Source organism: Pseudarthrobacter sp. NIBRBAC000502771 (assembly GCF_006517215.1).
GTDB classification, from domain to species: Bacteria; Actinomycetota; Actinomycetes; order Actinomycetales; family Micrococcaceae; genus Arthrobacter; species Arthrobacter niigatensis.
In genome coordinates this window covers 1,859,550-1,916,565 of sequence record NZ_CP041187.1, presented here as the reverse complement: position 1 = coordinate 1,916,565, position 57,016 = coordinate 1,859,550, and the positions used below count along the sequence as shown (strand labels likewise).

At 66.5% G+C, this 57,016-nt stretch carries 49 protein-coding genes (2 of these 49 only partly in view); 16 read left to right on the top strand and 33 right to left on the bottom strand.

The window, feature by feature from the left end:
• From NIBR502771_RS08910 to NIBR502771_RS08865, 10 genes are all read right to left on the bottom strand, one after another.
• On the bottom strand, positions 1-776 hold the 5' portion of the coding sequence (locus NIBR502771_RS08910; protein ID WP_141159444.1) for a dynamin family protein. It extends 730 nt beyond the left edge of the window; the window shows 776 of its 1,506 coding nt (coding positions 1-776); its start codon is at positions 774-776; the stop codon falls past the left edge of the window.
• Complete coding sequence (locus NIBR502771_RS08905) at positions 773-2,641, bottom strand: dynamin family protein (RefSeq protein WP_141159443.1); 1,869 nt, start codon at positions 2,639-2,641, stop codon at positions 773-775. The genes NIBR502771_RS08910 and NIBR502771_RS08905 overlap by 4 nt, the downstream gene beginning before the upstream one ends.
• Before the next feature lie 95 nt (positions 2,642-2,736).
• Positions 2,737-3,783: an IniB N-terminal domain-containing protein gene (locus NIBR502771_RS08900; protein ID WP_141159442.1), complete on the bottom strand. Its 1,047-nt coding sequence runs from the start codon at positions 3,781-3,783 to the stop codon at positions 2,737-2,739.
• A gap of 163 nt (positions 3,784-3,946) precedes the next feature.
• Positions 3,947-6,034: a LuxR C-terminal-related transcriptional regulator gene (locus NIBR502771_RS08895; protein WP_141159441.1), complete on the bottom strand. Its 2,088-nt coding sequence runs from the start codon at positions 6,032-6,034 to the stop codon at positions 3,947-3,949.
• Between the two features lies 1 nt (position 6,035).
• Positions 6,036-8,174, bottom strand: coding sequence for an Hsp70 family protein (locus NIBR502771_RS08890; protein WP_141159440.1), 2,139 nt, complete (start codon positions 8,172-8,174; stop codon positions 6,036-6,038).
• 172 nt (positions 8,175-8,346) lie between these two features.
• Positions 8,347-9,435, bottom strand: coding sequence for a c-type cytochrome biogenesis protein CcsB (gene ccsB / locus NIBR502771_RS08885; protein WP_141159439.1), 1,089 nt, complete (start codon positions 9,433-9,435; stop codon positions 8,347-8,349).
• Positions 9,435-11,192 carry a cytochrome c biogenesis protein ResB gene (locus NIBR502771_RS08880; RefSeq protein WP_141159438.1) on the bottom strand — a complete coding sequence of 586 codons (1,758 nt, stop codon included), beginning with the start codon at positions 11,190-11,192 and terminating at the stop codon, positions 9,435-9,437. Before NIBR502771_RS08880 ends, ccsB begins: the two co-directional genes overlap by 1 nt.
• On the bottom strand, positions 11,192-11,947 hold the full coding sequence (locus NIBR502771_RS08875; protein ID WP_141159437.1) for a cytochrome c biogenesis CcdA family protein: 756 nt from the start codon (positions 11,945-11,947) through the stop codon (positions 11,192-11,194). The genes NIBR502771_RS08880 and NIBR502771_RS08875 overlap by 1 nt, the downstream gene beginning before the upstream one ends.
• Before the next feature lie 15 nt (positions 11,948-11,962).
• Positions 11,963-12,523, bottom strand: coding sequence for a TlpA disulfide reductase family protein (locus NIBR502771_RS08870; RefSeq protein ID WP_210411397.1), 561 nt, complete (start codon positions 12,521-12,523; stop codon positions 11,963-11,965).
• A 53-nt stretch (positions 12,524-12,576) separates the two neighbouring features.
• Complete coding sequence (locus NIBR502771_RS08865) at positions 12,577-13,257, bottom strand: histidine phosphatase family protein (protein ID WP_141159436.1); 681 nt, start codon at positions 13,255-13,257, stop codon at positions 12,577-12,579.
• Positions 13,258-13,472: 215 nt separating this feature from the next.
• On the opposite strand from NIBR502771_RS08865, the gene NIBR502771_RS08860 reads away from it, so the two are divergent.
• From NIBR502771_RS08860 to NIBR502771_RS08855, 3 genes are all read left to right on the top strand, one after another.
• The gene (locus tag NIBR502771_RS08860; protein ID WP_141159435.1) at positions 13,473-14,021 is read left to right on the top strand and encodes a YceI family protein; all 549 of its coding nucleotides are present in this window, start codon (positions 13,473-13,475) and stop codon (positions 14,019-14,021) included.
• A 94-nt stretch (positions 14,022-14,115) separates the two neighbouring features.
• Positions 14,116-14,247, top strand: coding sequence for a hypothetical protein (locus NIBR502771_RS21105; protein ID WP_256371469.1), 132 nt, complete (start codon positions 14,116-14,118; stop codon positions 14,245-14,247).
• Positions 14,244-15,026: a hypothetical protein gene (locus NIBR502771_RS08855; RefSeq protein WP_141159434.1), complete on the top strand. Its 783-nt coding sequence runs from the start codon at positions 14,244-14,246 to the stop codon at positions 15,024-15,026. The genes NIBR502771_RS21105 and NIBR502771_RS08855 overlap by 4 nt, the downstream gene beginning before the upstream one ends.
• A gap of 69 nt (positions 15,027-15,095) precedes the next feature.
• Here NIBR502771_RS08855 and NIBR502771_RS08850 read toward each other — a convergent pair whose 3' ends face one another.
• Positions 15,096-15,800 carry a redox-sensing transcriptional repressor Rex gene (locus tag NIBR502771_RS08850; RefSeq protein WP_141159433.1) on the bottom strand — a complete coding sequence of 235 codons (705 nt, stop codon included), beginning with the start codon at positions 15,798-15,800 and terminating at the stop codon, positions 15,096-15,098.
• Positions 15,801-15,810: 10 nt separating this feature from the next.
• Positions 15,811-16,065, bottom strand: a complete 255-nt coding sequence (locus NIBR502771_RS08845; RefSeq protein WP_141159432.1) for a glutaredoxin family protein — start codon at positions 16,063-16,065, stop codon at positions 15,811-15,813.
• A gap of 78 nt (positions 16,066-16,143) precedes the next feature.
• Between NIBR502771_RS08845 and NIBR502771_RS08840 the strand changes: the two genes are divergently transcribed.
• Complete coding sequence (locus NIBR502771_RS08840; protein ID WP_141159431.1) at positions 16,144-16,962, top strand: HAD family phosphatase; 819 nt, start codon at positions 16,144-16,146, stop codon at positions 16,960-16,962.
• A gap of 60 nt (positions 16,963-17,022) precedes the next feature.
• Here the strand turns inward: NIBR502771_RS08840 and NIBR502771_RS08835 are convergent, their stop codons facing one another.
• From NIBR502771_RS08835 to NIBR502771_RS08800, 8 genes are all read right to left on the bottom strand, one after another.
• On the bottom strand, positions 17,023-17,121 hold the full coding sequence (locus tag NIBR502771_RS08835; RefSeq protein ID WP_003792170.1) for a 30S ribosomal protein bS22: 99 nt from the start codon (positions 17,119-17,121) through the stop codon (positions 17,023-17,025).
• A 151-nt stretch (positions 17,122-17,272) separates the two neighbouring features.
• On the bottom strand, positions 17,273-17,485 hold the full coding sequence (locus NIBR502771_RS08830; RefSeq protein ID WP_018761777.1) for a helix-turn-helix domain-containing protein: 213 nt from the start codon (positions 17,483-17,485) through the stop codon (positions 17,273-17,275).
• Between the two features lie 155 nt (positions 17,486-17,640).
• Positions 17,641-18,762 (bottom strand): 3-deoxy-7-phosphoheptulonate synthase, encoded by a 1,122-nt coding sequence (locus tag NIBR502771_RS08825; protein WP_141159430.1) that lies wholly within the window; start codon positions 18,760-18,762, stop codon positions 17,641-17,643.
• A gap of 241 nt (positions 18,763-19,003) precedes the next feature.
• Positions 19,004-20,017, bottom strand: a complete 1,014-nt coding sequence (locus tag NIBR502771_RS08820; RefSeq protein WP_141159429.1) for an acetylxylan esterase — start codon at positions 20,015-20,017, stop codon at positions 19,004-19,006.
• Between the two features lie 2 nt (positions 20,018-20,019).
• Positions 20,020-21,489 (bottom strand): rhamnulokinase family protein, encoded by a 1,470-nt coding sequence (locus NIBR502771_RS08815; RefSeq protein WP_141159428.1) that lies wholly within the window; start codon positions 21,487-21,489, stop codon positions 20,020-20,022.
• On the bottom strand, positions 21,486-23,528 hold the full coding sequence (locus NIBR502771_RS08810) for a bifunctional aldolase/short-chain dehydrogenase (RefSeq protein ID WP_141159427.1): 2,043 nt from the start codon (positions 23,526-23,528) through the stop codon (positions 21,486-21,488). The genes NIBR502771_RS08815 and NIBR502771_RS08810 overlap by 4 nt, the downstream gene beginning before the upstream one ends.
• A gap of 11 nt (positions 23,529-23,539) precedes the next feature.
• Positions 23,540-24,706: an L-rhamnose isomerase gene (gene rhaI, locus NIBR502771_RS08805; protein WP_141159426.1), complete on the bottom strand. Its 1,167-nt coding sequence runs from the start codon at positions 24,704-24,706 to the stop codon at positions 23,540-23,542.
• Between the two features lie 105 nt (positions 24,707-24,811).
• The gene (locus tag NIBR502771_RS08800) at positions 24,812-25,156 is read right to left on the bottom strand and encodes an L-rhamnose mutarotase (RefSeq protein WP_141159425.1); all 345 of its coding nucleotides are present in this window, start codon (positions 25,154-25,156) and stop codon (positions 24,812-24,814) included.
• Between the two features lie 152 nt (positions 25,157-25,308).
• Here NIBR502771_RS08800 and NIBR502771_RS08795 point away from each other — a divergent pair, with 152 nt between their 5' ends.
• Complete coding sequence (locus tag NIBR502771_RS08795) at positions 25,309-26,325, top strand: LacI family DNA-binding transcriptional regulator (protein WP_141159424.1); 1,017 nt, start codon at positions 25,309-25,311, stop codon at positions 26,323-26,325.
• Here NIBR502771_RS08795 and NIBR502771_RS08790 read toward each other — a convergent pair.
• From NIBR502771_RS08790 to NIBR502771_RS08760, 7 genes are all read right to left on the bottom strand, one after another.
• Positions 26,322-26,699: an STAS/SEC14 domain-containing protein gene (locus tag NIBR502771_RS08790; protein ID WP_141159423.1), complete on the bottom strand. Its 378-nt coding sequence runs from the start codon at positions 26,697-26,699 to the stop codon at positions 26,322-26,324. The genes NIBR502771_RS08795 and NIBR502771_RS08790 overlap by 4 nt on opposite strands.
• A gap of 119 nt (positions 26,700-26,818) precedes the next feature.
• Entirely contained in the window at positions 26,819-27,475 is a 657-nt protein-coding gene (locus NIBR502771_RS08785) for a DUF1961 family protein (protein ID WP_246839844.1), read from the bottom strand.
• 15 nt (positions 27,476-27,490) lie between these two features.
• Positions 27,491-28,183, bottom strand: coding sequence for a rhamnogalacturonan acetylesterase (locus NIBR502771_RS08780; protein ID WP_141159421.1), 693 nt, complete (start codon positions 28,181-28,183; stop codon positions 27,491-27,493).
• Position 28,184: 1 nt separating this feature from the next.
• Complete coding sequence (locus NIBR502771_RS08775; RefSeq protein ID WP_141159420.1) at positions 28,185-29,057, bottom strand: carbohydrate ABC transporter permease; 873 nt, start codon at positions 29,055-29,057, stop codon at positions 28,185-28,187.
• Positions 29,057-30,031 (bottom strand): sugar ABC transporter permease, encoded by a 975-nt coding sequence (locus NIBR502771_RS08770; protein WP_141159419.1) that lies wholly within the window; start codon positions 30,029-30,031, stop codon positions 29,057-29,059. Before NIBR502771_RS08770 ends, NIBR502771_RS08775 begins: the two co-directional genes overlap by 1 nt.
• Entirely contained in the window at positions 30,032-31,561 is a 1,530-nt protein-coding gene (locus NIBR502771_RS08765; protein WP_141159418.1) for an extracellular solute-binding protein, read from the bottom strand.
• A gap of 113 nt (positions 31,562-31,674) precedes the next feature.
• Entirely contained in the window at positions 31,675-32,343 is a 669-nt protein-coding gene (locus NIBR502771_RS08760; protein ID WP_141159417.1) for a YesL family protein, read from the bottom strand.
• A gap of 418 nt (positions 32,344-32,761) precedes the next feature.
• On the opposite strand from NIBR502771_RS08760, the gene NIBR502771_RS08755 reads away from it, so the two are divergent.
• The 8 genes from NIBR502771_RS08755 (at position 32,762) to NIBR502771_RS08720 (ending at position 45,030) form a co-directional block, all read left to right on the top strand.
• On the top strand, positions 32,762-34,063 hold the full coding sequence (locus NIBR502771_RS08755; protein WP_141159416.1) for an ABC transporter substrate-binding protein: 1,302 nt from the start codon (positions 32,762-32,764) through the stop codon (positions 34,061-34,063).
• Positions 34,060-35,001, top strand: coding sequence for a carbohydrate ABC transporter permease (locus NIBR502771_RS08750; protein ID WP_141159415.1), 942 nt, complete (start codon positions 34,060-34,062; stop codon positions 34,999-35,001). Before NIBR502771_RS08755 ends, NIBR502771_RS08750 begins: the two co-directional genes overlap by 4 nt.
• Positions 34,991-35,929, top strand: coding sequence for a carbohydrate ABC transporter permease (locus NIBR502771_RS08745; protein WP_141159414.1), 939 nt, complete (start codon positions 34,991-34,993; stop codon positions 35,927-35,929). Before NIBR502771_RS08750 ends, NIBR502771_RS08745 begins: the two co-directional genes overlap by 11 nt.
• A 244-nt stretch (positions 35,930-36,173) precedes the next feature.
• Complete coding sequence (locus NIBR502771_RS08740; protein ID WP_246839843.1) at positions 36,174-37,334, top strand: Gfo/Idh/MocA family protein; 1,161 nt, start codon at positions 36,174-36,176, stop codon at positions 37,332-37,334.
• Complete coding sequence (locus NIBR502771_RS08735) at positions 37,331-40,603, top strand: family 78 glycoside hydrolase catalytic domain (protein ID WP_141159412.1); 3,273 nt, start codon at positions 37,331-37,333, stop codon at positions 40,601-40,603. The genes NIBR502771_RS08740 and NIBR502771_RS08735 overlap by 4 nt, the downstream gene beginning before the upstream one ends.
• 33 nt (positions 40,604-40,636) lie before the next feature.
• Positions 40,637-42,646: a beta-galactosidase gene (locus NIBR502771_RS08730; RefSeq protein ID WP_141159411.1), complete on the top strand. Its 2,010-nt coding sequence runs from the start codon at positions 40,637-40,639 to the stop codon at positions 42,644-42,646.
• 109 nt (positions 42,647-42,755) lie between these two features.
• Complete coding sequence (locus NIBR502771_RS08725; RefSeq protein WP_141159410.1) at positions 42,756-43,052, top strand: DUF4190 domain-containing protein; 297 nt, start codon at positions 42,756-42,758, stop codon at positions 43,050-43,052.
• Positions 43,053-43,509: 457 nt separating this feature from the next.
• The gene (locus NIBR502771_RS08720) at positions 43,510-45,030 is read left to right on the top strand and encodes an HNH endonuclease signature motif containing protein (protein ID WP_246839842.1); all 1,521 of its coding nucleotides are present in this window, start codon (positions 43,510-43,512) and stop codon (positions 45,028-45,030) included.
• Between the two features lie 116 nt (positions 45,031-45,146).
• On the opposite strand, the gene NIBR502771_RS08715 is transcribed toward NIBR502771_RS08720, so the two are convergent.
• On the bottom strand, positions 45,147-46,520 hold the full coding sequence (locus tag NIBR502771_RS08715) for an ABC transporter substrate-binding protein (RefSeq protein ID WP_141159408.1): 1,374 nt from the start codon (positions 46,518-46,520) through the stop codon (positions 45,147-45,149).
• A 328-nt stretch (positions 46,521-46,848) separates the two neighbouring features.
• On the opposite strand from NIBR502771_RS08715, the gene NIBR502771_RS08710 reads away from it, so the two are divergent.
• The 3 genes from NIBR502771_RS08710 to NIBR502771_RS08700 are packed head-to-tail and all read left to right on the top strand — an operon-like array spanning position 46,849 to position 51,163.
• The gene (locus NIBR502771_RS08710; protein WP_141159407.1) at positions 46,849-48,003 is read left to right on the top strand and encodes an acetylxylan esterase; all 1,155 of its coding nucleotides are present in this window, start codon (positions 46,849-46,851) and stop codon (positions 48,001-48,003) included.
• A complete protein-coding gene (locus NIBR502771_RS08705; protein WP_141159406.1) occupies positions 48,000-50,051 on the top strand; it encodes a DUF6807 family protein in 2,052 nt (683 codons plus the stop codon). Before NIBR502771_RS08710 ends, NIBR502771_RS08705 begins: the two co-directional genes overlap by 4 nt.
• Positions 50,048-51,163, top strand: a complete 1,116-nt coding sequence (locus NIBR502771_RS08700; RefSeq protein WP_141159405.1) for a Xaa-Pro peptidase family protein — start codon at positions 50,048-50,050, stop codon at positions 51,161-51,163. Before NIBR502771_RS08705 ends, NIBR502771_RS08700 begins: the two co-directional genes overlap by 4 nt.
• A 195-nt stretch (positions 51,164-51,358) precedes the next feature.
• Here NIBR502771_RS08700 and NIBR502771_RS08695 read toward each other — a convergent pair whose 3' ends face one another.
• The 5 genes in view from NIBR502771_RS08695 to NIBR502771_RS08675 are tightly spaced (at most 30 nt apart) and all read right to left on the bottom strand, a layout consistent with a single transcriptional unit that may run on beyond the window.
• Positions 51,359-52,810 carry an aldehyde dehydrogenase (NADP(+)) gene (locus NIBR502771_RS08695; protein WP_141159404.1) on the bottom strand — a complete coding sequence of 484 codons (1,452 nt, stop codon included), beginning with the start codon at positions 52,808-52,810 and terminating at the stop codon, positions 51,359-51,361.
• A gap of 30 nt (positions 52,811-52,840) precedes the next feature.
• Positions 52,841-53,944 carry a mandelate racemase/muconate lactonizing enzyme family protein gene (locus NIBR502771_RS08690; RefSeq protein WP_141159403.1) on the bottom strand — a complete coding sequence of 368 codons (1,104 nt, stop codon included), beginning with the start codon at positions 53,942-53,944 and terminating at the stop codon, positions 52,841-52,843.
• Positions 53,944-54,849 carry a 5-dehydro-4-deoxyglucarate dehydratase gene (locus NIBR502771_RS08685; RefSeq protein ID WP_141159402.1) on the bottom strand — a complete coding sequence of 302 codons (906 nt, stop codon included), beginning with the start codon at positions 54,847-54,849 and terminating at the stop codon, positions 53,944-53,946. The genes NIBR502771_RS08690 and NIBR502771_RS08685 overlap by 1 nt, the downstream gene beginning before the upstream one ends.
• Entirely contained in the window at positions 54,846-55,811 is a 966-nt protein-coding gene (locus NIBR502771_RS08680) for an NAD(P)-dependent oxidoreductase (RefSeq protein WP_141159401.1), read from the bottom strand. The genes NIBR502771_RS08685 and NIBR502771_RS08680 overlap by 4 nt, the downstream gene beginning before the upstream one ends.
• A gap of 9 nt (positions 55,812-55,820) precedes the next feature.
• On the bottom strand, positions 55,821-57,016 hold the 3' portion of the coding sequence (locus NIBR502771_RS08675) for a Gfo/Idh/MocA family protein (protein WP_141159400.1). Its footprint extends 220 nt past the window's final position; only the last 1,196 of its 1,416 coding nucleotides appear in the window; its start codon lies off the right edge, out of view — the gene reads right to left on this strand; the stop codon is at positions 55,821-55,823.

The following is a 57,016-nucleotide window of genomic DNA, read 5'->3' as shown; positions in this document are numbered from 1 at the left end:
TGGCGCAGGGTGCGGGCGCTTTGGGCCAGGAGCCCCGCCACGGGGACGACGCCGAGCGCGAGCTTGCGGAGGTTGGGGTCCCGGCTGTACCGTTCCGCGATGGCACCGGCGGACAGCAGCGAGTCGATTCGTCCGGCTCCCACTTCGTCCGCCCGCGACAAAACTGCAATCGCATTAACGGTGCCAGAGCGGCCGGCGGCTGTGTCGCGGAAGGACTCCAGGAACCGGATGTCGGATGCGTGCAGGTGCCGCAGGAGGTAGACCACGGCATCAGCTTCCGACGCCGAATCCTCCGGAGTGAGGAACCTGACCGACCGTGCGGACACCTCCTGGGAGAGGGAGGCGATCCCGGGGGTGTCGATCAGGGTCATGGCCTGCAGTGCCGGCGAGGGCCATTCGACGTCGAGGCGCTCCACCTCGTCCGCCCGCGCACCGTCGAGGACGAAGACCAAGCGGCCGTCTGCGCGCTTCAGGGGAAGGTGACGGGGCTCGCCCACAACAGGGTGCAAGGTGATGCGCGGTGTGTGGCCATACCGGTACCAGGTGACAATCCGGGTACATTCGCCGGTGTCGGTTGGCGCGATTTCCTCGCCGATGATGGCGTTCAGCAGGGTGGATTTTCCTGCCTTCACCATTCCCGCAATGGCAATCCTCAACGGCTCGGCCAACCGCTGCGCATGGCCCTGCAGCGCCTGGATGGCGGGCGGGTCATCCGCATACACCTCGAGTGCCTCGCGGATCAGCCCTGCGGTTCCGGCCGTAGTGGACGCCGTCATCCGACCCCCGCCGCAGAACGGGCACCGGCAGCGGAAACTTCGGCAGACACCGCTTCCGCGGCGCGGTGCAGGGCATCCACCTTTTTGAGTTCAGCCTTGATGTCCTGAATGCGGCCTTCCCTTTCCTGGGCGTAGGAATTGGCTGCCTTCTGGGCTGCTGCCACCGAATCCGACAGGGACCGGTGGTATTCGTCGGCGATCTCGGTGAAGTGGTCCCGGATGGTGCGCTGCACCAGGCGCAGCCTGTCCTTCAACTGCTTTCCCACCTGGAACGTCACATCGTCCAGCTGCCGCCTGACCAGCGCCTTGGCCTCCCCCTGCCGCCGCTTCAGCCGCGTTTCCTTGTCCTCCCGGTAGGCCTTGCGTCCCAGCAGCAGCCCGGCGCCCACCGAGAGCGGATTGATCAGGGCCATCCCGAAAATGCCGGTCAGCAGCCCAAACATCAGGACGCCTCCGTAGGACCCGCGCATACCGATGAGGACCTTTTGGATGGGGTTCACGCGGCCAGGGTCCAGCGCCGGCATCTGGTCCACCGGGTCCAGCGCGTCCCCGGACTCCGAGACATGCAGGACGGGCAAGGCCACCTCGTCGGCGGCAAAGTGTTCGGCCACCTGCGCCGCCAGCCATTGGGACCGCTCGCTGGTCCAGACGAACGTGTCCGAAACCGCTGCGGCAACGCATTCCTCAAGCCACTGGGAGAATTGCGTCCAGACCGGCCCCGGGTCGCCCTGGTCGATGGCCGTCTCGGCTTCCCTCTGGATCCGGCGCAGGCGGTCGCGGAGATCGTATTCCATGTCGGCGATGAGGTCGTTGATGCCATCGCTGAGCGTCAGCTGCCACCTTGCCGAGCGCTTCCGCAGTTCGTCCGCCTCCGCCTTGGCCTGTTCCAGGGCTGCGAGCATCTGCGGGGTGCCGCGGGGGTTCTCCAGCGCCTCAAGCTCGGACTGCAGGGACAGACGGAGGTTCTCGGTGACGGAGAGCAGGTCCTGGCTGACGGAGCGCCGCTGGATGCGCTGGGCCTTTCCCACGATCTCATTGCGCAAGTGGGCCACCAGGTCCGGGAAACCGGATTCACTGTTGAGCTCGGCGTCCTGGAGCCGTGAAGCCTCCAGGCGGAGGTCGGCCGACAACGGGAACAGCGGGATGTCAGGTGCCACCTGCTCCAGGTGGGCCCTGTCCAGCTCCTCGACGCGCCGCCAGTCCGGGTAGAGGTCTGTCTTGGACAGGACCGCGGCCACGCTGGGGGTAATGCGCATGGCCTGGCGCAGGAACCGCAGCTCCGGTTCCGTGTACTCCTGGGATGCGTCCGAGACCAGCAGCATGGCGTCCGCGGTGGGCAGGGCGGTGAGGGTGGTCAGGGTGTGGGCCGAGCCCATGCCGCCAACGCCCGGGGAATCGATGATGGTGAGGCCGCCGGTCAGGATGCGGCGGGGCAGGCAGACTTCGGCTGCCGTGAGGTTGCGGCTGTTTCCCGGGTTGCCCTGCTCGGAGACAAGGGCCGGCAGGTCGGAAAGTTCGATGGGACGGCGCTCCACGCCGTCCTCCGCGGCCAGGCCGTGCGCGTCCCCGGCAGGGGTGTCCGTCGCGGGGACCAGGACGGCGGCCGAAGCCGGTTCGCCGTAGCGGACGATGGTGGGCAGGGAAGTGGCGATGTCGTCGTCCACCGGGCAGACCGGAGCGTTGACCAGGGCGTTAATGAGCTTGCTCTTGCCCTGTTTGAACTCCCCCACCACAATGACCCTGATGCTGGGGTCCTGCAGCCGGGCCATTGCCTGCTCCAGCCTTCGGCGGAGGTCAGCGCGGTCCCCGTCGCCCACCAGCTGGAGCCCCTGTTCCAGGAGCTTCACCAGCTGTCCGGCTGTCATGGGCCCCGGTGGCCTTGCCGGTCCTGCCTCTGCCACAGCGTGTCCCCCTGCCCAGTGCCCGCCCGCGCGGCGGTTCGCCTTACGGAACTAGCGTGTTACAGCGCGGTGGAGTCGTCAACCACTGCATCATCGATGGTCGCATGGTTGTCCGGGTCCACATCAGTGTGCGTGGAGCTGTCCTCCGTGAAATCGAGTTGGTTGTCGGCGGTCACCAGGCTGTCCTCCACGATGCTCGTGGCCGGGTTGTCCTGGAAGGCGTCGTCCGGGTGGACTTCCACTGCCGTGGCCATGGAACTGTCCTGGTTGAAGGAATCGTCCACATCCACGGGACTGTTCGTGGAATTGTCGTTGAACGAGTCCCTGGCGTCGAGGTCCATGTCGGTACTGACGGAATGGTCCGAATAGTCCGGGTGGTAGGAATTGTCCGAGCTGTCGTTAAAGGAATCGTCCACGTCCAGGTCGAGGTCGGTATTGAAGGAGCCGGAGATGTCCGTCTCGTCGGTGCCGATGCTGACGTCGCCGCCGGCATGGACGGAGTTGTCCGTGGAGTTATCGGTCGAATGGTCGGTGGTGTAGGAATCCCTGACGTTGTTGGAGTCCCGGACAGCGGCGTCGTCACCGGCGGCGACGGCACGGTCGCCGGAAGCCACCGCGGCGTGGTTGTCGAACCACTGCTCCACGTCCCCATCCGCCCAGATGTTCTGGTTGACGGACTGGTCCGTAATGGTATCCCGGTCGTCCAGCATGGTGGTCTGGGTGGTGTAGGAGAAGTGGTTCACCACGTTTTGGAGCTGCTGGACCGCATGGGCGTGGTCATCGTGGTCGTAGTTGGCGCCGCCATAGCCGGCAGCCATCCCGCCGGCGTGGATGGCCGGGGCGTTTCCGGCGTGTGTGGCGGGAGCACCTGCGGACCCGTGCCACACGCTGCCGGCGTTTCCCCGGACGAAGGAGAGGGCATTGAGGGTGATGGGCGCATAGTCGAGGACGACTGGCATCGCGGCGTCAACGTCGGCCGAGCACACGTTGGCCAGCCCGTGTTCCTCAAGCGCCCTTTCCGGGTCATCCAGGAACGCCTGGACCGCTTCCCGGTCCCCAAAAAGTTGCATGAGGAACTGGACAAGGTCATTTGCGAGCGTTGGCATATGCGTGGTCCTCACATCTTCATTGAGTTGTGGATCATCCGGTGAACGTATCCGAGTGTTTCCAACCTAGATACGTCGCCGGGGACAGGGCATCGGGCGCATCCCCCCTACCCGCGAATGCCGTTCCGGGGCGCCAGCACCTCCGCGCGTAGGGGTATTAGGGTTATTCCTGCTGTGGATTCAACTGCTGGGAATGCTCCACGCCAAGGGACAGGCGGAGGCGGGCCAGCAGGTCTGACCTGTTTTCCGCCCCCAGCCGGCGCCGGATCCTGGCGATGTGGTGCTCCGCCGTCCTGGGTGAGATGTAGATTGCCTCGCCGATCTCCCGGTACGTCTTGCCTTCAAGCACCAGCCTGGCCACTTCCTTTTCGCGCTCGCTCAAACCGGACGCGTCCGGCTGGGCCCCTTTGCCTCCGTTGTCGGCACCGGTGCCGGCCTGCACTTCCGCTGCCCCAGACGCTCCGCCGGCGGGACTTCCCTGCGGATGAAGGTCCCGGGCGCACGAGAGCAGGCGCATCATGTCGCGCCGCTCCTCGGCACGGGCCGCGGCGTGGCCGGCGAGCCGGGCACCTTCCCATGGCATTCCCACCGCACCGAGCAGCCTTGCCGCGCCCTCCACCTCCGCGGTCCGGAAGCGGCCGGCCAGCACGGAGACCCAGGCCTTGCCTGCCGTGGCGAGGACGGCGGCGAGCTGGCTGTGGGCAGACGCCCGTGCCAATGCTGTTGCGTGCGGGGCGAGATCGGCCGGGCTTTCGCTCAGGAGCGCAGCCTGCACGGCGGACCAGTGCAGGGGAACGGCCCACAGAGCAGGGCCGCCCAAGCGCCCCAGCAGCTTCCAGGCGTCCTCCAGGTACTGCGCCACGCGGCGCGTCTCACGCAGCCTGGCGGCGGCGATGAGCAGTTCCCCCCACGGCAGCAGGTTGTACAGGTCCACTGATGTGTGGAGCATGGCTTCGCGCGCCCGTTCCCATGCCCTGATGAGCTCGGGGACGTCGCCGTTCCTGCGGGCAAGGCCCACTTCCAGGGCCGCGCTCATGAACTCATCGCGCGGGACCAGCGGCCAATGGTTTGCTTTGGCCGCTTCCGTGGCCGCCAGCCGGGCGTCCTCCAGTTTGTCCTGCATCATGGCTGCCCAGGCCTGGAGCAGCAGGAGCCGGGGCTGGGCAGTATGGCCGCCCTGCCCGGCTGCCGCGGCTGCCCGGCAGACGGTTTCGGCCAGGTGTGGTTCCCCGCTGTGCAGGGCCAGCAGGGCCGCCAGCGCGGCGGGCGTTTCGGGCAGCGGAAGGGCTGTGCCTGCAGAGTTCAGCATGTCCGAGGCGTGGATCAGGATGGGGATGCCCTGGTGCGGTTTGTCTCCCAGGGATGCGAGGATTCCCTGGCCGGTCTGCACGAGGGCGGCCGCGAGGAGCGTTGGCGAGGCCGCGGGAGCTTCAGGCTGGAAGAAGGCCTCCGCCGCTGCCCGGTCGCCGGCGCCGATCATGGCGACGGCAGCGAGTGGCGCGGAGGGTCCCACCCGTCCCGGGCCCAGCCAGCTGTACACGTCCGCGCCCCGGGCCAGCATGCCGCGCTGAGCCCACACGGCAGCAGCGACGTCGGCGCCGCGGCGCACGTCCGGCGGAGCCGGGCTGACCAGGAGGGCATCGATGATGCGGGCCGCTGCGTCCAGTTCCCCGTCACCAGCGGCGGCTTGGGCGCGCCGGGCTGCCAAGGCAAGCGGATCAGAGCCGGCCAGGAGTGCTTCCTCATAGAGTTGCGATGCAAGACGGGGGTCGGTTTCGAGCATGGCGTCCGCCGCCTGCTCCAGTTCCGCAGCCACCCGGGGATCCGCCAGGCCGCCCCTGGCCAACTCGCGGGCCAGGTTGCCAAGTGGTTGGCCCGCGGACGCGAAAACCGTCACCAGCTCGCGCTGGAGCGCGTGGACTTTGGCGGTGGGCGCGGCACTCAGCAGCGCGTGCTGGGCGGTCCCTACCACTGTGCCGTCCGGCGTCAGCAGTCCGGCGGCTTCGGCGCGGTCCACCAGGGAATCGAGGTCCTCCACGGTGCCGCTCATGAACTTGTGCTGGAGGTCCGCGGGCAGCGGGCCGGGCAGGGCGAAGCCAACCGAAAGCGCCAGCAGCAGCTCCCGCAGGGCAGCGTTCGCGCCTTTCAGCTGTTTGGCCATCAGCTCCGCCACATGGGGTGGGTGCCCCTGGTGGTCCGGTGCGGTGTGGAGGGGTACGGGCCGCTCTGCCCGCTGCAGGTTTCCATCCATGTCAGGCCCCCGGTGAGGTGGTCGAGGCCGTTGCGACGGCAGTTTCAATGGGACTGGCGGTGGCGTCCTCCGGAGTGGGTGACGGTGCAACGGCCGGGGTGGGCGTCAGGTCAGCCGTGGGGGAAACGACGGGATCACCTGTCGGGTCCGGAGCCGCCAGGGTGGTGGGCACTACGGTCGGCGTTGGTTCCCCGGTGCCGGGGGACGACGTGCCGGGATCAGGGGTAGGGGTGCCGGAACCCGACGGGTCGCCGGTGCCGCTGGGCGACGGCGTGCCCGGGTCCGTCGTTGTTGGCTGGGTGGTGTCCGTGGGTGTGGGCGTCGCAGGGTCCGGCGACGCCGTGTCAACGGGGGCGGGGCCTGTTGGGGCGGCCTCGGCGGTGCCCGGCGGCATTGCCGGACCCACGGTGGCTGAATCGGGGATGATGCCCGTCCCTGTTGCACCCGCGTCGGCTCCGGGAGGAGGATTCCCGCCGGCGGCTGCCGGGCCGCCCGGGTTTGCTCCGCCCACGGCCGCTTCTCCGCCGGACGCCTGCCGCGTGGCGGGTGAGGCGGATACGTCAAGTCCGGGTACCTGCCCGATTGGCTTCCGGACACTCGCTTCGATGCCTGCCAGTGGCTGGGGCGCATCCACCGTTGGTGTTGCCCCTCCACCCGGAGCTGCCTGGCCGGTGGAGCCGCCCTCCGTGCTTGCACCGGCCTGCGGGACGAACATGGCGGTCAGGCTTCCAAAGCCGTCGGGACTTTGCGCGGCAGTGGCCGTAAGGACCGTCAGGAGCGCAGCCGCCGCGGCGACGGCAGTGATGCGGACGGTGGGTTTTGGGGCATGGGCGCCCCTTCCACCGTGCCACTCACGCCGGCCGGCGCCCTGTCCAGGCCCGGCTCCCGCCGTCGCATATTTGCGAGACCAGCTGGGCATCGCCGGTCCGGTCGGGGCGGGTGGCACGGCCGGGGGTACGACGACGGCCGGCGCCCCTTCGCTGCGCGCATCAGTCCCTGCCGCAAGGGTTTGCTTGGCTTCAGTTCCCGCCGGTGGCGCCGCTTCCAGGGCTGCTGCGGTATGGGCCAGAAGCGCCGCCACGGCCGCCCCCAGGCAGATGGAGGACTTGGGGTCCGCGTCCACTGCTATGGGCCGGTCCAGCTCCTCTGAGACCACCTGGGCCACCAGCGGGATCCGCGATGAACCGCCGATCAGCAGCACCGTCGACAGGTCCGCCGGCGCAAGGTGGAGCTGGGCCAGGGAGTGTTCCAGCGCGTCCACCGTTTCCCGCACGGGCTCTTCGATCAGGGCCTCAAACTCTGAACGGACCAGGCGGACCTGCTGCTGCACGCCCGGCAGGAGCACCGGAATGCTTGCCTCGCTGTCCGCAGACAGGGCTTCCTTGGCTTCCACGCATTCGCGCCGGAGCCGGGCCAGGGCGCCGAGGACCGCGGGATCGGTGGCATCAAGGTCCGCCAGGGCATTGCCGGTATGGGCGGCGACGTAGCTGAATACCGCAGCGTCGAAATCGGCGCCACCGAGGTCTTCAATGCCCTCGGGGCGGCCCAGCAGTTCGAAGCGGCTGCTGCCGGCCTTCCTGAGGACGGCGGTGTCGAAGGTGCCCCCGCCGAGGTCGTACACGGCAATGGTGCTGCCTTCCTCCACGCGCACCTGGGATGCGTAGTGCAGTGCTGCGGCCTCGGGTTCGGGGAGGAGGGTCACGTTCTGCACGCCGTGGGCGGCGAGGGCCTCGCGGATCACGGACAGCCGGTGGCTGCCCCAGGCGGCCGGGTGGGTCAGGTAGACGGCCGACGCCGGACCGCCCTCGCGTTCTGCGGCCCGGTCTGCAACCCAACGGGCGACGGTGGCGAAGACGTCCTCCGGCTGCAGTGACAGGGTGCCAAGGATGATGGGCACGTCGTCGCCGATGCGGCGTTTGAATTCACGGGCAACGCGTTCCGGCGAGTCCAGTCCGCGGCGTTCCGCAGCCTCGCCCACCAGGACGGTGCCTTCCTCCGGGAAGTAGACCACGGAGGGGATGGAAGCTCCACGCGCACCCAGGGGCAGGCACTCGGGCACAGCGGAAGGACCTTGGTGAAAGCGAACCACGGCGGCTGCCGTGAAACTGGTCCCGACGTCTACGGCGAGTGCGTAGCTCATTGTTACCTCGGAAGGCTGGCCGTCCACATGCAAGCTTCATCACAGTGAACGTCACCAACGTAGCATTCCGAGGGACCCGGGGACAGCCCTGTTGCTACATCGAATGGTTATTTGGCGGGCAGGTGCCGCGTTGTGCGTGGTTTCCCGGTCGCTGCCGGCCGGGAAGGCCCTCCTAGAGGCCGGAGTAGGAGTGGAGCCCGTTGAACAAGGTGTTCACGATGGTGAAGTTGAAGATCACGCAGAAGTAGCCCACGATCGAGAGCCAGGCGGCGCGGGTACCGGTCCAGCCACGCGTGGCACGCGCGTGCAGGTATCCGGCGTAGACAACCCAGATCACGAACGTCCACACCTCTTTGGTGTCCCAGCCCCAGAACCGGCCCCAGGCCTTTTCAGCCCAGATGGCACCGAACATGAGGGTGAAGGTCCAGCCAATGAAGGCGATGGCGTTGATCCGGTAGGACAGGTTCTCAAGGCTCAGTGCCGAGGGCACCAGGCGCATGAAACCAAGTTTGTCGGTCCCGCCGGCGGCAACGGTCTTCTGCCGGTGGGACTGGACCAGCTGCAGTGCCGACATCGCGAACGTCAGGGTGAAAAGCGCGGAGGAGAGCACGGCGATGGAAACGTGGATGACCAGCCAGTAGCTCTGCAGGGCGGGAACAAGGTGGCCGACGGGGGTCCAGAAGGCCACCGAGGCGGCCACCATCATGATGATCACCAGGCCCACCACGAAGGTGCCCAGGAAGCGCAGGTCGCGGCGGATGAGCGAGAGCAGGAATACGGCCGCCACCAGGAAGGCGCCGGTGGTGAGGAATTCGTACATGTTGCCCCATGGCACGCGCCCGGCTCCCAGCGCCCTGGTGACCACGCCGGCGGCATGGATCAGGACTGCGAGGGTGGTCAGGGCCACGGCAACCCGCGCCGGAACGCGGCGTTCCGCGGCATACTTCATGTCGCCGCCCGCCGTCACGATGCCATCCGTTCCTGCGCCGCCGGCCTTGGCAGTGGACGACGACGGGCGCTCGGCACGGTCGGCCGGCCCGCTCAGGCGGCCCCCGGCAGATCCCGTGGCAACGCCGGCTCCCACGGGAACCCTGGCGGCGGTCCCGGCCTGGGCGGCCTTGAGGTCCACGGCGCGCAGGGCCTTGCTGCTCTTGGCCAGGTCCCAGGCGAAGGCGATGAAGGCCACCGTATAGGTGCCCGCCGCCAGCAGCATGAAGAGTTCGCTGTACTGGCCCATGGTTTCGTTGATTCCAAATGGCATTACTGGTCCTTTTTGGGCCCGGTGGGGCCTGCTGGGGTGCTGACGGAGCCTGCGACATTATCGCCTGTCCGGCTGGGAGTTTGCTGGGACGGGGCGGTGCCTGCGGAAGCGGCATCCCCAGGGACCGCCTCGTCAGGCAATTGCCACTCTGCGGTGAAGAGTTTCCGCAGCGCTGCTGCCTCGCCGGCCAGGCGGTGGTCCTCACCGCGGGCCAGGAGCCCGTATTCCACCATGGTGCGGCCGTCGGCGGCGGTGCCGGTGCGTACCCAGACGCGCCGGCGGTTGACGTAGAGCGAGAGGATCAGGCCTGCCACGGCCAGCAGCGCGAAGACAAGGGCGTACAGCTGCCCGGGATTGTGGTGGATGTCCACGCCGATGTACCGCTTGACGCCGTCGAAGCTGATGCTGCCCTTGCCGTCGGGCAGCGTGTAGGTGGAGCCCGGTGCCAGCGTAATGCCGCCGGCAGCCAGGTTCCGGGCGTTAAGCGGGGTCAGGTTCTTGACATCCAGTTCGAAGACGTTCTGCGGGGCACCCTTGTTCAGGCCCAGGTCGCCGTAGTACGAGTTCAGGGTCAGCTGCGGGTTGAACAGCTCGGGGTCGGCGCTGAAGGAGACATTCTTGTCCGTGACGAACGCGGTGGGGAGGAAGAAGCCCACGAAGCCCAGCTGGTCCGGCTGCGCGTCAGGGACCTTGATCACTACGGAGGAGTAGTAGTTCTCGCCCTGCAGCTTTGCGACCACCGGGCCCTGCATGGCCACGTTGCCCGCTCCGTCCCGGATGGTCACCACCGGGGCGTAACCGTTGCCGGTGAGGTAGATGCTGGTGCCTCCCAGGCTCACGGGGTCGTTGACCTTCAGGGTCTCCCGCTTGGGCGGAGCGTCCGGGTTTTCCTTGGTGGTTACCGTGGCGGCAAAGTCGATGGGCTGGCCGAACTTGCCCTTGGATTCACGGTCGAACGTGATGTTGAACTTGTCCAGCTGCAGCGAGTAGGGCTGGAGCTGGCTGGGCTGGAAGTTGGTTCCCGGGTTGAACTGGTCGTAGCCCACCAGGGTGTTCACGAACGTGTCGCCTTCGACCAGGATGCGCTGGCCGCTGTACCCGAACAGGCCGCCGGCTGCCACGGACACCAGCACGCCGATGAGCGAGGTGTGGAAGACCAGGTTGCCCACTTCCTTCATGAAGCCGCGTTCGGCACCCAGGGACGGAAGGGCGCCGTCGGCATCCCTGACCTCCACCCGGTAGCCGCGTTTCCGCAGCACCCGGGCCGCGCCGTTGATGGCGTCCGACGACGGGATGGCCGCACCGGCGGGGATCACCAGGGTGCCGTATTCGGGCAGCCGGGAGAGGCGCTGCGGGGTCCGCGGCGGCTGGGAGCGCATGGCCTTGTAGTGGGCGATGGCGCGGGGTACCACACAGCCGATCAGGGAGATGAAGAGCAGCAGGTAGATCGCCGAGAACCAGGCCGAGGAGTAGACGTCGTAGAGCTGCAGGGAGTCCAGCAGCTTGCCGTAGTCAGGGTGGTCCTTGATGTACTGGGTTACCACCGCCGGGTTTGCCGGGCGTTGCGGGAACAGTGATCCCGGGACCGCGGCGACGGCCAGGAGCAGCAGCAGGAACAGCGCGGTGCGCATGCTGGTCAGCTGGGTCCAGGCCCACCGCAGCATGCCCTTGGGTCCCAGGGCCGGAAGGGCGGCCTGGGCTTTCGCCTCTGCTACAGGGGCGGATTGCTTCTTCTTTACGTTCACACGCTCGCTCATCAGATCGGCAACTTCACGTCGGTTTGGAACCAGTACTGCAGCCCGGTCACCCAGGCACCCCACACCCCGGTGGCCATCAAAATCCCGAGCACCACCAGGATCCCGCCGCCGGTCCGCTGGATGGCCACGCGGTGCTTGCGGAAGAACGCCATGACGCCCATCCCCCGGCGCAGGGCCACGGCGATCAGCAGGAACGGGATGCCAAGTCCCAGGCTGTAGACAAAGGCCAGGAAAGCACCCTTGGCCGCAGAGGATCCGCCGGAGAGGCTGAGCAGCTGCACGGCGGAGTAGGTGGGGCCGATGCACGGGGCCCAGCCCAGGCCGAAGGTCAGGCCCAGCAGTGGCGCTCCCCAGAGCCCGGCGGGCGGCTTGGCGTGGATCTTCGCGTCACGCTGCAGCCAGCTGAAACCGCCCATGAAGACGATCCCCATGATGATGACCAGGACGCCCAGGAGCTGGGTGATCCAGGCATTTTGGCTGCCCGTAATCAGCGTGCCCAGCTGGCCGAATGCACCGCCCAGCAGGACGAAGATCACGGAGAAGCCCAGGACGAACAATCCAATGCCCGCAAGCATCCGCCCGCGTTTCTGCTTCTGCAGGTCCACGCCGCTCAGGCCGGTCACGTAGCCCAGGTATCCGGGAACCAGGGGAAGGACGCACGGCGAAAGGAAGGACACCAGTCCTGCCAGCAGGGCCACCGGAATGGCGAGCAGGAGGGAGCCGCTGAGGATGGCTTCGGCGAAGGGGCTGTTCACGGTCCCGGCCCGTCCCTATTCCGCCACGGCGGCGGTGATGAGGGCTTTCAGGGTGCCCTTCTCGATTTCCCCGAGGACGCGGGAGGCCACGCGGCCCTGCTTGTCCAGCACCAGCGTGGTGGGTACGGCGCCGGGCGGGACCAGGCCCGACACGGAGAGCAGGACGCTGCCGTCCTTGTCGTCAAAGCTGGGGTAGGTCAGGTTGAAGGTCTTCTCGAACGCTTCGGCCGTGGGCTTCTCGTCCCGGAGGTTGACGCCGAAGAACTGCACGCCCTGGTCCTTGAACTCCTGGTGCAGCTCCTCCAGGAGCGGCGCCTCCACGCGGCACGGCGCGCAGGCGGCGAACCAGAAGTTCAGGACGCTGACCTTGCCCTGGAAGTCTGCGGGGGTCACGGCGGCGCCGCTGAAAAGCGCTCCCTGGATCTGCACGGCTTCCTTGCGGTCCCCGGCGGCGAACTCGGTTACGGAGCCGTCGCCGGCAACATAGTTCTTGTTGTCACCGGCCTTGGCCTGCTTGGCCAGGGCATCCTCCTGGGCGCAGCCGGACAGGCCAAGGGTCAGCGCGGTCAGGGCCATGCCGCCTGCCGAGAGCAGGCTCCGGCGCGAGGGAAGGTTGTTGTTGCTCACTGCTAGGCTCCAGGGGTGCTGGCGGCACCGGGAAGAAGGGACGCCGCAGGCTCGCTGTACTCGACCCGCAAAAGCGAGCCGTCGTCGTCGAAAACCAGGGACGTAAGGGATGTCAGGGTGCACTCGCGCTTGCGCGGGTCGTGCCACAGCGGCCGGCCCTCCGCACTCAGCCGTGCCGCCCAGATTGGAAGCTGGTGGCTGACGAGGATGGCCTCGGGGCCAGCGGCACCAAAGTCGCCGCCGGCCAGTTCGATGGCGCGCAGCCGTGCGTCCTGCACCGCAGCCGCCACTCTTGCCGCCTGCTCCTTGTACGGTTCGCCCCACGACGGGCGCAACGGGTTGACCAGGCGAGGCCAGTGCTTTGGCCGGCGGAGTTCAGCCTTGGTGACCTTCATGCCCTCAAAGTAGTTTTCCGCTTCTATGATGCGCTGGTCGGTGTGGATCTGCAGGCGCAGCGCTTCCGACGTCGGCCGCGCGGTTTCCTGCGCACGGTCAAGCGGTGAGGCGGCCAGGTAGGTAATCCGGGCGCCGCGCTCGGCGCGCTGCCGGAAGTGCTCGGCCAGGGTCCGGGCCATCTCCTGCCCCAGCTCGGAGAGGTGGAATTCCGGGAGCCGTCCATAGAGAACGCCGTCGGGATTGTGGACCTCGCCGTGGCGGAGCAGATGGACAGTGGCTTGGGGCATGTTTACCAGTTTCTCAAAGATGGCGTGCGATCCGAAATCTCCGGGACGCGCTTTCTACAAAGAGTAGAACTTAAGTTTCTGAAGAAATGTTCCGAAAGCGGGAACAAAACATGCAAACGCATGTTTATACTGGATGCAGCAAGATAGTTGAGGCTTCAACCGATGAAGATTCAACCGCAGGACCACAGCAGGCATTCACACCAAGGAGCAACATCATGGCACTTCCCGCAGACGTCACCACCGGCACCTGGACCCTGGACAACTCCCACAGCGAGATCGGCTTCACCGTCCGGCACGCCGGCATCAGCAAGGTCCGCGGCCAGTTCAAGGAAGCCGAGGCCACCCTGAGCCTCGCCGAGAACGTGGCCGACTCCAAGGTCAACGCCACCATCAAGACCGCCAGCTTCGACTCCGGCGACGCCAACCGCGACGGCCACGTCCGCGGCGAAGACTTCTTCGACGTCGAGAAGTTTCCGGAGATCTCCTTCGTTTCCAACGCGATCGTCCCCAAGGGCGACGCCTACGAGCTCCAGGGCGACCTCACCATCAAGGGTGTCACCCGCCCCGTGGCCCTCGAGACCGAGCTCCACGGCGTGGCCGTCGATCCGTTCGGCAACACCCGCGCCGGCCTGACCGCCGAGACCACCATCAGCCGCAAGGACTTCGGCCTGACCTGGAACGCCGTCCTCGAAGCCGGCGGCGTCCTGGTCAGCGACAAGGTTGCCATCAACCTGGAACTTGCCTTCATCGCCCCCGCAGCATAACTTCCCCATCCGGCGCACCCCGGCACCAGGCCTTTCCCGGCCCGGCGCCGGGGTGCGCTGTTTAAAGGCGCCGTTCCAGGTCACAGTTCTGTGCGTGAATACCGCCCGCATCACCCACATCTCCGCCGCCGGGGGTACGGTGGAGCTAAGCCATGCTGGGGGGAAGGCTGAGGACCGAATCCCGGCAGCCCACCTGGATCCCGACCTGCAGAAGGAACGCCCATGAGTACTCCTCCCGTCCCGCCTCCCGCGCCCCAAGACCCCTATTCCGGCAATGACCAGTCCGGCAGCCAGCAGCCCGGACCCGAGCAGCCGCGCTACGGCCAAAACGCGCCCCAGTACGGCCAGAACGCACCGCAGTACGGCCAGAACCAGCCCCAATACGGCTCGCAGCCCCCGGCAGCACCGCAGTACGGCCAGAATGCGCCGCAGTACGGTTCCCCATATGGCCAGAATGCTCCCCAGTACGGGCAGTCGCCCTATGGCCAGTCCCCGTACGGCCAATACCCCTCGGAGCAGCCCCAGCCGGCGGGAAGCAACGGCATCCCGCAACTGGTGAACATCTCGTTCTGGCTGCTGATCGCGTCCGCGGTGATCTTTGTCGTTTCCGTGCTCGCCGGCCTCACCCAGCTCGATGACCCACAGTTCCGTCAGGCTTTTGAGCAGCAGGTGAAAGCCAGCGGAGCGGCCGTTACGTATGACGACATCAAGAGCGTCATCGCCGGCACGCTGGTGGTCTTCGCGATCATCGGCGTCGCGCTCTACCTGCTGGTGGCATTCTTTGTCCGCAAGGGCAAAAACTGGGCACGCATCCTCGGAACCGTGTTTGCAGCGCTCTCCGTTTTGGGCCTGTTCGGGGTCCCCACCTTCGGAACGCTCGGGACGGTCCTGGGCATCGCCGCCATTGTCCTGCTCTACCTCCCGGCCGCTGCCCCGTACTTCCGGAAACAGCAGCCGTTCGCCAACCCCTATTCCGGCGGCTTCGGCAACCCTTACGGGCGGTAACGCCTACGGCAGAACGCAGCGGTGGCCCGGGATGTCCAGCATCCCGGGCCACCGCTTTTAAACCTGGGCTCAGGCCGGCTGTCCCGGCGCCTGCGCCCGTTGGGCGTGATAGGCCAGGATCTGGAGCTCGGTGGCCATGTCCACTTTGCGGAGGTTCACTCCTTCAGGGACCTGCAGCATGACGGGAGCGAAGCTGAGCACGCTGTGCACACCGGCCGCCACCACCCGGTCGCAGATGCCCTGGGCCACCGCGGCGGGAAGTGCCAGCACCACCATGTTGGCCCCGGTGCGGTGGAGGACGGTCTCGAGGTCTGCCACGTCGCTGACCCGCAGCCATCCCACCTCGTTGCCCACCACCATCTGGTCCGCGTCGAAAATGGCCACCACGTCGAAGCCCCGCGATTCGAAGCCGCCGTAGCGCGCCAGTGCTTTGCCCAGGTTTCCGGCTCCGACGATGGCCACTTTCCAGTCATGGGTCAGCCCCAGGGCCGCAGCGATGTGGCGGCTCAGGTACTGCACCTCATAGCCCACTCCCCTGGTCCCGTAGGACCCCACATGGGACAGGTCCTTGCGCAGCGTGGAGGAACTGACGCCGGAGGCTTCCGCGAGCGATTCCGACGAAACACGCTCAACCCCCTCGGCCAGCAGCGTATTCAGGGCACGCAGGTATAGCGTCAACCGGGCCACGGCGGCGGGAGGAATCTGCTTGGCCGGTGAGCCCGCGGCATCCGGCACGTCCGGCACAGGCTGGGGGGTTGAATCCAAGGACGTCATTCGCATCCCCCTACTTGGCCATGGCGCGCCGCAGGACGCGTTCCAGCCGGGCTTCGTCGATTTTCCAAAAGTCGCGCTGCACCCCGTCCACCAGGACCACGGGAATCTCTTCTGCGTAGCGCTCGCGCAGTTCGGGCTGGTTGTCCACCAGCTCTTCGCGCCATTCAAGGCCCAACGCGGAAGTGACCCGGCCGACGGCGTCGCGCGCCTCTTCGCAGAGGTGGCACTCAGCTTTGGTGACCAGGACGACGCGGGGGGTAGCCATGGCTTAACGGTATCGCCGTTCGCGCCGTGCAGTTGACGCCGACCGCGCCGGCCATGTGGATTGACTAGACTCAAGTCCATGCCCGAGGAGAAATACGTTGCCGTCGTTACACGGCCGGTTGCTGCCCCGCAGCCCGGTGAGGCGGCGTTTTTCGACGTGGACAATACCTTGATGCGCGGTGCCAGCCTCTTCCATGTGGCCCGCAAGATGCACCAGCGGGGGGCGTTTACGCTCACTGAGGCTGCCGGGTTCGCGTGGAAGCAGTTCAAGTTCGTGGCGCGCGGGGAAAACATCGACGACGTCCATGCGGTCCGCGATTCGGCCCTGACCCTCGCCGCCGGCATCACCGTTGACGACATCAAGGCGCTGGGCGAAGAGGTCTACGACGAGATGATCGCGTCGCGGATCTGGCCAGGTGCCAAGGCGTTGGCTGAACAGCACCTCCGGGTGGGCCGCCGCGTCTGGCTGGTAACGGCCACGCCCATCGAAGTGGCCACGGTGATCTCCACCCGGCTGGGGCTGACGGGGGCCTTGGGCACGGTGGGGGAAGTGTCGGACGGTATGTACACCGGACGCCTGGTGGGAGACATCCTCCACGGTTCGGCCAAGGCGGTAGCCGTGCAGGCCATCGCGGACCAGGAGGACCTGGACCTCAAGCGCTGCTGGGCGTACAGCGATTCCTACAACGACGTTCCACTGCTCTCGCTGGTAGGCCACCCGGTTGCCATCAACCCGGACGCCAAGCTCCGCCGCCACGCCCGCGACCGGAACTGGCCGGTCTACGATTTCCGCGCCGGCCGCCGCGCCGCCACCCTTGGCCTCAAGGCAGCAACGTTCGGCGGCGCCATCTACGGCCTCTGGAAAGGCTTCGCCCGCATCCGCGGCCCCCGGGCGTAGCCAAAAAAATGCCCGCCGCCTTGGAGGGCGACGGGCATCTTCACGCTGTTCGAAGTATTGCTACTTCTTGTTGCGGCGCTGGTGACGAGTCTTGCGAAGCAGCTTGCGGTGCTTCTTCTTGGCCATACGCTTGCGACGCTTCTTGATAACTGAACCCACGAAAGTTCCTTACAAACTAGATGCAGTACCTGCCTGATGGGAAATGTCCGTGGACAAAGCTACGAACTGAACAACTGACAGATTCTTACAATGACGTAAAACGTTCCTTAACAGGGTACCGCTTATCGGGAGCGGCTCAGGACAGGCCGCCTCAGGCGGTCTCGCTGTGGCCGTCCACAACAGCGCCCTTAAGGTACTGTTCGACGGCGTTTTCGGGGACCCGGTAGGAGCGGCCGAAGCGCACCGCGGGCATTTCGCCGGAGTGGACCAGGCGGTAAACAGTCATTTTGGAGACGCGCATGACCTCGGCCACTTCAGCCACGGTCAGGAACTTCGCGTTGGAGAAGTTCTGTTCTGCCGACATTTCCCTATTTTCCTTTGCTGACGGATGGACAACAGTGACCCCAGGTACGTGCCAATGCGGTGTTCCGATGCTGAGCCATCCACCAACCACCTAAGAAGATACTCTAGATGTTCATGTGGCAGATGTGAAAGTAGTGGCCTCCCCTATTTCGCCCCCTAATTTTGCTGCCGCCGCTTCCGCGCCGACGAAGCCAGCTGCTCCAGGACCGAAGCCGAGACATCCCAGTCCATGCAGGCGTCCGTCACGCTCTGGCCGTAGACCAGCGTGGACCGCCCCGCCGCGTGCTCTGCAACGTCCAGGTTCTGGGCTCCGCCCACCAGGAAGCTTTCCAGCATGACGCCGGCAACGGCCCGGGCTGCCACTCCCCCCTCTTCAAGCTGGGCACCGATCTCCAGCGCGACCTCCGCCTGCCGGTGGTGGCTCTTGCCGCTGTTGGCGTGGCTGGCGTCAACGATCAGGCGGGGATTGAGCCCCTTGCCTGCCAATTCGGTGGAGGCCCGTTCCACCTCGGCCGCGGAGTAGTTGGGCCCCTTCCGGCCACCGCGGAGGATGACGTGGGTGTCGGGGTTTCCTGCCGTTGCCACCAGCGCTGCCCGGCCCTCGCCGTCGATCCCCAGGAACGCCTGCGCCGCCGCGGCGGCACCGCAGGCATCGATGGCAACCTGCAGGCCGCCGTCGGTCCCGTTCTTGAACCCGATGGGCATGGAAAGCCCGGACGCCAGCTGCCGGTGGATCTGGCTCTCCGTGGTACGCGCACCGATGGCGCCCCACGAGATCAGGTCCGCCATGTACTGGGGGCTGATCGGCTCCAGGAATTCAGTGGCAGTAGGCAGGCCCAGCGCGGTGACCTGCTGAAGGAACTGCCGGGCCGTGCGGAGGCCGGTGACCATGTCGTGGCTGCCGTCCAGCCGGGGATCGTTGATCAGGCCCTTCCAGCCCACCGTGGTACGCGGCTTCTCGAAGTAGGTCCGCATGACAATCAGCAGGTCTTCCTTGTGCTTCTCGGCCTGGCTGACCAGCCGCCGCGCGTACTCGAGGCCGGCCTTGGGGTCGTGGATGGAGCAGGGGCCCACGATGACCAGCAGGCGGTCGTCCACGCCGTCCATGATGGCGCGCACCTCATCGCGGCCGCGTTCGACGACGGCAGCGGCCCGGGCGTCCAGTGGCAGCTTTGTGAGGAGTGCCGACGGGGTGGGCAGCGGGGTGAATTCGCTGACGCGCAGGTTCGAGGTGGACTTGGTGTCGCTGGCCGGGGCTGCTGCTGTTGCGGTGCTCATGTTCGGGGTCCTGTTCCAGATGGGAAGCGGGCCCGGATTTCAGAACCCGCCGGAGAAACGGCGAAGGGCAGAGAATGATCTCTGCCCTGTTGGCTCTGAAGGAAGTTGGATGCGTGTCAGTTAGACGCGGGCTCCTCCAGAGCCAACGAAAAATACGCATACCAACGGTTAGTCATGGGAAAGACCATAAGCCCGGCCGCCCGCCGCCGCAAAATCCGTGTCCGTCACATTCCCGCGCCGCCTACCCCAGCAGCTTGCGCAGGAACTGCAGCTGCCGGATCCAGTGGTGTTCCTGGCCGCCTTCATGGTTGTTGAACCGGTACACCTCCATCTCCTTACCGGGATTGCCGCCCGATGCTGCCGCTGATCCATAGGCGTTGAAGCTGGCGAAAACCGTCGACGGCGGGCAGATGTCGTCCATCTGGGCAGCGGAGTACAGCGCCGGAACGGAGGCCCAGGCGGCCAAATTGACGCCGTCGAAATAGTTGAGGACCTCCATGGCGGCGTCGTACCTGTCCCGGTGCCGGGCGAGGAACTGGGCGATCTCCGGGTACGGGCCGCGCGGGGTGATGTCGATGGCGCGGGGGAAGTCCTGGAGGAAGGGGACGTCGGGCAGCGCGGCGATGACGCCGTCGAGCCGTCCCGCGGTGAGCCCCGCCGTGGCCACCACCAGGCCGCCACCCTGGCTGACACCGGCCAGCACCACTTTGGCAGGATCGACGGCGGGGTGGGACTGGGCGGCCTCCACCGCGCGGAAGGCGTCCACGTAGACACGGCGGTAGTAGTAATCCTCCCGGCTCGAGATGCCCCTCGTCATCAGGCCAGCATGCGCCACGTCGCCCGCGGACGGATGCGGATCAGCCGTATCACCCACCAGGCCGCCGTACCCCTGGCCGCGGGTGTCCATTATGAAGTGCGCGTACCCGGCCTGCGCCCAGCGCGTGTCCTGGTTGACCAGGCCACGGCCGCCGGAATAGCCAATGTAGGTCACTACCACCGGCAGCCGGGCGCCTGCCTCCCGGTTGGCCGGCAGGTGCAGCCAACCTTTGATGGGCGCGCCGCCAAAGCCGGAGAACGTGGCGTCGAAGGTGTCGATCACGGTCAGGTAGTTCTCCACCGGTTCGAACGTAGCGTCCAGTGGATACGCCCGCGCTTCCCCCACCGTGGCATCCCAGAACGCCTGGAGGTCCTTCGGTGGCGTGACCCCCGAAGTGTAGCTGCGCAGCTGGGCGAGGGGGAGGTCGAAAAGGGGCATCCCTAATTCACGCATCCCTGGCGCGCAGCGACAAGTGGTTGGTACCGGTCCAGGCTGGTCCCGGTGGCGACGATCCGGCGGAGCTCGGCCAGTCCGCCGGCCACGGCCCCGGCGGCCCGGGCCTGGACCAGCACGTTGCCCAGGGCGGTGGCTTCGACCGGTCCGGCGACGACGGGACGTCCCGCGGCGTTGGCCGTGAGCTGGCACAGCAGGGCGTTCTGGGAGCCGCCGCCCACCACGTGCACCACGTCCACGGAACGGCCGGCGAGGCGTTCCGCAGCAGTGATGGTCCTGGCGTAGCCGGCCGCAAGGCTGTCCATGATGCAGCGGGTGATGGGTGCCGGTTCGCTGGACAGGACATCGCCGGTGCGCCGGACTGCCGCACGGATGCGCTCCGGCATGTTGTCCGGGGCGATGAAGTACGCATCGTCGGCGTTGATCCGGGGGCCGCCGGCGGGCAAAGCGGCGGCCGCGGCCAGCAGGGCCGTGAGGTCGGGTTTGAACCCTTCCGATGCCCAGGTGCGCTGGCATTCGCTCAGCAGCCACAGTCCGCCCACATTCCGCAGGTAGCGGGTGGTGCCGTCCACCCCGCGTTCATTGGTGAAGTTCGCTTCCCGGCTGGCCTCGGTCAGGACCGGATGCTTCAGTTCCAGCCCCACCAGCGACCACGTGCCTGAGGAGATGTAGGCAAAGTTTTCGCCCTGTGCGGGGACTGCGGCGACGGCGGACGCGGTGTCGTGCGAGCCGACGGCCACCACCTTCGTGTCCTGCAGGAGCCCCACCTGAGCGGCGATCTCCGGCAGCAGGGTACCGACAGTTTCACCGGGCTGGATCAGGGGTGGGAACAGGTCCTTCCGCAAGCCCAGCGCCGTGAAGAATTCGGTGGCCCACTCCCCTGCCACGGCGTCGAACAGCCCGGTGGTGGAGGCGTTGGTGGCCTCTGTCCGCTGCACGCCGGTAAGCCGGAAGGCGATCAGGTCCGGGATGAGGAGTGCCTGCAGCCCGTCCAGGCCGCGTTCGGTGGCCAGCTGGTAGATGGTGTTGAACTGCAGGAACTGCAGGCCTGAGGTCTGGTACAGCCGGCTCGGGTCCAGCTTGGCATGCACGGGCGCGACGGCGGCCCGGCTGCGGTCGTCCCGGTAGCTGAAGGGCTGGGCCACGAGCTCGCCCGCCTTGTTGACCAGTCCATAGTCCACTGCCCAGGTGTCGATGCCAATACTGGCAATCGCTTCGCCCTGCGTCGAGGCCACGGTGGCCGCGGCCCGAAGGCCGGCAAGGACTTCCGTGAACAGGGCGTCGAAGTTCCAGCGGAGGCCGCCGTCGTGCTCCACCACGCCGTTGGGAAAGCGGTGGACGGTCTGCAGCGATACTCCGCTCCCGCTGGCGCGGCCAAGGATCACGCGGCCGGAGGAGGCGCCGATGTCGACGGCGGCGAACACGCCGCCGTCGACACCGTTCGAAGACGTGCTCACCGGAGGAAGGCCGCCGCCACCCCGGCGTCCACGGGGATGTGCAGGCCGGTGGTGTGGGACAGTTCGTTGCTGGTGAGCACGGCGGCGGCGTTGGCCACGTGTTCGGGCAGGACCTCGCGCTTGAGGAGGGTGCGCTGGGCGTAGTATTCGCCCAGTTTCTCCTCGTCCACGCCGTAGACCGCGGCGCGTTTGGCGCCCCAGCCGCCGGCGAAGATCCCGGAGCCGCGGACCACGCCGTCGGGGTTGATGCCGTTGACGCGGATGCCGTGCTCGCCCAGTTCAGCCGCGAGGAGCCGCACCTGGTGGGCCTGGTCTGCCTTGGTGGCGGAGTAGGCGATGTTGTTGGGGCCGGCGAACACGGAGTTCTTGGAGGAGATGTAGATGATGTCCCCGCCCATGCCCTGGGCGATCATCACCTTCGCGGCTGCCTTGGCCACCAGGAACGAGCCCTTGGCCATGACGTTGTGCTGCAGGTCCCAGTCCTTTTCGGTGGTTTCCAGCAGCGGCTTGGAGATGGACAGGCCGGCGTTGTTGACCACCAGGTCCACGCCGCCGAACGCCAGGACGGCGGCGTCGATCGCGGCGGCGACCTGTGCTTCGTCGGTAACGTCCGCCTGGACACCGATGGCGACGTCGGCACCGCCCAGTTCCTCGGCGACCTTTTGTGCATTTTCAAGGTTCAGGTCGGCAATGACGACGCACGCGCCGTCGGACGCCAACCGCGTGGCGATGGCCTTGCCGATGCCGGATGCCGCGCCGGTCACCAGCGCGATGCGGGTGGCGTGCGACTTGGGCTTGGGCATGCGGGCCAGCTTGGCTTCCTCCAGTGCCCAGTACTCGATCCGGAACTTCTCGGATTCCTCGATGGGTGCGTAGGTGGAGATGGCCTCGGCGCCGCGCATGACGTTGATGGCGTTGATGTAGAACTCGCCGGCAACCCGGGCGGTCTGCTTGTTCGCCCCGAAGGAGAACATGCCCACGCCGGGGACCAGCACGATCGCAGGGTCCGCGCCGCGCAGGGCAGGGCTGCCAGCATCTGCGTGGCGGTCGTAGTAGGCCTGGTAGTCCTCCCGATAGTCCGCATGCAGCTCGTGCAGCCGGGCGATCGAGTCCTCCACACTGGCGTCCGCGGGCAGGTCCAGGATCAGTGGCTTGACCTTGGTGCGCAGGAAGTGGTCCGGGCAGGAGGTGCCCAGGGCGCCCAGGCGCGGGTGTTCGGCGGCTTCGAGGAAGTCCAGGACGACGGCGTCATCGCTGAAGTGCCCCAGCTGCGGCTTGTCCGTGGAGGCCAGGCCGCGGATCACCGGTGCCAGGGCGGCGGCTTTGGCGCGGCGCTCGGCCTCGGGAAGGGCTGCGTACCCGGGCAGCTTGGGGCCGAAGGGGTCCGCCTTGCCGTTCTCCGCGATGTACTTTTCGGCCTGGTCGATGATCCACAGGGAGTGGGCTTCGGCTTCTTCGCTGGTGGCTCCCCAGGCGGTGATGCCGTGGCCGCCCAGGATGGTGCCGATGGCCTGCGGGTTGGCGTCCTTGATCGCGGCGATGTCCAGGCCCAGCTGGAACCCCGGACGGCGCCACGGCACCCACACCACCTTGTCACCGAAAATCTTGGTGGTGAGCGCTTCACCGTCCACCGCCGTCGCGATGGCGATGCCGGAGTCCGGGTGCAGGTGGTCAACGTGCGCGGCCTCCACCAAACCATGCATCGCCGTATCGATCGAAGGCGCTGCGCCGCCCTTGCCGTGCAGGCAGTAATCGAACGCAGCCACCATCTCATCCTCGTGCTCGACGTCGGGGTAGACCTTCTTCAGCGCGGTCAGCCGGTCCAGGCGCAGCACCGCAAGGTTCTGCTCCTTCAGCGTGCCCAGGTCGCCACCGGACCCCTTCACCCACAGCAGCTGGACGTCCTCACCCGTGACGGGGTCCGTTGCGGTGCCCTTGGCCGAGGTGTTGCCGCCGGCGAAGTTGGTGTTCCGCTTGTCCGCGCCCAAACGGTTTGAACGCGAAATCAGGTCTTCAACAGTCTTGGCTGCGTTCTGCATGTTCATGCCCTTTATGCGCCCCATCCGGCTTGCTGGCCGCCTGCGCGGTCCTCGTTGATCTGTTTCTGGTATCCGCTGGCCTTGTAGGCAGCCATCGGGTCCGCGGGCAGGCCGCGGGATTCACGCCACTCCGCCAGAAGGGGCCGGACGTCGGTATAGAAGGCATCGTTGAAAATGCCGTTCGCTGCCAGGACATCGCCCGCACGCTGCGCTTCACCCAGCGCTGCGGTGTCCACCAGCAGCGCCCGCAACGTCATCTCCTGGACGTTGAGGACCGAGCGGATCTGGCCCGGGATTTTTTCCTCCAGGTTGTGGCACTGGTCCAGCATGAGGGCCACACCGGAATCCTTGCCGAACCCGCCGCCGCGGATCACCTCGTGCATGATCCGGAAGAGCTGGAACGGATCGGCGGCACCCACGATCAGGTCGTCGTCGGCGTAGAAGCGCGAGTTGAAGTCGAAGGATCCCAGCTTGCCCAGGCGGAGCAGCTGCATCACGATGAACTCGATGTTGGTGCCGGGGGCATGGTGCCCGGTGTCCAGGCAGACAAACGCCTTCTCCCCCAGGGCCAGGGTCTGCGCGTAGGAGGTGCCCCAGTCCGGGACATCGGTGTGGTAGAAAGCCGGTTCGAAGAACTTGTACTCCAGGACCAGGCGCTGCCCGTCGCCGAGGGCTGCGTAGATTTCCTGCAGGGAGTCGGCCAGGCGGTCCTGGCGGCCGCGCATGTCGTCCTGCCCCGGGTAGTTGGTCCCGTCCGCCAGCCAGATCTTCAAATCGCGGGAGCCGGTGGCGTGCATGATGTCGATACAGTCCAGGTGGTGCTCGATGGCGCGGCGGCGCACGCCCTCGTTGGAAGAGGTCAGGGAGCCGAACTTGTACTCGTCATCCTGGAACGTGTTGGAGTTGATCGTGCCAAGGCCCACACCCAGGCCCGCCGCATACTCCTTCAAAGCGGCGTAATCATCGACCTTGTCCCACGGAATATGCAGGGCGACCGTGGGGGCCAGGCCGGTCAGCTCATGGACCTTGGCGGCGTCCGCCAATTTTTCCTGGACCGTGCGCGGCGTGCCTGGGGTGCCGAACACCTTGAACCGCGTGCCTGAATTGCCATAGGCCCATGAAGGGACCTCGATGGCAAGCTCCCCGAGCCTGCCCAGCGCCGTTGCTACGTCATTCATGTTGATTCTCTCCGGTGGTGAGCGTCTGTCTGCTGCATTTGGTTGATGCCCCGCTGCTGGAGCGTGCCTGTTGTCTTGGGTGGCCGGATCCAGGCCTCCAGCCGGTCAGCCTGCGGAGGGTGGTGCCGCGAGTTGGCTGTCCAGGTTGAAGACTTCCGCCAGCACCTGGAACCCCTCGTCGGGCGCCTGGCCGGAATCTTCGAAGAGGGTTGCCATCTCTGCCTGCCAACGGGCGTTGACGTCCGTCAGCGCCATGCGGGCACGGGCCGCGTCAAAGTCGTCGCACTCCACGTATCCCACCAGGAGCCCGTCCTCTCCGAGGAACAGGGAGTAGTTGTGCCAGCCCGCTTCCTTGAGTGCGTGCAGCATCTCCGGCCACACCGCGGCGTGCCGGCGCCGGTATTCATCGATCAGCTGCGGCTGGACCGAAGAACGGAAACACACCCTCATCGGTGCCCCTTTCAAAACGCCAATAAATTTTTGAATCGTTTCATTGGTACGATTCAAAGTACTCTTGGATTTGAGCAGGTGTCAAGCAATGGCAGAAATTATGATTTGCCGTAGGGATCTTCCCGGCGGGGGCATGTCAGCACGGAGAACCGATGAACCGCACAGCCAGTATCAAGGACGTGGCCACCCACGCGGGCGTGGCCGTTGGCACCGTGTCCAATGTCCTCAACTACCCCGACCGGGTGTCGGACAGGACCAAGGAGCGGGTCCTGTCCGCCATCGACGAACTTGGGTTTGTCCGCAATGACGCCGCGCGCCAGCTTCGCGTGGGGCACAGCCGCACCATCGGACTTATCGTCCTGGACGTAGGCAACCCGTTCTTTACCTCCGTTGTCCGCGCTGCGGAAGACGCCGCAGCGCTGCAGGGCAGCGCCGTCCTGCTGGGTGACAGCGGCCACAACGCAGGCCGGGAAGCGAACTACATCGACCTCTTCCAGGAGCAGCGTGTGCAGGGGCTGCTGATTTCGCCCGTGGGCGATGTGACGGACAGGCTGGATCTCCTCCGCGAGCGCGGCGTCCCCACGGTGCTGGTGGACCGGCTGGCCGACGAGTCCAAGTTCAGCTCAGTTGCCGTGGACGATGACGCCGGCGGATACCTGGCCGCCAGGCACCTCCTGGACACGGGCCGCCGTCGGCTCGCCTTTGTTGGCGGCTCCACCTCCATCCGCCAGGTGGCCGACCGCCTGCAGGGGGCCCGCCGGGCCGTCAAGGAGGAACCGGACGCCACGCTGGAAGTCCTGGACGCGGAGGGGCAGACCGTCCTGGCCGGCCGCAGCGTGGGAGACATGCTGGTGGCGCGGGGCCGGGCGGAGCTGCCGGACGGGATCTTCTGCGCCAACGACCTCCTGGCCCTGGGCGTCATGCAGTCGCTCACCATGACGCATACGTTCCGCATTCCCGGGGACGTGGCGCTGATCGGCTATGACGACATCGACTTTGCGGCCTCTGCCGTGGTTCCCCTGTCCTCCATCCGCCAGCCCACCCAGCTGCTGGGCAGGACGGCCATCGAACTGCTGTCCGAAGAGGTGGAGTCCCAAAATCCAGTCCACCGTTCCGTGGTGTTCACGCCGGAACTCGTGGTCCGGCAGAGTACAGCCCCCGCTGGCTAATTCGCTGCGGGCTGCAGCCATTTCAGGGACTCGCTCCGCGACGTGAAGAAGCGGGTGGGGCAGGGCGGCACGTGAACGCCCAGGAAGAAATTCGCGATGATCCGGTCCACCGGACTTGCCCCCAGCAGGGCGATCCTGTTGGCCGCGCACGGGATGGAGAATACTGAGCGGGCCTGGATGCTCACATTCTCGGTGGTGGCCATGTCCACGAGCATCGGGTAGTTTGCGTCCCCCGCTATCCGGTTCACCGCGGCCATCGCCGCCTGCGCATCCTCGACTTCAATGCGGACCTTGGGCTCCCAGATGAGGTGGATGACCCCGTCAGCACGCAGCTCCACTGTGCCTTTGCCGCCGTCGACCACTACGGGCTCCATACCCGCCTCCCTCCAGTAGGCAGTTCCTGAACCCCTCCATCTTGCCCCACACGGAAGGTGGGAGCCCACCCCCCCACCGGCAAGGCCAATGTCACTGGAACCGCCAACCGGACGGTCGCCTAGAGCCTCTCCACCACGAGGTTCCGGTAGGCCGCCCGGAGCGGAGCCATCTGGCGGAAACCGATACGGCCGCCGCCCAGCACTTCGTCCGACCGGTCACGCCACTCAAAGAGCAGCAGGCCGTTGATCGAAAATGCCACCCGGGCCCCGTCCTTCACCAACTCCAGGCGGTAGAAGTCCGCAGCATCCTCCGTAGGCGGCAAGGGATCCGCGCCCTGCGCCATCAGTTCGAAGCCCGCACTCTTGCGGAGGTTGCAGGTACGGAAGGCAAGCTCCGATGGGTACTTGTGCCGGAAATAGGACACGTGCAGGGCGTCGATGTCCCCCGAGTGGTACTGGGGGTAGTAGCCCGTCCGGGGCGCGAGTGCGGGACTGAACAAGTCCAGCCCGCCCTGGCCGGCGGCCGCGAAGAACAGCATGGCCAGGCCGGGCTCCGCTAGCGGCAGGAACTCCCAGCTGATGCGGATCCGGTCCGGGAATTCTTCCGGGCACCAGAAGGTCCAGTGCGCGTGGTCGCCGAACTCGCCGTCATCCAGCGTGCCGGACAGCTCCAGGGCACCGTTGTGGCTGCGCAGGCTAAGCGGCCCTTCGGCCACCCAACCGGCCACGTCATCCGGTCCTGCCAGCGGGTTGCGGTAGAGGATGCCCGTCTCCAAGCCCGCCGTGCCCACCTAGCCGCGTCCCGCCGTCGTACTTAACACTTTGGTGCCGGCCACGCCGTAGCCCATGCCCGCCAGCTGGCGCGCCACCTCCGCCGCCACCAGTGCGGCACCCTGCTGCGAGAAATGCGTGTCGTCCGCCAGCCCCGCGGGCCAGGACGCGTGCTCCCCCGGCGCGAAGTGGCAGAAGAGCTCCCGGCTACCCTCCCGCCCCAGCCGACCATAAAGGCGCCGGGTCCAGGCGTTCAGGTCAATCACCGGAACCCCAAGCTCCGGGCCCAGTTCGCGGACCACCTCCGGATAGTCCTCAAGGCTCTCCTCAAGAACGTCCGACGACGGCGCGTCCAGGAAGTGCCGGCGCTCCACCGATGTGCACAGCACCGGCGCCGCACCCGCGCGATGCACCTCCCCCACCATGGTGCGCAGGTTCGCCGCGTAGCCCGTACGGGCGGCCAGATGCAGCTTTTTCTGGTCGTTGTGGCCGAACTGGATGAGCACGGCGTCCCCTGGGCCCGCCAAGGCGAGCAGGTCCGCCCAGCGTCCCTCGTCGCGGAAGGATTCCGTGCTTGCCCCGCCTTTGGCGAAGTTATGCACCGATCCCCACCGGTAGGTATGCGGCGGAAGCTGCGCTCCCCAACCGCTCATGGGGAACTTTTGGGTGGGGCAGTCGGCCACGGTGGAATCTCCGGCCAGCAGGATTTTCATGTCACCCTTTCACGGATCCGATGAGCATGCCCTTGGCGAAGTGCTTTTGCAGGAATGGGTAGAAGATGAGGATGGGCAGCGTGGCCACCACGATCACGGCGAACTTGATGCCCTGTTCCGGCGGGATGTAGTTGGGATCAACGTTGCCAGTGCCCAGCAGGTCCGAGGCCGCCGTGACCTGCCGCAGGTACATCTGCAGGGTCCATTTGGAGTTGTCGCTCAGGTACAGCAGGGGCGACATGAAGTCGTTCCAGATGCCCACCGCATAGAACAGCGCGAACGTGGCCAGGACCGGTTTGGACAGCGGCAGGAGGATCCGCCACAGGATTCCGATCTCGGTGGCGCCGTCCATCTTGGCGGACTCTTCAAGTTCGGCCGGCAGTTCCTGGAAGAAGTTCTTGATAATGATCAGGCTGAATGGATTGATGGCCGCCGGCAGGATCAGGGCCCAATATGAGTTGAGCAAGCCCAGGTCCTTGACCAGCAGGAAGGTGGGGATCATGCCGCCGGAGAAGACCATGGCGAAAACCACCAGGGACAGGATCACGTTCCTGCCCCGCAGGCTCTTCTTGGCCAATGGGTAGGCCATGGTCACGGTGAAGGCCAGCTGGACCATGGTGCCCACCGCGGTGACCAGGATGGTGGTGACCAGTGCCCGGACGAACGCCGGGGTGGCGAAGATGTACTCGTAGGAGCCCAGGGTGAACTGTTCCGGCCAGACGAAGAATGCCCGGCGGGTGATCTCCGCTTCGGTGGCGAACGAGCCCGCGAAGACGTAGACAAACGGCAGCAGCGTGATGATGCCGATCAGGGACAGGAAGAGGTAGTTGGCGGCGTCAAAGATCCGGCCGCCGCGGGTGTTGTGGATCTTCATTAGAACAGTCCGCTCTGGTTGAAACGCTTGGCCAGCCAGTTGGTGCCGAAGATCAGCACGATGCCCACCACGGATTTGAAGAGCCCCACGGCAGTGGAATAGCTGTAGGCGCCCTGGGTGATGCCCACGAAGTAGACGTAGGTGTCAAAGACGTCCGCCACCTCGCGGTTCAGGGCGTTGGTCATCAGGTAGATCTGTTCGAAGCCGGTGTTGAGCATCTGCCCGATGGCCAGGATCAGCATCACGATGATCGTGGAACGAATCGCCGGCAGGGTGATGTGCCAGACGCGGCGGAACCGGCCGGCACCGTCGATGATCGCGGCCTCGTACTGGTCCTGGTCCACGGTGGAAAGGGCGGCCAGGAAGATGATGGTGCCCCAGCCCGTGTTCTTCCAGATCTCCTGGAGCACGATCAGGGGGCGGAACCAGGCCGGGTCGCTCAGGAAATCGATATGCGTGCCCATGGTGTTGTTCAGGAACTGGAACAACGGGCCGATGTCCAGGGCGAACAGCAGGAAGCTCAGCGAGGCCACGATGGTCCAGGACAGGAAGTGCGGGATGTACACCAGGGTCTGGACCGTGCGCTTGAGGACGGACAGGCGTACCTCATTGAGCAGCAAGGCCAGGACGATGGTCAGCGGGAACGCGATGCCCAGGTTAAGGAAAGCCAGAATCAGGGTGTTGCCCAACAGCCGCGGGAAGTCCGGGTTGGCAAAGAAATCCGTGAAGTTCTGCACTCCCACCCAGGGGCTGCCGTTCACCCCCAGGAACGGGACGTAATCCTTGAACGCGATGGATACGCCATACATGGGGGCGTACCGGAACACCGCGAAGTACACCACGCCGGGCACCAGCAGCAGGTAGAGCCACTTGTAGTGAGCGAAGTGGACGGAGAACCTGCCCCCTTTCCGGGGAGCGGGCGGGGTCTTGCCCGCCCGCTCCCCGGAAAGGGTGTCAATGACAGGGGCTGCCATTTACTTGTTGTCCTGCCAGAGCTTGTTGATTTCTTCCTTGACCTTGTCGCCGCCGCTGGTGTCCCAGAGCTTGATGGCGTCCTTCAGGCCCTGCTCATCGATCTGCCCGGCAAGATACTTGATCCGGGCGTCGGCCACGATGTTGTCCAGTTGGGCGCCCTTGGCCACGTAGGTGGCGGAAACGTAGGGCGCGGCCGGGTTGTAGACCGCGCTCTTGAGGTCCTCAGCCATCACGTCCGTGCGCTTGTCGAAGACCTGCTGTTCATAGTCGCTGGGCTGCTTGACGGGGTAGAACTGGTTTCCGGCAACGTTCATGCCCAGCTGGGCGTAGCTCTTGATGTCGGTGCTGACGGCCTTTCCTTCCGGGGTTTCCGGTTTGACGGTGGCCGCCTTGCCGTCCTGCACCGTGAAGTTCACGTTCTCGATGCCGTTGTTGAGCAGCACAGCGACGTCCTTGCCGTTCATGGTGTTCAGGAACTCCAGGACCTTGTCCAGTTCGGCCTCGCTCCTCACGCTGGCCTTCGGGATTGCAAGGAAGCCTGAATAGCCGTCGGTGGGGTGGGCGTGCAGCTTCCCGTCGGGGCCAACCAGGTTCCCGACAAAGCCCACTTTGTTCTGGAAGTTGTTGGGGTCTGCCTGCTTGAAGAGGTTGACCAGGACGCTCACGCGGGAATCGACGTCGACAATCATGCCGCCCTTGCCGTTGAAGAACGGCTCGTTCCATTTGGTGGGGTCAAAGGTGGCGAAGTCAGGGTTGATGAGCTTTTCGTCCACCATCTTCTTGATGAACCTGTCGGCCTGGAGGAACTCGTCGGTTTCGAAGCTGGGAACCAGCTTCCCGTCCCGCTCGGTCCACCGGTTTCCGGCGCCGAACCATTCCTCGATCACGTCGTAGGGGCTGTTGGTTCCCAGTGCACCCCATTTGGGAATGGTGATGCCCCAGGTGTCGTTGATGCCGTTGCCGTCCGGGTCCTGTTCGGTGAAGGCCTTTGCCACCTTGTACAGGTCCTCCACGGTCTTGGGCGCCTGCAGGCCCAGCTTGTCCAGCCAGTCCTGCCGGAACATCACGGCGGTGCGCATGGGAGAGCGTTCACGGAACAGGCCGTAGACCTTTCCGTTGACGCTCGAGTTCTTCTGGATGTCCGGGAAGGTGGTTTTGAGGTTGGGGTATTTGTCGAGTTTGTCCGTGAGGTCCCAGAATGCACCTGCCTGGGCATTCTTGACGAACCCGGGGCTCTTGGTCTGGATCACCATGACCTGCGGGATATCGGATCCCGCAAGCGTGATGTTGGTCTTGTCCTCGTAGGAAGCGTTGGGTGCCCAGTTGATCTTGACCTGCTTGCCGGTGAGCTCCTCCAGCTTCTTCTGGACCGCGCCGTCTGACGCCGGCGGCTGGGCTTCCAGGAACGGGGCCATGATGGACACCGAGGTGAGGTCCGCGGCCGGGGCGTTCCCACTGCTGCACGCCGTGAGGGACAGTGCAGTGGCGGTGACGACGGCGGCGGCCAGGGTCAGTTTCCGATGGATCATGTTTCTTCCTTTTCCACTTCATTGGGGTTTGGGTTCGCTGGACCCGCGATTGATACGTTTCATTTGCGCTCCGCGCACGGATACATGGAGGCATCCGCCGCCCGGGCGGGTTGTCAGGCGGTCGACGCCCCCGAGAGGGCCCCGCCCGCGGCAGTTCCACCAGCTATCGCTACGGACTGGTCATTGGCCGTGAAGAACCGGTCACACAACCAGCCCGTGAGGTAGAGCCAGGCTCCGATACTGAAGAACGGAACCAGCCCCGGTATCCAGCTGCTGGCATAAACCACTGCTGCGGAAACAAAGAGCAGGATGACCGTTCCGGCCAGGTGCCGCACGGCGAACCGGGATGACATCAGCAGGTACTGCGGCAGCGGCAGCTCATACCGGGCATACAGGGGGAACAGGTAGCAGACTGCGCCCGCCAGGAAGATTGCCGCGACAAGGACTGCCGCCGCCGTGGACTGGGCAAAGATTCCGCCACTTCCCGCAAAATAGTTCCAGTTCAGGAGAAGCGCCGCCGTGACGGCCATGACCGGAACCGACAGGAGGTTGGCCCTGGCGAAGTTCCGGAAGTAGGCGGACGTGAACCCGCGAAGCAAGGGGGCACCATCCCCTGCGACCCTCCTTCGGACCACAATCTGCGCGGCGGCGGTGGCCGGGCCGGCACCAAGGACGCCGGCCCCCACCAGCGTGAAAGCGATCCACAGCAGGTTCAGGCCTGCCACCCACAAAAGCGTGTCGAAAAATGCGTAGGCACGCGCACTGAAGGTTCCGGACAGCATGGCACGGCTCCCTTCTGTTCTTCATGGTTGCAGGGGCGGATCCCAATGGTTGCAGGGGCGGAATCCCGCCCGTCCGCGTCACCCCAGTAATCGGTTTCTCGAAAATCTAGACCCAGACCGCCTGCCGGTCAAGTGAAGTTTTGAATCGTTACACAAAGCGATCACCCACGTCCTGCCGCCTTGCGGCGACAGGGGGAAAGCGCTTCCCCTTGATGTTCGCGCCTAGCTGGGGATGAAAATGATCCCCGGCCGCGCAGCCTGGATCAGGCGACCTTCGAGGTGGTTTGGGAAAGCCCTTGCCAAGTTCTTTGGAATGCGCTTTCCTTGTAGGGAGAAAGAACGTGGCGTAGAACACATGCATCCCTCGATTCCACATCGGATGCGCTGTACAGCAACTCATGACCTCAAAGGAGAGACAATGACAACGTTTACCCGACGATCGGCGCTGGCACTATTTGCCGGAACTGCCGCTGTGGGAGCCCTTTCCGCCTGTGGAACCGGTGGGGGTGCGAAGAACGCTGATGGCTCCGTAACCCTGCGTGTTTCCTGGTGGGGCAACGATGTGCGCAATAACCAGACCCAGCAGGTGATCGATGCCTTCCAGCAGGCCCATCCGAACATCAAGATCCAGGGAGAGCCCGGGGTGTGGTCGGGGTACTGGGACAAGCTGGCTACCCAGACGGCCGCAAACGATGCACCCGACGTGATCCAGATGGATCTTGCGTACATCGCCGAGTACGGCGGGCGGGGCGCGCTCCTTGACCTCTCCAAGCAGAACCAGCTGGACCTGTCCGCCTTCGACCAAAACACCCTCAAAGCGGGCCAGTACAACGGCAAGCTGAACGGCATCAGCACGGGACAAAACGCCCTCGCCGTCTTCGCTAACGTCAACCTCTTCAAGAAGGCCGGCGTCGCGATCCCTGACGATACTAAATGGACGTGGGACGACTACCTGAAGACGGCCCAGGCCCTCGCGGCAGCCACCGGCACCTACGGAGCCTCGTATGGCTTGACGGACCAGAGCCTCAACATCTGGCTGCGCCAGCGGGGAGAGCAGCTGTACACCCAGGATGGCCAGACCGGGTTCACCGTCGACGGCGTGGCCTCCTACATGGCCTTCCAGAAGAAGCTGATGGATTCCAACGCAGCGCCCCCCGCGAGCGTGGCACAGGAGGACATCGGCGCACCCGTCGAGCAGACCCTCGCCGCGACCAACAAGACCGGCATGTCTTTCTGGTGGACCAATCAGCTCGGCGCCATTGCGAAGGCCACAGGCAGCGACATCAAGCTGCTGCGCGTCCCGAGCCAGGACGGCAACCCCAAGGATGACGGGCTCTACTACAAGCCCTCGATGTACTGGTCCGCGTCGTCACGCTCCAAGCATGCGGCCGAGGCCGCGACGTTCATCGACTACCTGGTCAACAGCCCCGACGCTGCGAAGATCGTCACCACAGAGCGCGGTTTCTCGACGTCCCCGAAGATCCAGGACTCCATCAAGCCGTTGCTGACCCCCACCGACAAGACCGCCCTCGACTTCCTCACGGCGATCAAGCCGGAACTCGGCGAACCGCCCGCTGTTCCACCCACCGGGTCGAGCAAGGCCGCCGATGCCCTCGGCCGCCACACCACCGACGTCCTGTTCGGGCGCGCCAGCGCCCAGGATGCAGCCGCTGCATTCAAGTCCGAAGCGGACAACATGATCAAGAGCGCCAAGAAATGAGCGTCCTCACCGAACTGGGCAGCCTCGGCAAGAAATCGCCCCGGGGCGGGCCCAAGGTCAAGCGGACCTTCCGCGACAACCGGGCCGCGATGGTGTTCCTCGCCCCCTGGATCGTGGGCCTGGTCGCCATCACCATCGGACCGATGCTGATCTCCCTCTACCTCTCCTTCACGGACTACAACCTGATCCAGGACCCGAACTTCATCGGCGCCGACAATTTCACCCGAATGATGCAGGACGACCGGTTCTGGAATTCCCTGCGGGTCACCCTGACATACGTGATAGTCGGTGTCCCGCTGCAGCTCGGCCTGGCCCTGGCTGTGGCCCTGGCCCTGGACAAAGGCATCAAGGGCCTGCCGATCTACCGCTCGGTGTTCTACCTGCCTTCCCTCCTGGGCTCTTCGGTGGCGGTCGCGATCCTCTGGAAGCAGATGTTCGGCACCTCCGGCCTGGTCAACCAACTCCTGGCCATGATCGGCATCACCGGCCCGGGCTGGATCTCAGACCCCAGCACCGCCCTTGGCAGCATCATCCTGCTGCACGTCTGGACCTTCGGATCCCCCATGATCATCTTCCTGGCCGGGCTGCGGCAGATACCCGCCATGTACTACGAAGCCGCAGCCGTGGACGGCGCCGGCCGGGCCACCCGATTCCTAAAAATCACCCTGCCCCTGCTGAGCCCGATCATCTTCTTCAACCTCGTGCTGCAAATCATCGGCGCGTTCCAGTCCTTCACACAGGCGTTCATCGTCTCCGGCGGCACCGGCGGCCCGTCCGACTCGACCATGTTCTTCACCCTGTACCTCTACCAGCGCGGCTTCGGCCAGTTCGACATGGGCTACGCCTCCGCGATGGCCTGGGTCCTGCTGGTCATCGTCGGCGCCTTCACCGCCGTCAACTTCTACGCATCGAAATTCTGGGTGTTCTATGACGACTGAATCAGCCCCGCGCGTCACCACCGACGCCCCCCTGCCCGCCCCCGGCCCCGCCAACGGCCGCCGGGAGCCCAACCCTCCGGCCAGCACCTCGCCCCGCCCCAAACACCGGACCAAGAGCATCCTGAAACACGCGATCCTGATCGCCACCGCGATCATCATGATCTACCCGCTGCTATGGATGGTCGTCTCCTCCTTCCGGCCCAGCGCGGACGTCTTCCGCGCCCCCGGCCTCTGGCTCACCGAAATCCACACCGAGAACTACGCCACCGGCTGGAACGCCCTAACCTCACCCTTCGGGACCTACCTGCTGAACTCCGCCCTGGTGGTCCTGGGCGCCGTGATCGGCAACCTCGTCTCCTGCTCGATGGCCGCCTACGCCTTCGCCCGGCTGGACTTCCGGGGCAAGAAATGGATGTTCGGCGCCATGCTCGTCATGATCATGCTCCCCATCCACGTCGTGATCGTCCCGCAGTACATCCTGTTCTCCCAGATCGGCTGGGTGAACACCTTCGCGCCCCTCATCGTGCCGAAGTTCCTCGCCACGGACGCGTTCTTCACCTTCCTCATGGTCCAGTTCATCCGCGGCATTCCCCGCGAACTGGATGAGGCGGCAAGGATCGACGGCGCGGGCCACCCCCGCATCTTCCTGCAGGTCATCCTTCCCCTGATGACCCCCGCCCTGGCCACCACCACCATCTTCACGTTCATCTGGACCTGGTCCGATTTCTTCAGCCAGCTCATCTACCTCACCTCCCCCGACGTGTTCACCGTCCCCGTCGCACTCCGCAGCTTCGTCGACGCCCAATCCAGCACCGACTGGGGATCCATGTTCGCCATGTCCATCGTCTCCCTACTGCCCGTCTTCATCGCCTTCCTCGTCGGCCAAAAATTCCTCGTCAAAGGCATCGCCACCACCGGCATCAAATAACCACCCGCCGGGGTGCGTGTCCCACCACGCACCACCGGCCTTTGCCTGTCCGCTGCATGTCCCGGCGGGCCACCATTCTGAAGATCCGCCTCCGCAGCCGGGGGGCGCCCCAATCTGATTGCCCTGCTGGGCCGAACGGAGAACCATGGCAACGCCTGCCGGCGCGGCACTTCCGACAACACTCAACCGGGAACCTGCGGATCGCAATACCGGCCGGCCCCAACAGGGAAATGCGCCCGCGCGCGTGGCGCTGGTTGGCGTACACGGCTTCGGTACCCAGCACCTGCTGAACCTTGAACGGCTCACCACGGCAGGCGCCGTCGAACTCGTTGCCGCAGCAGATCCCACCCCGCCGGCACCGGGGTCCCTGCCGGCGTCGTCCATGGTCTTTCCGGGATTGCCCGAACTCCTGGCCCATACCGCGGACCTGGATGCCATCATTGTGGCCACTCCGATCCAGACCCATGCACCGCTGGGCCTGGCAGCGCTGGCCGCCCACGCGGACCTCTACCTGGAGAAGCCACCCGTAGCGTCCCTGGCTGATTTCACCCGCCTGGCAGAGGCGGCATCGGCGTCGGGACGCAGCGTGCAGATCGGGTTCCAAAGCCTTGGTTCGCACGCCTTGGCAGCGATCGGGGACCTCCTCGCGGCAGGCACCATCGGCACGCTCCAAGGCATCTCCGCGACCGGCCGCTGGGTCCGGGACAAGGCCTATTACAAGCGGTCACGCTGGGCCGGGAAACGCACCCTCGACGGCGTGGATGTGGTGGACGGCGTGGCAACCAACCCGCTGGCGCACGCCGTCGCAACAGCCCTCCGGATCGCCGGGGCACGCACCACCTCCGATCTCGCCTCCGTGGAAACCGAGCTGTACCGCGCCAACGGCATCGAATCCGACGACACATCGGTCATCAGGATCCGCACCACCGCGGGCCTGCCCATCACCTGTGCCCTGACGCTCTGCGCCGCCACGTCTGTTGAACCCTGCGTGATCCTCCAGGGAACGGCAGGAACAGCGGTGTTCCATTACACCGAAGACCGCCTCACCGTTTCGACGGAAGCCGGCACCACGGAGGAGACATTCGGCCGGGACGACCTCACGGAAAACCTCCTGGCCCACCGCAGGAACGGCACGCCGTTGATCAGTCCTCTTCTGGACAGCGGCGCCTTCATGCTGGTCCTGGAAGCCATCCGTACCGCACCAGCGCCCGCCCCGATCGCCGCGGAACACGTCCGGTGGGAAGGCGAAGGCGACACCGCCCATGCAGTGGTACCGGGTATCGAGGCGGCCCTTGAACAGGCCGGCCGGCAGCACGCCACCTTCAGCGAACTCGGACTTCCCTGGGCGCACTCGGCTCCTGCGGCCTTCACGGTTCCCGCAAGCCCCATGAACACTGCCCCATGAACCAGGAAACCACGCAGGACCGGCAGGCTGCCTCCATTCCACCCGGCACGGACGGGTCCAGTTCAGGGCAACTCCTGGCCGTCCACCTCCTGACGGACGGCCTCGAAGAGTGCCTGACGGCCTCCCGCCGCCCTACCTTCGGCTGGGACCTGGCCCAGGCCGGGAACCACGACCCCGCACAGGCCTGGCAGACCGGCTATGAGATAACGCTGGAAGACGGCTCCGGAGCCCACACCTGGAGCTCCGGCTGGGTTGCGGACAACAAGCACCGGCACATCCCCTACACCGGCCCCGGGCTGGAAACCGATGCTGATTATGCCTGGCGCGTCCGGATCCGCGACGCCACCGGAGCCGCCGGCGAATGGTCGGCTGCCAAGCAGTTCAGCACAGGCCTGGATGACAGCTCCTGGCAGGCAGAATGGATACGCCGTACTCCCGGCGGCCGGGCACCACTCGGGATTCTGGACTGCGCGCTCCGCGTGGCGGGATCGCCGTTCCTGCCCCTCCCCTGCCCGCCGGTGCGCAGCTTCCGGCTGGAAGCCCGGCTGCGGCCCGTGATGGGCCGGGTGGGCATGATCCTCCGGAGTGGCGGACCTGGGACCGGCCTGCTCCTCGAACTGGACCAGGCAGGCAGTGTGGTGCTGCGGCGGGCCCCTGCGTGGGAGATTCCCGCGGCGGCCACGCCGCCCACCACGGTACTGGCAAGTGCGGATGCCAGCACCCCGCCCGCGCAGAACGGGGGCTGGCTGGAGCTGGCCGTGGCGGACGACGGAAACCGGATCACGGTGTCCCTGAATGGCGCCGAGCTGATGGCGGTCCAGGAGCCGGCCGGGCCAGAGGGGCGGCTGGCCCTGCACCAGGGCCCGCGCAGCCAGGCTGAGTACGCGTCGCTGCGGGTTGTCGCCGGGGGATCGCCCCTGATGGATCAAAGGTTCGACGGCGGCACGGACGCCGGGAGCGGCATCCTGGCCGCCTGGACCCGAACCACGGCCTTCCGCCAGCCCGACGAATGGACGTTGTTCCGCGCGGCGGTTGAGCTCACCGGCAAGGTCAGCCGGGCGCGCCTGTACGTGGCCGCCAACCACCACGCACAAGTTTCCGTCGCCGGGGTCCACAGCCTCAGCGTGACGTCGTTCGGGTACCCCGGGGAAGGCTACTACGATGCTGCGGACGTCACCGGCGTGCTGGCCGCACAGCCGCAGGGGGAGCCGGTTCCGTTGACAGCCCTGCTGCACTGGTACGGCCCGGGCCAGGGCAGGGCCGCAGGAGTTCCGGGCCTCCTTGCCCGGCTCAGCGTGCAGTACACGGACGGGCGCCGCGAGGTGTTCGGTTCGGGTCCCGGCTGGTCGGCAGGGGAGGCGCCATACCGCCAGTCGGGCTACCGGAACGACGAGGGCGACCCCGTGGAACACCTGGACGGAGAGGCCGCGGCGTCCCTTAGCCCTGCCGAAGACCTGCCCGCCGCCATCCTGTGCGGCCGCCACCCGTCGTCGGACTTTCCCCGCCTCCACCCGCGCCGCACCTCCCTGGCTGAAGAGTTCGTTGCCCCGCGCGAATTCCTTACGGCCGGCGACGGCACCCTGGTTGCAGACTTCGGCCAGGTCCTGCCCGGGCGGCCTGAGATCGATTTCCTGGACGGCGTCCCCGGGCGCACCGTGATGCTCCGGGCCGGCTACGTCCTCCGCCCGGACGGGCGGGTGGATGCCGGAAAGACGGCCAGCCAAAACACGGACATGTCCTTCCCCTATACCCAGGCGGCAGGGCCCCAACAGTTCCACGCCACCGTGCACCTGGGTTTCCGTTACCTGGAGCTACCCGGCGTTGATCCTGCTGAGGTGTCCAGGGTCGGTGCGGTGGTGGTCCGCGGAGGCCAGCCCGGCGAGGGCAGCTTCTCCAGCTCGGATCCCACCCTGGACGCCGTCTTCCGGCTGCTGCGGGATTCGGCGCTGTACGGGGTGCAGGAGCAGTTCGTGGACACCCCGACCCGGGAAAAAGGCCAGTTCCTGGCCGACGCCGCGAACATCTCCTATGCCACCATGGCCCTGTTCGGCGAGCACGCCTACACGGCGCAGGCGCTGCGGGAGTTCAGCTGGTCTGCGCTCCGTTATTGGACCGACGGGGAGGACAAAGGGCGCTACAACGCCGTCTACCCCAACGGGGACGGCAAGCGCGACATTCCTGATTTCTCCCTGATGGTCCCCGAGTGGGCCGAGGAGTACCACCGCCGCACCGGAGACCTCACGCTCATCCGCGAGCTGCTGCCGCACCTGTGCGATACGGCGGACTACGCGCTGCGGTACATTCCCGCGGAGGGCCCGACGGCGGGACTGGTCACCAGGCTGGGCGGCGGCTCCGGCCCGTACCTGCACGGCATCGTTGACTGGCCCGCGCCTGGCCGGTTTGGGTACGACATGGAGTGTGCGGCTAAAACCACCGTCAACGCCCAGGCGTACTCGGCGCTGATGTCGACGGCCCGGCTCTGCGGCACCGTTGGTGACGAGGATGCAGCAGCCCGCTATGCGGCGTCTGCCCGGACCCTGGCCAGGGCCATCCGGTCACGCCTGCGGGTGGACGGGGTAATGATCGACGGCCTCCACGGGGACGGAACCCCCAGCCCCCACGCGTCCCAGCACGCCACTTCCTTCCCGCTGTCCCTGGGCATCACCGACCCGGCCGACGCCCACGAGGATGCCGTCCGGATCGCGGCCATGGGGATGCGGCAGGGACCCATGACCGTGCACCGCCTGGTCCGCGCCCTGCTTGGCCAAGGCATGACCGACGCGGTTCTGGACCTGCTCACCAACAGCGGCCAGCCCGGCTGGGCCCGGCTCCTGGAACGCGGCGCCACCTTCACCTGGGAGGCCTGGGACCTGGTGGACGGCACCGACTACAGCCAGTCGCACGCCTGGTCCGCATCGGTAGTCAAGGAGATCTTCGAACACCTGCTGGGCGTACGGAACGTGGTGCCCGGCGAACTCCTGATTGAGCCGCCGTTGTGCCGGCTGGACCACGCCCGCGGCCGCGTGCCCACGGGCAACGGCTGGGCGGACGTCAGCTGGCGGCGGCACGGTCCATTGGTGGAGGTTGAGTGCACCATTCCGCCGGGAGTGCTGGCAACAGTCAGGTTGCCGTCGGGCCTTTACGGGGTCAAAGGCCCGACGCCGGACGGTGCAGCCGCCAGGTCTTTGCCGGAAGATGCAGCAGGCCCCGCCGGGGCCACCAGGGATTTCCGGGTCCACACTGGAACGTGGACCTTCGCACCGGAGTGAAGCAGGCAGATGAACACAAGAGGAGCCCCAAGAATGCAGGAACCCAGCGGTCCGTCCCCAGTCTGGAGCAAGGTGCAGGGCCTCGCCTTCGGCGGCGACTACAACCCGGAACAGTGGCCCCGCAGCGTGCGCGCGGAGGATCTGGAACTGATGCAGGAAGCGGGGGTGAATCTCCTCAGCGTCGGCATCTTTTCCTGGGCCCTGCTGGAACCGGCCGAGGGACAGTACGACTTTGGCTGGCTGGACGAGGTCATGGACAACCTCGCGGGCATCGGAGTGAAGGTGGCGCTGGCCACCGCCACCGCCGCTCCCCCGGCCTGGCTGGTCCGCAAGCATCCGGAAATCCTGCCGGTCACGGCTGACGGGACCGTGCTGGGGCCGGGCTCGCGGCGGCACTACACGCCGTCGTCGGCCGTGTACCGCCGCTATGCCACCGGAATTACCCGCGTGATCGCCGAACGATACAAGGACCACCCGGCCCTGGCCCTGTGGCACGTGGACAACGAACTCGGCTGCCACATCTCCGAGTTCTACGGGGATGAGGACGCCGCCGCTTTCCGCACCTGGCTGGAGCGCCGGTACGGGACCGTTGATGCGCTCAACACCTCCTGGGGCACGGCGTTCTGGTCCCAGAACTACGGTTCCTTTGACGAAATCCTGCCGCCGTCCGTCGCCCCGTCCACGCTCAACCCGGGCCAGCAACTGGACTTTCAGCGGTTCAACTCCTGGTCCCTGGTGGACTACTACCGGCAGCTCGTGGCGGTACTGCGCGAAGTGACGCCGGACGTCCCCTGCACCACCAACCTGATGGCCTCAAGCGCCACCAAGTCCATGGACTATTTCGACTGGGCCAAGGAACTGGATGTCATCGCCAACGACCACTACCTTGTGGCCGCCGACCCCGAACGGCAGGTGGAACTCGCGTTCAGCGCGGACCTTACCCGCGGCATTGCGGGCGGTGACCCATGGATCCTGATGGAACATTCGACGTCGGCCGTGAACTGGCAGCAGCGCAACCAGCCCAAGATGCCCGGCGAGATGCTGCGGAATTCCCTGGCGCACGTGGCGCGCGGGGCGGACGCCGTGATGTTCTTCCAGTGGCGCCAGAGCTTTGCCGGCTCGGAAAAGTTCCATTCCGCGATGGTGCCGCACGGAGGGCGGGACACGCGGGTGTGGCGCGAGGTGGTGGAACTGGGCGCAGCGCTGAAACGCCTGGAACCTGTGCGTGGTTCGCGGGTTCAATCCCGGGCCGCCATCGTCTTTGACTACGAGTCCTGGTGGGCCAGCGAGATTGATTCCAAGCCCAGTATCGATGTGAAGTATTTGGACCTGTTGCGGGCGTTCCACCGCGCCCTGTTCCTCCGCGGAATTACCGTGGACCTGGTGCACCCGTCCGCGTCGCTGGAGGGGTATGGCCTGGTGCTCGTGTGCACGCTGTACGCCGTGTCCGATGACTCCGCCGCCAACATCGCCGCGGCCGCCTCTGCCGGGGCCACGGTGTTGGTGAGTTACTTCAGCGGAATTGTGGACATGCAGGACCACGTGCGGCTGGGAGGCTATCCGGGCGCGTTCCGCGGTCTCCTGGGCGTGCGCGTGGAGGAATTCCACCCGCTGCTGGCCGGGTCCCAGCTGAAACTCAGCGACGGGACCGTCTCGTCGGTGTGGAGCGAGCATGTGCATCTGGCCGGCGCGGAGGCGATACAGGCCTTTACCGGGTATCCGCTGGACGGCGTTCCCGCCGTCACCCGGCGCCCCGTGGGTTTCGGGGCGGCCTGGTACCTGGCTACCTTCCCCGATCCCGATGGCATTGATGCCCTCCTGGACAAACTGCTCGCCGAATCCGGGGTTTCCCCTGTTGCCGACGCCGATCCTGGAGTGGAGCTTGTCCGCCGGGTTTCCGAGGACGGGCGGAGCTTCCTGTTTGCCATCAACCACACGCGCTCGGCTGCTTCGGTTTCTGCCACCGGCACCGACCTGCTGACGGGTGAGTCTTTTGGCGGCACGGTTCCGGCCGGGGGTGTCGTAGTGGTGGCCGAGGGTTAGATAGGTGGTTGCCATACGGGAAGCGTCAAAACCTCCTGAGGTGACCCAGGAGCCCCGGGGACGACGGCCCAGAGCTAGACTCACTCTCACAACTAGGTTGGGGGACTAAATGAGTAGACCTGCATACGCGACTCACACGGCAACGCATCGACTGAACAAACTGGCTGTTGCATCGATTGTGTTTGCTGTCGTAGCAGCATCAGGTTTCTGGGTTTTTGGAGTCGCGGTTCTTGCTGTCTTTGCAGTGGGCGCCGGGCACGTCGCCGTCAATCAGATCAAACTCAAAGATGAGCGAGGAAAAGGGCTGGCAGTCGCTGCTCTCGCCGTTGGGTACTGCATTGCCACGCTGGCATTGATCAGCACTTTGGGCTTCATACCGAGCGTCGTCCATCAGCTATCGCAGTAATCGCGTTTCCCAAGGCATATTCTGTGGGCCTGCTTGGGGACCGGGGTGGGGCGTATGGCCGGAAGAATGGGGCTCTCATCACTGACCCTCACGCTATTGGCAGCCCTGTGTGCGTGCGGAGAGCCAGCAACGCCGCTACCAACAGTTGTTGAACTCGCTGCCACGGGGTATCGCTTTGCTCACAGGGTCCTGCACTAGTGCAGATACGAGTTGCCGGGCGCCCGCCACCACTGTGGAGTCGAAGTCCATATCCGTCGCCACGACCCAGCTTCTGTCCACGGCCACAGGATTTTCGATCACGGCAGGAACTGTGGGAAATGGTGCCAGGGCACATGATTCACCCATCCGCGGTCGCGGTAGAACTGCGGCGCGGAGCTGCAGGGGGTGAGAAACCGCCTTTTCCACATAGGACGTAGGGGCCGTCGGAATTGTCAGAGGGTGCTGGAAGACTCTGCTTATGGAGGCGGTTGAAGTGGGAGCAAGAGTTCTGGAGGCGAAGCCTCAAGTGCCTTGCATCGCTGATGTGCTTAACCTGTTGGCCCGTGTTCCCCTGGCTGCTGATGGTGCGGGCTTGATTGACCAGATTCGCGGGCTGGAGGAGTTGAAGTGCTTTGCCGGTGCCCGGCAGGCTGAGGCCGCGGTCGCTTTTGACCTGTCCCAGCGGCGGGAACAGGCCGACGCCGGGGTCCCGGCCGCCGGGCAGGGTGCCGGGGTCGCGGCGCAGATCGCCCTGGCAAGGCGGGAGTCCCCGGCCCGGGGTTCCCGGCTGCTGGGCCTGGCCAAGGCGTTAACCGGGATGCCGCACACGTTCGCCGCGTTCCTTGCCGGGCTGCTCAATGAGTGGCGGGCCACCCTGATCGTGAAGGAAACCATCTGCCTCACGCCCGGGGACCGGGCCGGGGTGGATGAGGAACTCGCCGCCGATACCGGTGCCCTGGACGGTGCGGGAGACAAAGCGATCATCGCCGCCGTCCGCGCCGCGGCGTACCGGCGGGACCCGGCCTCCGTCGCCAAACGCGCCGCCCGGGCCGTGAGCGAGCGGGCCGTGAGCCTGCGTCCGGCCCCGGACACCATGACCTACCTGACCGCGTTGCTCCCGGTCGCCCAGGGCGTGGCCGCCTACGCCGCCCTGGTCCGGGACGCCGACACCGCCCGGGCGGCCGGGGATGACCGGTCCCGTGGCCAGGTCATGGCCGACACCCTCGTCGAACGCCTCACCGGCACCCCCGGCGGCATCACCGGGGTTCAGATCCAGCTCGTCATGACCGACCGCACCCTCTTCCGGGCCGACGCAGAACCAGCACGGCTCCCCGGCTACTGCACCATCCCCGCCGAACCGGCTCGGGCCATCGCCCTCACCGGCGGACCAGCCGCGGGAAGACCGGTGACCGGCGAGGGAGCCGCTCATGAACTCGACCTGTGGGTCCGGCGGCTTTACACCGTTCCGGGCAGCGGCGAGCTCGTGGCGATGGACTCCACAGCCCGGCTCTTCCCGCCAGGGCTGAAACGGTTTCTCCAGGTCCGGGACGGCACCTGCCGAACCCCGTACTGCGACGCCCCGATCAGGCACCACGACCACATCACCGCCTGGCACACCGGTGGACCCACCAACGTGGATAATGGCCAAGGTTTGTGCGAAGCCTGCAACCACACCAAAGAAACCCCCGGCTGGACGGCCCAAACCATCCAGGGACCGCGGCATACCGTGGCAACCACCACCCCCACCGGCCACACCTACCACTCCACCGCCCCACCACTCCCCGGGAGCGCACTTCTAACCGCCAGCCTGCCGTCCGCCGACGTGCCGCAGCGGGAGGTCAATGATTTCCTGCCGCTTCGGGGTGAGCACGGACTGGATCCTGGCCAGCATTTGAAGAGCCCTGCTGGCCACGTGCTGGGAAGGGTGTCTGCACCCCGCGCCCACGGACCGGCGGAGGGTCGGCAGCGGTTACGGCCCAGGGAGAGCAGCGTCCCGTAGGGAACCATCGTCAGTCAGCAGGACCTTCCTCAACAGCTCCGCCATTGGACAGCTCTGCCCCGGAGGAACCGCCGGTCCCCCGGGGCAGAACCGGGTTTGAATATGTTCCCAGTGGCCTAGCTGCGGATGGCTGTTTTCATTTCGTCAGTTGCCTTCTTGCCGGCTTCGTCCGTGGACAAGCGTTCAAAAAGGACCTCTGAGGTGTACCGCTTGATGATCTCCTGGATGGCCCCTGCACCCTTGGGCGGCGGGGCCGGAGCCTCTCCCAGTTCATCCTTGATCTCGTCGATGAACTTGACCACCTTGGTATCGGCCGGAGTCAGCTTGGGCGCGATGGCTGCACGGACATCCGAGTTAGGATAAACGCCGCGGTCCGCCAGGAGTGCCTCGCCGGCCTTCACATTGTTGGTGAGGAAATCGATGAACTTTGCCGCTTCCTGCGGGTGTTTGGTGCGTGAGGAGGCGGACCAGAACTGCGAGGCCTTGTACCAAAGCTTCGCCTCATCGGCGGCACCGGCTTTGGAGGGGAAGCGCAGGATCTTCAGGTCGCCGCCGGAGGCCTTTTCCAGCGCCGGAGCCTGGTTGGACCACCAGAAGGCCATCGCGTTCTTTCCGGTTGCCAGGCCGCTCTGGTCCAGCGGCGCGGCATCAGCCTCCACCACTTCGGCAGCAGGCGGTACGGCCTTGTTTTGGCTCAACTGCTTCAGGAATGCCCACCAGCCGGCGATGTCGGCCGGTTCGAAGCCCAGCTTGCCATCAGTGGTGTAGAGCGACTTTCCGTTCTGTCGAAGCCACACGCCCAGGGAGGCCTCGTCGGTTCCGTAGGCGGCCGAACCGTACGTACCTTTCGGGGACTTGGCAGTAATGTCGGCCGCGATGCGCCCAAAATCCTCCCAGGTCCACGTGGAGTCGTCCGGCAGTGGTACGCCGGCTGCCTGGAAGACCGCGGGGTTGGCCAGGATGGTGGCCGCGTTGATGCCGGCGGCAATACCGGTCAATCCCTTATCGCTCCTGCCTGCATTCAGCGCTGCCTCGTCAAGCTTTGAGGTGTCGATGCCGTACTTGGAGAGGTCAAGGAGCGCGCCTCGGCTCGAGTATTCGGTAATGTACTTTTCGTCCACCTGGATGACGTCGGGAGCATCGTTGGCCGCGGTCTGGGTGGCAAGTTTGTCCCAGTAGCCACTCCAGTCACCGAACTCCGGCTTGACCGTGATGTTGGGATTTTCGGCCTCGAACGCTGCGATGGCCGCCTGGGTCAACTGCGCCCGTTTGTCACCTCCCCACCAAGTGAAGCGAAGTTCCACTTTGCCGTCCGCGCTTTTCGGTGCTGCTCCCCCGCCGCAGGCGCTGAGGGCCAGGACGGCTGCCGTCGCGGCAGCAACCGCTATCGCCCATCGGACCCGGCCCTTCCCGGGACGGCGGGGCGCGCCTGGTGCGGGAGCCCTTGGGGGCTGATGTGCAGACGCCGCGGGGCGGGGTGAACGTGGCACTGTGTACTCCGATCATCGTTGATCTGTCGGGGATGGGGGCTGAACTAAGGAAGGCGAAGCATGAAAGCGCTTTCCACAAGTTATAATACAAGCTTAGAACTTGTAGAATAAGATGCTGGGGAGGTTGAAGGATTTGAGGCAACGGAACCCCTGTCCCTAAGCGTTCGGCCTGGACCCCAAGGGCGCCGCACGGCCTGGGGATACCGCTTGTTGACGCACCAACAACCCTTTGTTAAGTTGAGAGAAACCGTTTTCTTGGTGGTTATGCCTCCCGTAGACAGTCGGCGCCACGGTCCATGAATACGCATTCCGAGGAAGGAGCCGGCCAATGAGCCCAACACCAAGGCCCAGCGCCATCGCCGGCTACGAGGACTGGCCGGCCTACGTGCGCAGCAAACCACGGCACCGGGCGTCGGCAGCGGTGGCTCAGGAACTATCGGACGCCCTGGGTGTACCGGGTCCGGTGGCACCGCCGGATGTGACGGTGCAATGGGAACGCACGCACGACGGCGCCACCACCTCCCAGCTCAGCTGGCAGTTGGGCTTTGGGCCCCGCACCACGGGCTGGCTGGTGCGGCCTGCCGGGCACCCAGGTCCCCTGCCGGGCGTCCTGGCACTGCACTGCCACGGCGGCAACAAGTTCGGCGGCGCGGACCGGCTGGTGGAGCTTCCCGATAACCATCCGTCAGCCGCATCCGCCCGTGCCGGGCACTACGACGGCCGCGCCCTGGCTACTGACACCGCCCGGAGGGGCTTTGTTGTCCTGGCCCATGACACCTTCGCCTGGGGCAGCCGCCGCTTCGACCTCTCCTCAGCTCCATGGCGCACTGCAGCCGCAACGGCGGCGCAGCACGCGCAATGGCGGGAGGACGGCGTCGTTCCTTCCGCTGCGGACGAATACAACGCGACCGCGGGCTTCCACGAGGACACGGTTGCCAAAGCGGCAGGACTGCTGGGCACCAGCCTGGCAGGCATGGTGGCACATGACGACCTCGCCGCCCTGGAAGTCCTGGCCGCCCGGCCCGGCGTGGACCAGGACCGGCTGGGCTGCATCGGATTCTCCGGCGGAGGGGGCCGCTCGCTCACCCTGGCTGCCCTGAGCCCCCGGATCCAGGCCGCCGTGGTGGCATGCATGATGACCACCTTCGAATCCCTCTTCCCCGCCTACCTGGACGCACACTCGTGGCTGCTTCAGACTCCCGGCCTGTGGAAACTGGGCGACTGGCCGGAGCTTAGCGGCAGGTCGGCGGCGGCCCGGTTCCTGGTGCAGTACGCCCTTGCCGATGAACTCTTTCCCGAGGACGGCATGCGCCAGGCACACCAACTGCTGGAATCAATGCATGCCGGCACCGGCAGGTACACGGGCAGCTTTTGGCCCGGAGGCCACGTATTCACTGCTGCCATGCAGGACGAAGCCCTCCATTTCCTGGCGCAAGCCTTGGCCCCGCAACCCCTTCCCACCTCTCCCCAAGGACCCCGATGACCGCACAGCATTCCACCGCCGCGGATCCGACACACCAACAGCGCGCTGCTGCCTCCGTCCCGCGGGTGGCACTTGTGGGCGTACATGGCTTCGGCGAACATCACCTCGCCAACCTGGCCCGGCTTGAAAAAACCGGCGCACTGGAACTGGTAGCTGTTGCCGATCCCAATCCGCCGCGCCCCGGCACCCTCGCCGGGTCGGTCGCCGTGTTCCCCGATTTCGCCGCGCTGCTGGCCGCCCGGCCGGGCGCCGACGTCGTCATTATTGCCACCCCGATCCAGACGCATGCCCCGCTGGCGGCCGCGGCGCTGGAAGCCGGAATGGACGTCTACCTCGAAAAGCCACCGGTGGCGTCGCTGGCCCAGTTCGAGCAGGTCGTTGCTGCCGCGAACGGCAATGGCCGCCTGGTCCAGGTGGGCTTCCAGAGCCTGGGGTCCCACGCCTTGCCGGCCGTCAGGGAGATGGTGGAGGCAGGGAACATCGGTACCGTCCTGGGCATCAGCGCCAGCGGCCAGTGGCTGCGGACCAAGGCCTATTTCAAGCGGTCGCGCTGGGCCGGAAAACGCAACCTGGACGGCACGGATGTGGTGGATGGCGTGGCAACCAATGCGCTGGCCCACGCCGTTGCCACCGGGCTGCATCTGGCCGGGGCGCACACTGCTGCCGACGTCGCCTCCGTGGAAACTGACCTGTACCGGGCCAATAACACCGAAAGCGATGACACCTCCATCATCCGGGTCCGCACCGCACTGGGAACCACGCTGTTGTGCGCCCTGACGCTCTGCGCCCCGGAACAGCTGGACCCCTCCGTGACCGTGCACGGAACCCTGGGTGACATTACCCTTTCCTACACGAAAGACGAGGTGGTCATCACTACCCCGGACGGCGAGCGCCGGGAGTCGTACGGCCGGACCGACCTGCTGGAGAACCTGCTCGCCTCCCGCGCCACCGGCGTGCCGCTGCTGTGTGGGTTGGAGGATACCGGTGCGTTCACCACCGTGCTGGAGGCCATCCGCACCTCACCCGAGCCAGCCCCGATAGGCGCCGAACACCTGGCCTGGGAAGGCGAGGGAGACGACGCCCACCCCGTGGTTCGCGGCATAGCGGACCTGATCCAGCGGGCCGTCAAGGCGCAGGCTACCTTCGCCGAACTGGGCGTCCCCTGGGCCCGCCACCTTCCGCCGGTCCACACGCTGAGCGTGGACGGCAGGCCCGTAGCCGAGTACCAGGACGGCAGCCATGTCCGTGCAGTCTCGTCCCCGCGCCCCTATCTGCACCCGGTCCGCACCCTGGGCGGCACCGTGGTCACGGACCACCAGCCACTGGACCATGTGTGGCATCTGGGCGCCGGGGTGGCCCTGCAGGATGTGGACGGCGTGAACTTCTGGGGCGGGCGCACCTACACCCGCGAAGCCGGCCAATACGTCTGGCGCCCGGACCACGGCAGCATCACGGTCACCGGCACCACAGCCGGGCAGCATGATGCGCGCGAAGGCCGCCCCGGACGGCTGCAGGAGACCTTGAGCTGGAACAGCCCGGACGGCGCACCCATCCTCCTGGAGGAACGCACCTGGGCGTGGTCCGGCGTCGCGCCCGCCATCTGGCGCCTGTCCCTGGACTTCGCCCTCTCCCCCGCCGGAAACAAGCCTGTCAGCCTTGGCAGCCCGGGATCCAACGGCCGGTTCGGGGGCGGATACGGCGGGTTCTTCTGGCGCCTGCCCGCATGCGAAGGCGCCACGGTCTGGACGCCGGCAGGAAGCGGCGAGCCGGCAACGCACGGCAGCGTCACGCGCTGGATCGCCTGGGCGGGAACGTTCGACGGCGGCCCGGCCACCTTGGTGTTCGTCGCCCCCAACGATGCTGCGGACCCGTGGTTCGTGCGGGTGGACGGCTACCCCGGCGTGGGGCAGTCCCTGGCCTGGGACTCACCTGTGATTGCCCGGCCAGGCAGCCCAGTGCGGCGCAGCATCACCGTTTTTGTGGCCGACGGAATCCTGGCCACGCCCGACGTCGAAACATTGATCCACCAGCAGGGAGACCCGTCATGAGCCAAACAACAACCACTGCCGCTCTCCGGCGGGAGCCGCGTGTGGCTCCAGGCGCGCCGGCAGACCGCGCCATCAAGCGGCGCCGGGTGCTGGACATCCTGGATGCCGCGGGCCGAGACTCCTTGCTCCTGACCACCACAACGGCCCTCTCCTGGTACCTGGACGGCAGCCGGGTGCACATCAGCCTGGCCGGTGATCCCATCGCCGCCCTCCTGGTGGACCGCGATGGCGACCATCTGGTGACGTTCAACAACGAAGCCGCCCGGATTGCTGCCGAAGAGCTGCCAGCCGGTGTTAACCTGCACACCGTCCCCTGGTACGGGGACCTGCACCAGGCTGCGGCCGCCGTCGGCAGTTCCACCGCTCCACCGCTGGCGGAGGCGGACGCTGCCGTACAACTGCGCGCCGCCCGGCAGCAGCTCCTCCCCGCGGAGAGCGCCCGCTACTCCCACCTGGGCGCGGAGCTGGCAGGCATCATGACGGACGTCCTGTCCGCCGCCCGGCCGGACACCACGGAATTCGAGCTCGCTTCAGCGCTTGCCGGGCGCGTGGTGGCGGCCGGTGCGGAGCCCCTGGTACTCCTCTGCAACGGCAGCTCCCGCAGCACCTTCCGCCACCCGCTGGCAACGCATTCCCCTCTCGGCAGGCGTGCCATGGCGGTGGCCTGCGCCCGCCGCGACGGCCTCATTGCCAACATCACCCGCTGGATCAGGTTCGACGCCGGCACCCCGGAAGAGCGCGACGCCGAGGCCCGCATCGCGGCAGTTGAGGCAGACATCTTCGACGCTACGGTTCCCGGCGCACGGCTGGACAGGATCTTCGCCGGGATCCAGGCCGCCTACGTCCGCCATGGTTTCGGGGCGGACCAATGGGAGCAGCACCATCAGGGCGGCCCTGCCGGTTACGCGGGCCGGGACCCCCGGGTGACGTCCGCCGCGACGGACACCGTGGTCCTTAACCAGGCCTTCACCTGGAACCCGTCGGGTCCCGGGGTCAAGATCGAGGATACGGTGCAGCTCACGGCGTCCGGACTGCAGGTCCTTACCGTGGACCCCCGCTGGCCGGTGGCCACCGTGAACGGGCTGGACCGGCCGGTGACGCTGCAGCTGTAACAAAGCTCTCGACGCGCAAATTCACTGTCGACCCGCGCGTACCCTAACGCACCCCATATTTGGGCGCGTCCGGGAATCTGCGCGTCGGAGGAAAATTTGCGCGTCGCCAGGAGCCTCGCACCCCTACAACGCGCGCACAGTCATGGCGGTCTGCGGGAGCATTTGTACTCGTCCCGTATTCGGTGACCGAGCGTGTTACGGAAGCACCAGCTCCCCGTCCACGCGGCGCGGGATGTGCAGCGGGTTGCCGTCATGCAATGCCGGGTGCAAGACGGCTTCCGGGGCGTCCTGGTAGGCCACGGGGCGCTGGAACCTGCGGACCGCCGTCGCGCCCACCGAGGTGAAGAGCGACGTGGTGGCCGGGTACGGACCGCCGTGCTGCTGGGCCCAGTTGACGGCGACACCCGTGGGCCAACCGTCGAACAGTACACGTCCTGCGAGCCCGGACAGCTGCTCCACCAAGCCGGCAATGTCCTCGCCGGGCTGGGCGTGGAGCGTGGCCGTCAGGCTTCCCGGGACCGTGGCCAGCACTGCGGACAGCTCGTCCTGGTCCGCGTACTCGATGAGGATGGTGGTGGGGCCGAAGCACTCTTCGAGCAATTGTCCCGGATTGTCCAGCACCTTGGCGGCGGTGGTGGCGAAAACCACCGGGGCCGCACCGTTGGCGGCTGCGTCCTGGTCTACGGTGCCGCCCACCACGTCCACCCCGTCCACGGAGGCAAAGCTGCGCAGCCCGTCCGGGTACGCCTCCGCAATGCGCCTGGTAAGCATGGCATGGGCGGCCTTGTCCTTGCTGGCCTCCGCCACGCCTGCCGCGAAGGACGTTCCGGCGGGGATGAACACCAGGCCTGGCTTGGTGCAGAACTGGCCGGCACCAAGGGTGAAGGATCCTGCCAGTCCCGCGGCGAGTTCCACGGAGCGCTCCCGCAGCGCGGCCGCCGTGATGACCACGGGGTTCAGGCTGCCCAGCTCCCCATAGAACGGGATGGGGTCCGGACGGGAGGTGGCGAGGTCGAACAGGGCACGGCCGCCGGGAATGGACCCGGTGAAGCCCACGGCCTTGATGGCGGGATCCTGCACCAGTGCCGTGCCCACCTCCCGGCCGCTGACCAGGGCGAACAGGCCTTCCGGTGCACCCGCCCCGCGCAGGGCCTCCGCGACGATGGCGGCGGTCCGTTCCGAAAGGCGGAGGTGGCCCGAGTGCGCCTTGACGATCACGGAACAGCCGACGGCGAGCGCCGAGGCGGTGTCGCCCCCGGCCACGGAGAAGGCAAAGGGAAAATTCGAGGCCGAGAACACCGCGACGGGACCGATGGGCCGGAGGATGCGGCGCAGGTCGGGCTTGGGCGGGGCGGCTGAGGGGTCCGCGTGGTCGATGATCGCTTCGAGGTAGGAGCCCTCGGTGATGACGCCCGCGAACAGCCGCAGCTGGCCGGTGGTGCGCGCAACCTCCCCCGTCAGGCGCGGGACGCCCAGGCTGGTCTCGGCATCGGCGATCTCCACCAGTTCGGCGGCGTTGGCATCCAGCGCGTCGGCCACCGCGTTAAGCCATCCCGCACGCTCTGCATCAGATGCGGCCGCGGAGATCCTGGCTGCCGCCGTGGCGGCAGCGGTGAGTTCGGACAGGGAAAGTGTTGCTGTTGTCACGTCAGGTACCTGTTCTTTTGGAATTCTTGGCTACAAAGCGTCCCGGAAGCGGAACCCCAGTCCGGGCTGGTCCGTGAGGATCACCCGGCTGTTACTGAACCGCACGGGCACCGGCGCGTCCAGGATCCCCAGCTGTTCGAACGACGCCTCCTCGACGTCCTCCACCAGGGTGGGCTCCGCCAGGGTCAGCGCCAGCTGGCCGGAGAGTTCCGGCAGCAGGTGCGGCATGACCTTGATGCTGTGGGTACGGGCGAGCTCCACGATCCGCCGGAACGGGGTAATACCGCCCACCCGGATGATGTTGGGCTGGATGATGTCCACCGCCTCCGCCTCGATGAAGTCGCGGAACCGGTAAATGGTGTGCAGATTTTCGCCGAGGGCGATGGGCACCGGTGAATGCTTGCGCAGCCTTCGGTAGGCCCACAGATCGTCCGCACGGAGAGGTTCCTCCAGCCACTCCAGCCCGAATTCGGCCAGTACATCGAGGGCCCGGAAGGTGGTGGGCAGGTCCCACCGCTGGTTGGCGTCGATCATGAGCCTGCGGTCCGGACCCAGGACTGACCGCACTGCTGCCACGCGTTCGCGGTCCTCGCGGAGGTCCGGCTTGCCTACCTTGATCTTCACTGCCTGGTGGCCGGCCGCAACCCAGCGTTCGGCCTGCGCCACCAACTCCTCCAGGGTGTAGTGCAGGTTCACGCCGGAACCGTACACCTCGGCTGACTCCTGACGCTGGCCCAGCAGGCCGGTGACGGATGTGCCCGCACGGCGGGCCTGCAGGTCCCACAGGGCAAGGTCCACCCCGGCCATCGCAATGGTGGTTAGCCCTCCGCCGCCCGCTTCATGTAGTCGTTTCCACAGGGCGTCCCAGACAGCTTCGGGGTTCGCCGGCAGGCCGCTGACAAAGGGCGCGATGTCATAGTCCAGCAGCGCCTTGACCGCCTGCGGTCCGATGGTTGGCGTCCAGGAGAAACCGTGCCCCGCACCGCCGTCGTCCGTGTGAAGCTCCGTGACGATCACGTGGTTCTCCGGCGCCTCTGCGCCCCAGTGCCGGCGCAGCGGCACGGTAATGAGCCGGGTGGACAGGCCTGTGATGCGTGGGGTGCTGCGCGTGGCCGCGGCCGCCGGGGCGCTCATCAATGCCCGGCCAGCTCGTAGCCCTTGGCGAGGATGGCCTTAAGCTCCAGCAGTTGGTCCTCCGTGGGATCCACCAGCGGCGGGCGTACCGACCCGACCGGCAGTCCACCCAGCCGCAGCCCGGCCTTGACCAGGGACACCCCGAACCCCGGAGTCTGGTCGCGCAGGCGCACCAGGGGTGCATAGAACCCTTCGAGCAGGGCGTTGCGGCGGTCCTCATCCCCGGACTCATAGGCATCGTAGTAGGCCTTCGCGATTTCCGGGGCCATGGCGAACGCCGCCGAGGAGTACAGCGGGATGCCCAGGCCGCGGTAGGCGCCCTGGGTCAGTTCAGCCGTGAGGAGTCCGTTGAAGAACGCGAAGTCCGTCCGGCCCGTTGCCTTGACGGCAGTCACGATTTCCTGGGCCAGGCCAACATCTCCCAGCCCGTCCTTGAAGCCAACGACCTTGGGGTTCGCGGCCAGCTTCGCCATGGACGCAGCGGTGAACTTGGCGTTGCCGCGGTGGTAGACAATGACCGGCAGGCTGCTGGCATCCGCAACAGCCTCGATGTAGGCCACCAGGCCGTCGGTGGGGCCGGTCACCAGGTAGGGCGGCAGCACCAGCAGGGCGTCGGCGCCGGCTTCCTCCGCGGCGCGGGCGGCGGCGAGGGCGTGGCCCAGCGGTCCACCGGCCCCGGCCACCACGGGGACCTTCCCGGCCACAACCTCGACGGCGGCCGCAACCACGGTGCGGACCTCGTCGATACTGAGGGCGTGGAATTCGCCGGTGCCGCAGGCGGGAAAGACGCCGCCGGGGCCGAAGGGCAGCCGGGAAGCGATGTGCTCCTTGAGCAGTTCCACGTCAACGGCGCCTTCGGCCGTGAACGGGGTGACGGGAAAGAACAGTACGCCGTCGAATTTCATGGTGTCTCCTTGCTTCCGCCGCCGGCAGTGACCAGCGTGGAAGCCTCGTCGTTGAGGGTGTGGCGGGACGTGAGTTCGGTGCGCCAGCTGCGCCGCGGCTGCCAGCCCAGGAGTTCCTGTGCCTTGGCGATGGAGAACGCGGGGCTGGTCCCGGTCAAGCCCGCGCTGATGTCTTCGCTGCCGGGCAGGAACCGGGGCATGAGCTCCGCCAGCGGCGCGGTTGCCAGGGCGTCCGCAGCTCCGACGAAGAAGGTTTCGCCGTTGGGAATGTCCGTCATTTTCCGGAGCAGCAGGTCAAGGAAGTCCGCCACATCCCGGGCGTCCACGTAGTTGAACAGGGCCGGCGCCGAAAGGGCGGGATCGGCCAGGCGTTCAGCCAGGGTGTGGCCCTGCTGGGTGGGCGCCCCCTCCCATTCTTCCGGGGAGATGACGAAGCAGGGGCGGAACGCGGCATAACGGATCCGGTCCCCCTGGGCTGTGGCGAACATCTGCATGGTCTGCTCCGCGATGAGCTTGGACAGCGCGTAGGCGTTCCAGGGCTTCGGCGGCGTCCGTTCATCAAGCGGGAACGACGGCGGAAGCCAGCCCGCGGGCGAGCCGTAACCGAGCACGGTGGGGCTGCTGGCGGTGATGATTTTGGGCACCCCCACCTCCGTCGCCGCGCTGATCACGGCGAAGGCGAGCCGGGTGTTCGTGGCGAAAATGACGTCCTCCGGCGCACTGAACGGCACCGCAATCGCCGCAAGGTGGATGACGGCGTCGGGCTTTGCCTCCCGGAGGAGGCGCAGCGCCTCTCCCGGAGCCAGGAGGTCCGCGGTTTCCTGCACGACGCCGGGCGGCAGCAGTCCTGCGGGCACGGCCTCGCGGTCCACGGAGGTGATGTGGTGGCCGGCCTGTGCCAGGCCCGCCACCACGCTGCGTCCCAGGCGGCCGGAGCCGCCGGTGACAAGGATCCTGCTCATGGTGTCCCCCTACCTGCCGCGACGAAGGTCGACGCCGAGGTCCAAATCCTGGACGCGCACGGGCAGGGACGTTTCCAGGGACCGGTTGCCGGCAATACCCACGGACACCGAGCGCAGCCCGTCCAGGTATCCGGAGGGACGGCCCAGCGGGTCCTCGCCGGGGCCGTTGAAGAGGTCTGAGAGCAGGAGTTCGTCACCGCCGCCGTGGCCGCCTTCACCGTTGACGATCGGCACCTCGTACGCGGCCTCCCAGTGGCGCTGGACCACCAGCCGCTCACCGTTGCGGCGCACGGCATCCTCTTCCTCCACGGGGGTTGCGCTCGGGTCCACCACGGTCTTCTTGCCTGTGCTGTGCAGGACGGCGGCCCGTTCCACCACTTCAAGCTCGGCCCGGCCCTCGGTGCCGTTGACCGCTACCCGGTAGCCCTCCCACGGGCTGTGCGCGTTCAGCGAATAGCTAAGGCGCGGCCCGCCGTGGTACTCCACCACCAGCGCCAGGTTGTCCTCAATGGTGATGCCAGCGGTGAAGACATCCTGGTCGCGGCGGTAGCCGTCGTAGTGTTCGTTGTCCAGGAAGAGCGCCTTGAGCCGCTCGTCCTCCCTCAGGTCCAGCGTGAACGGGTCCTTCGGGCCGGCGGGGGCATCGGCGTCGGGCGTTCCGCGCTCGGGGCGGGGGCCAAGCCCGCGTTCGACGGCGTTCTTGTCGCCATAGAACTTCAGGCCGCCGGAGGCGAAGACCCGCTCCGGGACGTCGTCGATCCACCAGTTAACCAGGTCGAAGTGGTGGGAGGCCTTGTGGATGAGGAGGCCACCGGAGTTCTTCTTATCCCGGTGCCACCGCCGGAAGTAGTCCGCGCCGTGGACGGTATCCAGGACCCAGCTGAAGTCAACCGAGGTGACCTTGCCGATCACGCCGCTCTGGATGATTTCCTTGAGCGCGCTGTTGCGCGGCGAGTAGCGGTAGTTGAAGGTGACCACCACGTTCCGTCCGGTCTCGTGGACGGCCTCGACAATGCGGCGGCAGCTTTCGGCGTCAATGGTCAAGGGCTTTTCGACGACGACGTCTGCACCGGCCCGGAGCCCCTCCACGATGTAGTCGGCGTGGGTGTAATCGGGCGTGGTGACGATGATCCGGCCGATGCCGTTGGCCTGGATGAACGCTGTCAGGTCCGCGGGATCAAAGGACGCCACCGGTCCCGGCGCGC

Excerpts from the sequence above, each read along its gene's own strand:
- NIBR502771_RS08865 (WP_141159436.1), bottom strand. The coding sequence starts at position 13,257 with ATGCCCCAAGCCACTGTCCATCTGCTCCGCCACGGCGAGGTCCACAAT.
- NIBR502771_RS08690 (WP_141159403.1), bottom strand. The coding sequence starts at position 53,944 with ATGAGCGCCCCGGCGGCCGCGGCCACGCGCAGCACCCCACGCATCACA.
- NIBR502771_RS08820 (WP_141159429.1), bottom strand. The coding sequence starts at position 20,017 with ATGCCCCTTTTCGACCTCCCCCTCGCCCAGCTGCGCAGCTACACTTCG.
- NIBR502771_RS08730 (WP_141159411.1), top strand. The coding sequence starts at position 40,637 with ATGCAGGAACCCAGCGGTCCGTCCCCAGTCTGGAGCAAGGTGCAGGGC.
- NIBR502771_RS08775 (WP_141159420.1), bottom strand. The coding sequence starts at position 29,057 with ATGAAGATCCACAACACCCGCGGCGGCCGGATCTTTGACGCCGCCAAC.
- NIBR502771_RS08790 (WP_141159423.1), bottom strand. The coding sequence starts at position 26,699 with ATGGAGCCCGTAGTGGTCGACGGCGGCAAAGGCACAGTGGAGCTGCGT.
- NIBR502771_RS08680 (WP_141159401.1), bottom strand. The coding sequence starts at position 55,811 with ATGAGCAGGATCCTTGTCACCGGCGGCTCCGGCCGCCTGGGACGCAGC.
- NIBR502771_RS08755 (WP_141159416.1), top strand. The coding sequence starts at position 32,762 with ATGACAACGTTTACCCGACGATCGGCGCTGGCACTATTTGCCGGAACT.
- NIBR502771_RS08725 (WP_141159410.1), top strand. The coding sequence starts at position 42,756 with ATGAGTAGACCTGCATACGCGACTCACACGGCAACGCATCGACTGAAC.
- NIBR502771_RS08900 (WP_141159442.1), bottom strand. The coding sequence starts at position 3,783 with ATGCCAACGCTCGCAAATGACCTTGTCCAGTTCCTCATGCAACTTTTT.
- NIBR502771_RS08850 (WP_141159433.1), bottom strand. The coding sequence starts at position 15,800 with ATGACGTCCTTGGATTCAACCCCCCAGCCTGTGCCGGACGTGCCGGAT.
- NIBR502771_RS08700 (WP_141159405.1), top strand. The coding sequence starts at position 50,048 with ATGAGCCAAACAACAACCACTGCCGCTCTCCGGCGGGAGCCGCGTGTG.
- NIBR502771_RS08845 (WP_141159432.1), bottom strand. The coding sequence starts at position 16,065 with ATGGCTACCCCCCGCGTCGTCCTGGTCACCAAAGCTGAGTGCCACCTC.
- NIBR502771_RS08800 (WP_141159425.1), bottom strand. The coding sequence starts at position 25,156 with ATGAGGGTGTGTTTCCGTTCTTCGGTCCAGCCGCAGCTGATCGATGAA.
- rhaI (WP_141159426.1), bottom strand. The coding sequence starts at position 24,706 with ATGAATGACGTAGCAACGGCGCTGGGCAGGCTCGGGGAGCTTGCCATC.
- NIBR502771_RS08905 (WP_141159443.1), bottom strand. The coding sequence starts at position 2,641 with ATGACAGCCGGACAGCTGGTGAAGCTCCTGGAACAGGGGCTCCAGCTG.
- ccsB (WP_141159439.1), bottom strand. The coding sequence starts at position 9,435 with ATGCCATTTGGAATCAACGAAACCATGGGCCAGTACAGCGAACTCTTC.
- NIBR502771_RS08685 (WP_141159402.1), bottom strand. The coding sequence starts at position 54,849 with ATGAAATTCGACGGCGTACTGTTCTTTCCCGTCACCCCGTTCACGGCC.
- NIBR502771_RS08840 (WP_141159431.1), top strand. The coding sequence starts at position 16,144 with ATGCCCGAGGAGAAATACGTTGCCGTCGTTACACGGCCGGTTGCTGCC.
- NIBR502771_RS08825 (WP_141159430.1), bottom strand. The coding sequence starts at position 18,762 with ATGAGCACCGCAACAGCAGCAGCCCCGGCCAGCGACACCAAGTCCACC.
- NIBR502771_RS08890 (WP_141159440.1), bottom strand. The coding sequence starts at position 8,174 with ATGAGCTACGCACTCGCCGTAGACGTCGGGACCAGTTTCACGGCAGCC.
- NIBR502771_RS08760 (WP_141159417.1), bottom strand. The coding sequence starts at position 32,343 with ATGCTGTCCGGAACCTTCAGTGCGCGTGCCTACGCATTTTTCGACACG.
- NIBR502771_RS08880 (WP_141159438.1), bottom strand. The coding sequence starts at position 11,192 with ATGAGCGAGCGTGTGAACGTAAAGAAGAAGCAATCCGCCCCTGTAGCA.
- NIBR502771_RS08770 (WP_141159419.1), bottom strand. The coding sequence starts at position 30,031 with ATGGCAGCCCCTGTCATTGACACCCTTTCCGGGGAGCGGGCGGGCAAG.
- NIBR502771_RS08765 (WP_141159418.1), bottom strand. The coding sequence starts at position 31,561 with ATGATCCATCGGAAACTGACCCTGGCCGCCGCCGTCGTCACCGCCACT.
- NIBR502771_RS08745 (WP_141159414.1), top strand. The coding sequence starts at position 34,991 with ATGACGACTGAATCAGCCCCGCGCGTCACCACCGACGCCCCCCTGCCC.
- NIBR502771_RS08860 (WP_141159435.1), top strand. The coding sequence starts at position 13,473 with ATGGCACTTCCCGCAGACGTCACCACCGGCACCTGGACCCTGGACAAC.
- NIBR502771_RS08870 (WP_210411397.1), bottom strand. The coding sequence starts at position 12,523 with ATGGCCCTGACCGCGCTGACCCTTGGCCTGTCCGGCTGCGCCCAGGAG.
- NIBR502771_RS08780 (WP_141159421.1), bottom strand. The coding sequence starts at position 28,183 with ATGAAAATCCTGCTGGCCGGAGATTCCACCGTGGCCGACTGCCCCACC.
- NIBR502771_RS08855 (WP_141159434.1), top strand. The coding sequence starts at position 14,244 with ATGAGTACTCCTCCCGTCCCGCCTCCCGCGCCCCAAGACCCCTATTCC.
- NIBR502771_RS08735 (WP_141159412.1), top strand. The coding sequence starts at position 37,331 with ATGAACCAGGAAACCACGCAGGACCGGCAGGCTGCCTCCATTCCACCC.
- NIBR502771_RS08895 (WP_141159441.1), bottom strand. The coding sequence starts at position 6,034 with ATGGATGGAAACCTGCAGCGGGCAGAGCGGCCCGTACCCCTCCACACC.
- NIBR502771_RS08720 (WP_246839842.1), top strand. The coding sequence starts at position 43,510 with ATGGAGGCGGTTGAAGTGGGAGCAAGAGTTCTGGAGGCGAAGCCTCAA.
- NIBR502771_RS08750 (WP_141159415.1), top strand. The coding sequence starts at position 34,060 with ATGAGCGTCCTCACCGAACTGGGCAGCCTCGGCAAGAAATCGCCCCGG.
- NIBR502771_RS08830 (WP_018761777.1), bottom strand. The coding sequence starts at position 17,485 with ATGTCGGCAGAACAGAACTTCTCCAACGCGAAGTTCCTGACCGTGGCT.
- NIBR502771_RS08795 (WP_141159424.1), top strand. The coding sequence starts at position 25,309 with ATGAACCGCACAGCCAGTATCAAGGACGTGGCCACCCACGCGGGCGTG.
- NIBR502771_RS08710 (WP_141159407.1), top strand. The coding sequence starts at position 46,849 with ATGAGCCCAACACCAAGGCCCAGCGCCATCGCCGGCTACGAGGACTGG.
- NIBR502771_RS08705 (WP_141159406.1), top strand. The coding sequence starts at position 48,000 with ATGACCGCACAGCATTCCACCGCCGCGGATCCGACACACCAACAGCGC.
- NIBR502771_RS08810 (WP_141159427.1), bottom strand. The coding sequence starts at position 23,528 with ATGCAGAACGCAGCCAAGACTGTTGAAGACCTGATTTCGCGTTCAAAC.